48 protein-coding genes, 1 tRNA gene and 1 pseudogene (1 of these 50 running past the window's edge) are annotated in these 57,671 nt (G+C 48.0%); 31 read left to right on the top strand and 19 right to left on the bottom strand.

Annotated elements, in window-relative coordinates; all coding sequences use genetic code 11:
- The 3 genes from ctaD to VK958_RS10405 all read left to right on the top strand — a co-directional run.
- Positions 1 to 1,399, top strand: partial view of a cytochrome c oxidase subunit I gene (ctaD, locus tag VK958_RS10415; protein WP_325241116.1) — the 3' portion only. Its footprint begins 194 nt before the window's first position; only the last 1,399 of its 1,593 coding nucleotides appear in the window; its start codon lies beyond the left edge, outside the window; its stop codon occupies positions 1,397 to 1,399.
- Between the two features lie 215 nt (positions 1,400 to 1,614).
- On the top strand, positions 1,615 to 2,148 hold the full coding sequence (locus VK958_RS10410; protein ID WP_325241115.1) for a cytochrome c oxidase assembly protein: 534 nt from the start codon (positions 1,615 to 1,617) through the stop codon (positions 2,146 to 2,148).
- A gap of 59 nt (positions 2,149 to 2,207) precedes the next feature.
- Entirely contained in the window at positions 2,208 to 3,140 is a 933-nt protein-coding gene (locus tag VK958_RS10405; protein WP_325241114.1) for a cytochrome c oxidase subunit 3, read from the top strand.
- A 50-nt stretch (positions 3,141 to 3,190) separates the two neighbouring features.
- Here VK958_RS10405 and VK958_RS10400 read toward each other — a convergent pair whose 3' ends face one another.
- Positions 3,191 to 3,391 carry a twin transmembrane helix small protein gene (locus VK958_RS10400; RefSeq protein ID WP_325241113.1) on the bottom strand — a complete coding sequence of 67 codons (201 nt, stop codon included), beginning with the start codon at positions 3,389 to 3,391 and terminating at the stop codon, positions 3,191 to 3,193.
- Positions 3,392 to 3,454: 63 nt separating this feature from the next.
- Between VK958_RS10400 and VK958_RS10395 the strand changes: the two genes are divergently transcribed.
- The 4 genes from VK958_RS10395 to cyoE are packed head-to-tail and all read left to right on the top strand — an operon-like array spanning position 3,455 to position 6,719.
- Positions 3,455 to 4,198 (top strand): SURF1 family protein, encoded by a 744-nt coding sequence (locus VK958_RS10395; protein ID WP_325241112.1) that lies wholly within the window; start codon positions 3,455 to 3,457, stop codon positions 4,196 to 4,198.
- A gap of 10 nt (positions 4,199 to 4,208) precedes the next feature.
- Positions 4,209 to 4,826, top strand: a complete 618-nt coding sequence (locus VK958_RS10390) for an SCO family protein (RefSeq protein ID WP_325241111.1) — start codon at positions 4,209 to 4,211, stop codon at positions 4,824 to 4,826.
- 2 nt (positions 4,827 to 4,828) lie between these two features.
- On the top strand, positions 4,829 to 5,803 hold the full coding sequence (locus VK958_RS10385) for a COX15/CtaA family protein (RefSeq protein ID WP_325241120.1): 975 nt from the start codon (positions 4,829 to 4,831) through the stop codon (positions 5,801 to 5,803).
- A 19-nt stretch (positions 5,804 to 5,822) separates the two neighbouring features.
- Positions 5,823 to 6,719: a heme o synthase gene (gene cyoE, locus VK958_RS10380; RefSeq protein ID WP_325241110.1), complete on the top strand. Its 897-nt coding sequence runs from the start codon at positions 5,823 to 5,825 to the stop codon at positions 6,717 to 6,719.
- Between the two features lie 275 nt (positions 6,720 to 6,994).
- On the opposite strand, the gene VK958_RS10375 is transcribed toward cyoE, so the two are convergent.
- Positions 6,995 to 7,285 (bottom strand): PsiF family protein, encoded by a 291-nt coding sequence (locus VK958_RS10375; protein WP_325241109.1) that lies wholly within the window; start codon positions 7,283 to 7,285, stop codon positions 6,995 to 6,997.
- Between the two features lie 150 nt (positions 7,286 to 7,435).
- A complete protein-coding gene (locus VK958_RS10370; RefSeq protein WP_325241108.1) occupies positions 7,436 to 9,394 on the bottom strand; it encodes a DUF7133 domain-containing protein in 1,959 nt (652 codons plus the stop codon).
- 185 nt (positions 9,395 to 9,579) lie between these two features.
- Here VK958_RS10370 and VK958_RS10365 point away from each other — a divergent pair, with 185 nt between their 5' ends.
- The 6 genes from VK958_RS10365 (at position 9,580) to VK958_RS10340 (ending at position 18,492) form a co-directional block, all read left to right on the top strand.
- Positions 9,580 to 10,533, top strand: coding sequence for an AraC family transcriptional regulator (locus VK958_RS10365; protein ID WP_325241107.1), 954 nt, complete (start codon positions 9,580 to 9,582; stop codon positions 10,531 to 10,533).
- A gap of 167 nt (positions 10,534 to 10,700) precedes the next feature.
- Positions 10,701 to 11,768, top strand: a complete 1,068-nt coding sequence (locus VK958_RS10360) for an NAD(P)-dependent alcohol dehydrogenase (RefSeq protein ID WP_325241106.1) — start codon at positions 10,701 to 10,703, stop codon at positions 11,766 to 11,768.
- A gap of 248 nt (positions 11,769 to 12,016) precedes the next feature.
- Entirely contained in the window at positions 12,017 to 13,111 is a 1,095-nt protein-coding gene (locus tag VK958_RS10355) for a calcium:cation antiporter (protein WP_325241105.1), read from the top strand.
- A gap of 84 nt (positions 13,112 to 13,195) precedes the next feature.
- Positions 13,196 to 14,143, top strand: a complete 948-nt coding sequence (locus VK958_RS10350; RefSeq protein WP_325241104.1) for a DedA family protein/thiosulfate sulfurtransferase GlpE — start codon at positions 13,196 to 13,198, stop codon at positions 14,141 to 14,143.
- Entirely contained in the window at positions 14,136 to 17,315 is a 3,180-nt protein-coding gene (locus VK958_RS10345; protein ID WP_325241103.1) for an efflux RND transporter permease subunit, read from the top strand. The genes VK958_RS10350 and VK958_RS10345 overlap by 8 nt, the downstream gene beginning before the upstream one ends.
- Positions 17,305 to 18,492, top strand: a complete 1,188-nt coding sequence (locus tag VK958_RS10340) for an efflux RND transporter periplasmic adaptor subunit (protein WP_325241102.1) — start codon at positions 17,305 to 17,307, stop codon at positions 18,490 to 18,492. Before VK958_RS10345 ends, VK958_RS10340 begins: the two co-directional genes overlap by 11 nt.
- A gap of 146 nt (positions 18,493 to 18,638) precedes the next feature.
- Here VK958_RS10340 and VK958_RS10335 read toward each other — a convergent pair whose 3' ends face one another.
- The 3 genes from VK958_RS10335 to VK958_RS10325 form a co-directional block, all read right to left on the bottom strand.
- A complete protein-coding gene (locus tag VK958_RS10335; RefSeq protein ID WP_325241101.1) occupies positions 18,639 to 19,010 on the bottom strand; it encodes a YidH family protein in 372 nt (123 codons plus the stop codon).
- 138 nt (positions 19,011 to 19,148) lie between these two features.
- Complete coding sequence (locus tag VK958_RS10330) at positions 19,149 to 19,322, bottom strand: DUF1328 domain-containing protein (protein ID WP_082488040.1); 174 nt, start codon at positions 19,320 to 19,322, stop codon at positions 19,149 to 19,151.
- 741 nt (positions 19,323 to 20,063) lie between these two features.
- A complete protein-coding gene (locus tag VK958_RS10325; RefSeq protein ID WP_325241100.1) occupies positions 20,064 to 20,453 on the bottom strand; it encodes a hypothetical protein in 390 nt (129 codons plus the stop codon).
- A gap of 250 nt (positions 20,454 to 20,703) precedes the next feature.
- Between VK958_RS10325 and VK958_RS10320 the strand changes: the two genes are divergently transcribed.
- The 4 genes from VK958_RS10320 to VK958_RS10305 all read left to right on the top strand — a co-directional run bounded on the left by VK958_RS10320 (position 20,704) and on the right by VK958_RS10305 (position 27,138).
- Positions 20,704 to 21,072 carry a DUF6232 family protein gene (locus tag VK958_RS10320; RefSeq protein ID WP_325241099.1) on the top strand — a complete coding sequence of 123 codons (369 nt, stop codon included), beginning with the start codon at positions 20,704 to 20,706 and terminating at the stop codon, positions 21,070 to 21,072.
- A 331-nt stretch (positions 21,073 to 21,403) separates the two neighbouring features.
- Positions 21,404 to 23,431 (top strand): hybrid sensor histidine kinase/response regulator, encoded by a 2,028-nt coding sequence (locus VK958_RS10315; protein ID WP_325241098.1) that lies wholly within the window; start codon positions 21,404 to 21,406, stop codon positions 23,429 to 23,431.
- Positions 23,432 to 23,764: 333 nt separating this feature from the next.
- Positions 23,765 to 26,320 (top strand): bifunctional diguanylate cyclase/phosphodiesterase, encoded by a 2,556-nt coding sequence (locus tag VK958_RS10310; protein ID WP_325241097.1) that lies wholly within the window; start codon positions 23,765 to 23,767, stop codon positions 26,318 to 26,320.
- A gap of 269 nt (positions 26,321 to 26,589) precedes the next feature.
- On the top strand, positions 26,590 to 27,138 hold the full coding sequence (locus tag VK958_RS10305; RefSeq protein ID WP_325241096.1) for a GAF domain-containing protein: 549 nt from the start codon (positions 26,590 to 26,592) through the stop codon (positions 27,136 to 27,138).
- 220 nt (positions 27,139 to 27,358) lie between these two features.
- Here VK958_RS10305 and pdeM read toward each other — a convergent pair whose 3' ends face one another.
- From pdeM to VK958_RS10280, 5 genes are all read right to left on the bottom strand, one after another.
- Complete coding sequence (gene pdeM, locus VK958_RS10300) at positions 27,359 to 28,024, bottom strand: ligase-associated DNA damage response endonuclease PdeM (RefSeq protein WP_325241095.1); 666 nt, start codon at positions 28,022 to 28,024, stop codon at positions 27,359 to 27,361.
- Positions 28,025 to 28,041: 17 nt separating this feature from the next.
- On the bottom strand, positions 28,042 to 30,834 hold the full coding sequence (locus VK958_RS10295) for a ligase-associated DNA damage response DEXH box helicase (protein ID WP_325241094.1): 2,793 nt from the start codon (positions 30,832 to 30,834) through the stop codon (positions 28,042 to 28,044).
- A complete protein-coding gene (locus VK958_RS10290) occupies positions 30,831 to 32,594 on the bottom strand; it encodes an ATP-dependent DNA ligase (RefSeq protein WP_325241093.1) in 1,764 nt (587 codons plus the stop codon). Before VK958_RS10290 ends, VK958_RS10295 begins: the two co-directional genes overlap by 4 nt.
- The gene (locus VK958_RS10285; protein ID WP_325241092.1) at positions 32,591 to 33,712 is read right to left on the bottom strand and encodes a ligase-associated DNA damage response exonuclease; all 1,122 of its coding nucleotides are present in this window, start codon (positions 33,710 to 33,712) and stop codon (positions 32,591 to 32,593) included. Before VK958_RS10285 ends, VK958_RS10290 begins: the two co-directional genes overlap by 4 nt.
- A 525-nt stretch (positions 33,713 to 34,237) precedes the next feature.
- Entirely contained in the window at positions 34,238 to 34,870 is a 633-nt protein-coding gene (locus tag VK958_RS10280) for a pyridoxamine 5'-phosphate oxidase family protein (protein ID WP_325241091.1), read from the bottom strand.
- A 179-nt stretch (positions 34,871 to 35,049) separates the two neighbouring features.
- Here VK958_RS10280 and VK958_RS10275 point away from each other — a divergent pair, with 179 nt between their 5' ends.
- The 4 genes from VK958_RS10275 to VK958_RS10260 all read left to right on the top strand — a co-directional run bounded on the left by VK958_RS10275 (position 35,050) and on the right by VK958_RS10260 (position 38,080).
- The gene (locus VK958_RS10275) at positions 35,050 to 35,934 is read left to right on the top strand and encodes a LysR family transcriptional regulator (RefSeq protein WP_325241090.1); all 885 of its coding nucleotides are present in this window, start codon (positions 35,050 to 35,052) and stop codon (positions 35,932 to 35,934) included.
- Between the two features lie 114 nt (positions 35,935 to 36,048).
- On the top strand, positions 36,049 to 36,423 hold the full coding sequence (locus VK958_RS10270; RefSeq protein ID WP_325241089.1) for a DsrE family protein: 375 nt from the start codon (positions 36,049 to 36,051) through the stop codon (positions 36,421 to 36,423).
- Between the two features lie 155 nt (positions 36,424 to 36,578).
- A complete protein-coding gene (locus VK958_RS10265; RefSeq protein WP_325241088.1) occupies positions 36,579 to 37,199 on the top strand; it encodes a LexA family protein in 621 nt (206 codons plus the stop codon).
- A 2-nt stretch (positions 37,200 to 37,201) separates the two neighbouring features.
- Positions 37,202 to 38,080: an alpha/beta fold hydrolase gene (locus VK958_RS10260; RefSeq protein WP_325241087.1), complete on the top strand. Its 879-nt coding sequence runs from the start codon at positions 37,202 to 37,204 to the stop codon at positions 38,078 to 38,080.
- Positions 38,081 to 38,301: 221 nt separating this feature from the next.
- Here the strand turns inward: VK958_RS10260 and VK958_RS10255 are convergent, their stop codons facing one another.
- Positions 38,302 to 38,457, bottom strand: coding sequence for a PEP-CTERM sorting domain-containing protein (locus VK958_RS10255; protein WP_325241086.1), 156 nt, complete (start codon positions 38,455 to 38,457; stop codon positions 38,302 to 38,304).
- Positions 38,458 to 38,591: 134 nt separating this feature from the next.
- Here VK958_RS10255 and VK958_RS10250 point away from each other — a divergent pair, with 134 nt between their 5' ends.
- From VK958_RS10250 to VK958_RS10230, 5 genes are all read left to right on the top strand, one after another.
- Positions 38,592 to 39,014, top strand: coding sequence for a DUF6232 family protein (locus VK958_RS10250; protein ID WP_325241085.1), 423 nt, complete (start codon positions 38,592 to 38,594; stop codon positions 39,012 to 39,014).
- 233 nt (positions 39,015 to 39,247) lie between these two features.
- Positions 39,248 to 40,264 carry a diacylglycerol/lipid kinase family protein gene (locus VK958_RS10245; RefSeq protein WP_325241084.1) on the top strand — a complete coding sequence of 339 codons (1,017 nt, stop codon included), beginning with the start codon at positions 39,248 to 39,250 and terminating at the stop codon, positions 40,262 to 40,264.
- Complete coding sequence (locus tag VK958_RS10240; RefSeq protein ID WP_325241083.1) at positions 40,261 to 41,061, top strand: metallophosphoesterase family protein; 801 nt, start codon at positions 40,261 to 40,263, stop codon at positions 41,059 to 41,061. Before VK958_RS10245 ends, VK958_RS10240 begins: the two co-directional genes overlap by 4 nt.
- 52 nt (positions 41,062 to 41,113) lie before the next feature.
- Positions 41,114 to 41,737, top strand: coding sequence for a phosphatase PAP2 family protein (locus VK958_RS10235; RefSeq protein ID WP_325241082.1), 624 nt, complete (start codon positions 41,114 to 41,116; stop codon positions 41,735 to 41,737).
- A 247-nt stretch (positions 41,738 to 41,984) separates the two neighbouring features.
- A complete protein-coding gene (locus VK958_RS10230; RefSeq protein WP_325241081.1) occupies positions 41,985 to 43,085 on the top strand; it encodes a mechanosensitive ion channel family protein in 1,101 nt (366 codons plus the stop codon).
- Between the two features lie 30 nt (positions 43,086 to 43,115).
- Here VK958_RS10230 and VK958_RS10225 read toward each other — a convergent pair whose 3' ends face one another.
- The 6 genes from VK958_RS10225 to VK958_RS10200 form a co-directional block, all read right to left on the bottom strand.
- On the bottom strand, positions 43,116 to 44,423 hold the full coding sequence (locus tag VK958_RS10225) for a chloride channel protein (protein ID WP_325241080.1): 1,308 nt from the start codon (positions 44,421 to 44,423) through the stop codon (positions 43,116 to 43,118).
- A 151-nt stretch (positions 44,424 to 44,574) separates the two neighbouring features.
- Entirely contained in the window at positions 44,575 to 46,665 is a 2,091-nt protein-coding gene (locus VK958_RS10220; RefSeq protein ID WP_325241079.1) for a bifunctional diguanylate cyclase/phosphodiesterase, read from the bottom strand.
- On the bottom strand, positions 46,665 to 47,183 hold the full coding sequence (locus VK958_RS10215; protein ID WP_325241078.1) for a YfiR family protein: 519 nt from the start codon (positions 47,181 to 47,183) through the stop codon (positions 46,665 to 46,667). The genes VK958_RS10220 and VK958_RS10215 overlap by 1 nt, the downstream gene beginning before the upstream one ends.
- Positions 47,174 to 49,042, bottom strand: coding sequence for a TonB-dependent receptor plug domain-containing protein (locus VK958_RS10210; RefSeq protein WP_325241077.1), 1,869 nt, complete (start codon positions 49,040 to 49,042; stop codon positions 47,174 to 47,176). Before VK958_RS10210 ends, VK958_RS10215 begins: the two co-directional genes overlap by 10 nt.
- Before the next feature lie 437 nt (positions 49,043 to 49,479).
- Positions 49,480 to 50,052 (bottom strand): MOSC domain-containing protein, encoded by a 573-nt coding sequence (locus VK958_RS10205; protein WP_325241076.1) that lies wholly within the window; start codon positions 50,050 to 50,052, stop codon positions 49,480 to 49,482.
- A gap of 27 nt (positions 50,053 to 50,079) precedes the next feature.
- Positions 50,080 to 50,475, bottom strand: coding sequence for a YccF domain-containing protein (locus VK958_RS10200; RefSeq protein ID WP_325241075.1), 396 nt, complete (start codon positions 50,473 to 50,475; stop codon positions 50,080 to 50,082).
- Between the two features lie 164 nt (positions 50,476 to 50,639).
- Between VK958_RS10200 and VK958_RS10195 the strand changes: the two are divergent.
- From VK958_RS10195 to VK958_RS10180, 4 genes and pseudogenes are all read left to right on the top strand, one after another.
- Positions 50,640 to 50,837, top strand: a pseudogene (locus VK958_RS10195) (integrase core domain-containing protein); the annotation flags it as partial.
- 231 nt (positions 50,838 to 51,068) lie between these two features.
- On the top strand, positions 51,069 to 52,364 hold the full coding sequence (locus VK958_RS10190) for a DASH family cryptochrome (protein WP_325241074.1): 1,296 nt from the start codon (positions 51,069 to 51,071) through the stop codon (positions 52,362 to 52,364).
- Positions 52,365 to 52,641: 277 nt separating this feature from the next.
- Positions 52,642 to 54,540 carry a Dam family site-specific DNA-(adenine-N6)-methyltransferase gene (locus VK958_RS10185; RefSeq protein WP_325241073.1) on the top strand — a complete coding sequence of 633 codons (1,899 nt, stop codon included), beginning with the start codon at positions 52,642 to 52,644 and terminating at the stop codon, positions 54,538 to 54,540.
- A 46-nt stretch (positions 54,541 to 54,586) separates the two neighbouring features.
- Entirely contained in the window at positions 54,587 to 55,666 is a 1,080-nt protein-coding gene (locus VK958_RS10180; protein ID WP_325241072.1) for an HNH endonuclease signature motif containing protein, read from the top strand.
- A gap of 403 nt (positions 55,667 to 56,069) precedes the next feature.
- On the opposite strand, the gene VK958_RS10175 is transcribed toward VK958_RS10180, so the two are convergent.
- Positions 56,070 to 56,146, bottom strand: a tRNA-Arg gene (locus tag VK958_RS10175).
- 164 nt (positions 56,147 to 56,310) lie between these two features.
- On the opposite strand from VK958_RS10175, the gene VK958_RS10170 reads away from it, so the two are divergent.
- Positions 56,311 to 57,450: a nucleotidyltransferase family protein gene (locus VK958_RS10170; protein ID WP_325241071.1), complete on the top strand. Its 1,140-nt coding sequence runs from the start codon at positions 56,311 to 56,313 to the stop codon at positions 57,448 to 57,450.
- The last annotated feature ends 221 nt before the right edge of the window (positions 57,451 to 57,671 follow it).

The following is a 57,671-nucleotide window of genomic DNA, read 5'->3' as shown; positions in this document are numbered from 1 at the left end:
GAACCCCGAGTTCTTCAACCAATTGATTGGCGTGCATGCGCTGATCATGATTTTCGCGGCGTTGATGCCTGCTGCTACCGGCTTTGCCAACTGGATGTTACCTTTACAACTAGGCGCGCCGGATATGGCATTGCCGCGGTTGAATAACTGGGGTTTCTGGATTCTGCCACCTTCAGCCATTTTGCTGACCTTGCCTTTTACCCTGGCATTATTCGGTATCGGTGATGGGGCACTGGCTACCGGCTGGACATTCTATCCACCGCTCTCTGTGCAGGGTGGTATCGGCGTAGACTTCGCCATTTTTGCAGTACACTTGCTGGGTATTTCTTCAGTTCTAGGTTCAATTAACGTAATCGTGACCATTTTCAACATGCGCGCGCCTGGCATGACATTGATGAAAATGCCATTGTTTGCATGGGGCTGGCTGATCACTGCCTTCCTTCTGATTGCAACCATTCCTGTATTGGCTGGTGCCGTGACCATGTTACTGACAGACCGCCATTTCGGTACGCATTTCTTCGATGCTGCCGGTGGTGGTGACCCGATCATGTTCCAGCATTTGTTCTGGTTCTTTGGTCATCCTGAAGTGTATATTTTGCTGTTGCCGGTTTGGGGCTTCATCCCACAAATCTTGCAGACATTCAGCCGCAAACCAATGTATGGCTATAAGGCGCAAGTGTATTCATTATGGTCTATCGGTGCCTTATCAGTCGTTGTGTGGGCACATCACTTCTTCACTGCCGGTATGCCAGTGCCTGCATTGTTGTACTTTATGTATAGCACCATGGCTATTTCCCTGCCGCTTGCCGTTTTATTCTATTGCTGGATCCGCACTATGTGGAAAGGAGCAATGACGTTTGAAACGCCAATGCTGTTTACCGTGGGCTGGATTATCCTGTTTGGTGTAGGCGGCCTGACAGGCTTGGTTCTGGCTGATGTCGCAGCGGATGCGCAATACCATAATAGCTACTTTGTGGTTGCACATTTCCACTACACACTATTTGCCGGTGGCATCATGGGCATCATGGCGGGCGTGTATTATTGGCTGCCAAAAATGACTGGCCATATGTATAACGAGAAGCTCGGTAAATTGCACTTCTGGTTAACTGCCATTTCGTTCAATGTGACCTTTATTCCGCAGTTCTTCGTGGGTCTGGCAGGCATGCCACGCCGTATTCCTGACTATGCGCTGCAATTTGCGGAATTCAACATGATTTCCACAATTGGTGCGTTTGTGCTTGGTTTGTCACAGTTACTGCTGGTTTATAACATCATTAGTTGTGCCAGAGGCGGGCAAAAAGCGACAGACAAGGTATGGGAGGGTGCGATTGGCCTTGAGTGGACATTACCTTCTCCACCGCCATATCACAGTTTCACTGAGCAACCTGTTGTGAAGTAATTGTTATCACCGGCCATGCATTTAACGATGGATGGCCAGTGGTAAACCTTGTGCAGGTATGAAAGTGACAGGAAAAAGATTTTGAGCAAACCGAAGCAAAGTAACAATAAAAAGATCGCCTGGATTTTGGCTGGACTGGCAATCGCATGGTACGTGATTTCTATGTTCACCATGTGGAAATAGTTTTTGAAGATATCTGGTGTTGAACCCACGCAATGTTGAATCAGGATAAATCAGAAGCCAACAGGAAGTTGGCATTCAAGCTAGCGTGGATTCTTGCAGGTGCGTTGGTGTTTGCATTTGCGCTAGTGCCTTTGTATGACGTGATTTGTTCTGTCACTGGGTTGAATGGCAAAACAAGCAATGTTGCGCAGACGGCAGCAAAGCAAAAAGTAGATTTATCACGGGAAGTGACTGTGCAGTTCGTTTCTTCCGTGATGCCTGGTTTGGGCTGGAATTTTTATGCCAAACAAAATAGCATCAAAGTGCATCCAGGCCAGGTAACCGTAGTGATGTTTGAAGCAAAAAATACAACGAGTGAAGTGGTGGCCGGGCAGGCTATTCCAAGTGTGACGCCAGGTAAAGCATCTGCCCATCTGAAAAAGATTGAGTGTTTTTGTTTTGTAAAGCAATCGCTTAATCCCGGACAGGTAAAGCAGCTGCCGCTCAGGTTTTTTATCAGTACTGATCTACCGCCAGAAGTGAATGAGCTCACGTTATCCTACTCGTTCTTTCCGGCAAGCAAATGATTCAAATTAATGATTGATTGTGATTGAAATTATAAAAATCAAATGATTGGGAGTTAGGCATGGCAAGTCATTCAGAAAACCATTATTTTGTACCACACGGCAGTGTTTATCCTGCACTGATTTCTGTTGGTCTGTTGTCTATGGCCAGCGGGTTTGTATTTAATGTCACCGGCTCTGATTTACGTGGCGATGGCTCACTCAAGAATCCTTCCCTGGACTTTTTGGCGACGCCCGGCAAATATATGATGTATCTAGGTCTGGCGATCATTCTGTTCATGATGTTCAAATGGTTGAGCGATGTAGTCACAGAAAGCCTGACAGGCCAGTATAAAAGGTGGGAAGACAAATCTTTCCGTATTGGCATGATTGTGTTTATCTGCTCAGAGGTCGCTTTTTTTGCAGCATTCTTTGGCGCCTTGTTTTACATGCGGGTACTGTCAGTGCCTGACCTTGCTTCCTATGCGCCGGATATCACGCCCTACAAAGACTTCCTGAGTACCTGGCCGACACAAGGACCGGGCGGGGTTGTGCTAGGTGAGACTTTCAAACCTAACCCTGACTTCCACCCGATGACCTGGAGTGGTTTGCCGCTGATCAACACCCTGTTGCTGTTGAGCTCTGGTGCCACCATCACCTGGGCACACTGGGGATTAATTAAAAATAACCGGAAGCAACTGATTGTGGGTTTGGCATTAACAGTTGGTTTAGGTATCACTTTCCTGATCTGCCAGGCAGCTGAGTATCATCATGCCTACACTGAAATGGGCTTGACGTTGAAATCCGGTGCTTATGGGGCTACTTTCTTCATGCTGACCGGCTTTCACGGTTTCCATGTGACGATAGGGACATTGATGTTGATTGTGATTTTGCTGCGCAGCATCAAGGGCCATTTCACGCCTGAGCATCATTTCGGTTTTGAAGGTGTTGCCTGGTACTGGCACTTTGTGGATGTGGTGTGGTTGGGTTTGTATATTTTTGTCTACATGCTCTAGCATCAAAAAAGGGCGCCAAGAGCGCCCTTTTCAATACCGGTTGTCTTGATCTAAAGCGTATGGCCGATATACCCGAAATGTGCAGCAAGTATCAGTAGCAAGAATAAGGCGATAGACAGGCCAATACGCATGGTCAATGCCTTCACAGTACGATCAGAACCACGTTTGTCCTTAAGCAAAAAAACCAGGGCTGAAAACAAACTGCCGACAATGACTAGCAGTATAAGAACAGTAGCAATTTTTATAAGCATGGTGTGATCCTGCGCTGAGTGAAGGTAAATTGTGAAGGCACATTATGGGCTGTAAGTAAGAAAATGCAAATACCTTTGGGATCGTATGTTCTGAGGTTTCGGCCAGTAGTGATATTGGTTGTGGTACTCATGGTTTTTGGCTGTTTGAAATTGGGCATGTGGCAATGGCACAAAGCCGAACAGAAGCAGGCGATTACCCTTGCCCTGGCTGAAGGTAAACTCAATGTGGTTGAGCTGGCAGCACAAGGCAAACTGGATGAAAGTGGCATAGAAGCTTTACATACCCGTGCTGTGAAACTAACCGGACATTACCTGCCGGAACACTCTTTCTTTCTTGATAATCAGGTGGAGCAGGGGCAGGCTGGTTTTCACGTGTTGACACCATTTTTATTAGATGACAACTGGACAGTGATTTTGGTAAACCGAGGCTGGGTAGCTGGATTTTCTGATCACCAGCAATTGCCGACGATCAATACTACTGAAGGTCAGCAAACCGTTGCAGGCATGCTATGGCATCAAAAGAAAACCGGCTTTCAATTGGGCCAGGCAGATGCGCATTGGAATAAAGTACAGCAAGTGATAGATTTTGAATATTTGCAGAAGCAGTTGCCTTACCCATTGGTACCGCATGCTATCCTCAAGCTGGATCCATACATTGCACAAGATGGATTTGTCCGCCATTGGGATGTACCGGCCGGACAGGTAGAAAAACACTTAAGTTATGCCTATCAATGGTTTGGTTTTGCTTTGGCAAGCATCCTGATTGGTGTGTATCAAATGTTGGAAAAAAGTCAGGAAAAAAGGTAACCCGTTGGTCATGCAAGAACACTCACAGTCACAAGCTTCAGTAAATGCCGCCCAGCAGCGAAAAGGACGCATGATTTTTCTGCTGCTGGCAGTATTCTTCACTGTGCCTTTAGTGGTGGTCGTGGCGATGATCAAGTTTGACTGGCGACCCAGTGGTAAAAGCTACGGCCAGCTGATTCAACCACCTGTTTCAATTGCTTCCGGCACCCATTGGGTGAATGACAATCAGCAAGCCATGCCCGCCTTCTGGCAGGATAAATGGAATATTGTCCTCATTGCCGGAGAATGTGATGCACGTTGTATGCAGCGTCTGTACGATTTGCGTCAGGTTTACGTATCGCTGTATAAAGACATGATACGAGTGCAGCGTGTATTGATCACGCAACAGGCAGATACAAGCAAAATTCGCGAACGGTATCCTGATTTGCTGATCATCAATGGCGAAGCAGAGCAGGTGGCTACTTTAGGACGCATGCTGAGTGGTGGTGGGCAGAACACACTGGATGCGCAGCGGGTATATTTCATTGATCCACTAGGCAATATCATGATGCAGTATCCGCTTGAGCAGGAAGCCAAATGGATACGCAAAGACTTGATGAAGCTGCTGAAGGCTTCGTGGGCGGGTTGAGTATGTTCAGGTCTTTAAGTGTTGTGGCTGTAGTGCTGGCGTTTTGTGTCGTGGTATTGGGGTCATATGTCAGGCTTTCCGATGCCGGATTAGGCTGTCCCGACTGGCCAGGCTGTTATGGCGCCTTATCCGTGCCGCAGAGTGAGTCAGCGATCCATTCTGCACAGCAGGCATTCCCGGATAAGCCGCTTGAACACGCTAAAGCCTGGAAAGAAATGGCCCATCGTTATCTGGCTGGAAGTCTGGGTCTGGTTATTTTAGGACTGGCCTGGCTGGCATATGTGAACAGGTTGAAAATACAAACGTCATGGCAGTTATCGGTTGCCCTGGTAGTGCTGGTTTTTTTACAGGCGCTGCTGGGTATGTGGACTGTGACACTGTTACTGAAGCCGGTAATTGTGACCTTGCATTTACTGGGCGGGATGACTACCCTGGCATTATTATGCTGGATCGCCGTCCGCAATCATGTCCAACCATCGATTGCATTGCCATCCGCGCAGCAATGGTGGTTACGCCTGGCGTTGGTGGTATGGTTTTTACAGGTGATGCTGGGTGGCTGGACCAGCAGTAACTATGCGGCGCTCGCATGTACTGACTTTCCCACCTGTCATGGCTTGTGGTGGCCAGACATGGATTTGCACGATGCATTCCACCTGACACGGGCACTAGGAGAAAGCCGGGATGGCGGTCAATTGCGCCTTGACGCCTTGACGTCGATTCAATGGATACACAGGCTGGGTGCGCTGGTTGTGCTGGGTTGGGGCATCATCAGCATCAGGATTTTATTACAGCGCAAAACCGCCAGAACATTGGCGTGGACATTATTGCTGGTTTTACTGTTACAAATCAGCGTTGGGATCGGGAACCTGTTACTGCAACTGCCATTGGTGCTGGCAGTATTGCATAACGCCGGCGCTGCGTTGCTGGGTATCTGCCTGGTGACAGTGAATGCGAGATTAATTAATACGTCTTATTAGAAAAGTTGGGGGATTAGTCATGCAAAGTATTTGGGTTACACAACTCACATCGGCCAAAATGAGTTTGCGCAATTTTTATGCGTTGTGCAAGCCGCGCGTCACGGCATTAATTGTATTTACCGCCATCATTGGCATGTTCATGGCTACGCCAGGCATGGTATCGCTACAGATTTTATTGGCAGCAACCGTAGGCATTGCATTTGCCTCAGGGGCGGCAGCGGCCTTTAACTGTTTAATCGAACACAAGATCGATGCCATGATGGCACGTACGCGTGCGCGTCCGATTCCTACCGGCCAGTTATCCCAAATGGAAACCCTGCTATTTGCCAGTGTGCTCGGTGGCATAGGTCTTAGTATTTTGTATTACTGGGTGAACCCACTGACCATGTGGCTGACACTGGGGACGTTTGTTGGCTACGCCGTGATTTATACAGTTTTCCTGAAACCGGCGACGCCTATGAATATTGTGATTGGCGGTGCATCAGGTGCCATGCCTCCAATACTTGGCTGGGCAGCAGTGAATAACACCGTATCGCCAGAAGCCTTGGTCATGTTCCTGATTATTTTCGCCTGGACACCACCGCATTTCTGGGCGCTGGCTTTATATCGCCGCGAAGAGTACGCCAAAGTGGGCATGCCGATGTTGCCGGTGACTCACGGCGAGCAATTTACGCTGCTGCATATTTTGCTATATACCGTGATCCTGATTGTCGTGTCGATGATGCCTTATGGTTTAGGCATGAGTGGCTGGTTGTACCTGGCATCAGCGGCTTGCCTGAATGCTGTGTTTTTGTACTATGTAGTCAGCCTCTATCGCCGCTATTCTGATGAATTGGCCAAAACTACTTTTAAATATTCGATTCTTTACCTGAGCCTGATATTTGCCGCGTTATTGCTGGATCACTACTTGATTTAGATCCTGAAGTAGTTAGTTAGTTTGGGTGGCAGCATGTGGCAATGCTGCCATTTTTGTTTCAGCGACTAGCATTTTCCGTGCATGATCCCTACCATTCAATTTGTGTTTTGGCCGCAATAAAGAATGGCAAACCTCACCGGCAACGGATATCCGTGCGTAAATAAGGCAAACCAAGCACAAACTTGATTTACAGCAGACGAACTTAAAAACTTGAGGGAGGTGCTAGGTCTTGCTGAAACACCTGCAGCGCGGCTGCAGGCGTAAGTAGGACGGGCTTAAGAATTTTTTCCTGATAAGCAGGTTTTCATAAAAGCTTTACGTTCGTCACCTGTTAAAGCCTTGGTTTTTGCATCTGCGTTACAGGTCTTCATTTTATTCTGTTGAGCAGTCAGGCCGGAGTCTGCATCGGCAGATAAACAGGTTTTCATAAACGCTTTGCGGTCATCGCCTTTTAAGGCTTTGGTGGTCGCATCTGCATTACAGGTTTTCATTTTTTCCTGTTGCGGGCCTGCTGATACTGAAATACAGAATGAGGAGAGCAGTAACGCAAGAACCAGTTTTTTCATGAAATTCTCCAAACAAATAATGAATATGATGATGAATGATTCAGGCTGCCAGAATGCAAGCCTGACCATGTCATTCTGACACAGAGCAATCGTGTTTGGTGGAATAAAAAACCCGGTGATTAGCCGGGTTTTAAACAATGAAATACAGGCTTATTGAATAGGTACACTATGCAATGTGCCTGCTTTCATATCAGGCACCAGTAAGGATTGCCCATCCGCAGACAGGCTGATATCTGCTGCTGATTGGTAACCCTGGATAATACGTTGCGGAGTAGCTTTTGGTTCAGCCAGTTGCCAGACATTGCCGCCCGCCCAGTCGCTCACATACAGGTGGCCATGCGCATCGCGGATCAAACCATCTGCGCCACCAAAGCCCTGGTTCAGCAGAGTAACGGAAGCTTTTTTGCCACCTAACTGCAGCCTGAATAATTTGCCAGTACCAAAGTCAGCTACCAGTAAACTATCTGGACCATCCATCAACAAACCATTTGGCCGTTTGATACCGGCATTCGCTCTCAGGACTTCAGTCACTTTACCAGCAGGTGTGATTTTGAAGATGCCAGCACTTTTACCATTGTCATCGCCACTGTCCGAGACATATACATTGCCCAGGCCATCAATTTCAATGTCGTTCAAGAATACTGGTTTGCGGGGAAAAGCTGAAGTAGCAGCAGTCACCGTTTGCTTGCCAGTTTGCGCGTCAACACTCACCACTCTGTCTACATCAGCAACATACAGCTGGCCGTTGAACATATCCAGGCCTTTAGGATCATTCAGACCATCTGCTAATGTTTTGCGTGCGCCATTGGCATCGATCTGGGTGATTTTTCCATCGCCCGCTTTACCGAATTCTCCGATTTCCGAGATATAAACGACACCATTCGGTGAAGCAAATACAGATTCCGGCATGGCGAAGCCTGTCAATGTTGTCTCACCTTGATTGGTGCTCGGTGCTGCGGCTGCGGCAGCAGATTTTCCCTGTGTTTTGCCGTCATAGCTGACACGGTAAATCACGCCATTATAGTCATCCGAAACCAGCAGTGAGCCATCCGGCAATTGCAGTACGTCATTCGGACGGCCCCATACTTCGCCTTCGGCACTGAGCCAGCCATCAATAAATACTTTGGTTTCCTTGACCTGTTTTTGCTCGTCGAAAGTGACGCGGACCAGCTGGTAACCGACAGGCTCTTTACGGTTCCATGAACCATGCTGGGCGATGACGGCATTGCCCTGATACTCGCTTGGAAACTGTTTGCCTGAATAAAACTTGAAGCCGAGGTTGGCACTGTGCGCCTGAAATTCGGCCACTGGTTTAGTCACTGCAGCAGGAGGCGTTTTGTTTTTCCAGTTAGGGTCGCGTGCATCACCACCGGCAAAGTACGGGAAACCAAAATGCAGGCCGGCTTTAGGTGCCGCATTTAACTCATCGTGCGGGATATCTGCGCCAAGCAAATCGACACCGTTATCGGTGAAAAACAGGGTGTTAGTGCCAGGCTGGAAATCCAGGCCGACTGAGTTACGTACGCCTTTGGCAAAGGTTTCCACCTGGCTACCATCCGGGTTCATGCTGATAATCGAAGCTTCAATACCGGTAGGGTCGCAAATATTGCAAGGCGCGCCAACCGTCACATAAAGCTTGTTATCCGGCCCGGTCGCAATATAACGCCAGCCATGGTGCGCTTTGTTGGGTAACTTGTCGTAGACCACTTCACGCATGGCTTTGAACGGTAAGGTCAAATCAAAATCCGGCGCGGCATAACGCGTGATACGGTGTTGTTCGGCCACATACAAATGGCCGTCAACCATGGCTACACCGTTACCAACTGTCAGGTCATCCAGAATCGCTACTACCTGGTCGGCTTTATGATCTTTGTTTCTATCGACCACCGCATACACTTTATTGCCACGCGTACCAACATACACGTTGCCATTGGTGCCCAGCGTCATCTGGCGCGCACCAGGTACTTCAGCGTATACATCTACTTTGAAACCATCAGGCACGCGTAATTTGCTCAGGTTGTCGCGTACATCCTGAATATCTGCCCAGGCAGAGATTGACAGGGTGGCAAATATCGAACCGATCAGACCTTTTATGAGTTGATTTTTCATCACGTTTATCCTCCTTCTCGAAAAGTATTGCATTCAATACAAGTGTGGTATGAGTAGTCTACTCAGGCTGAGGTTCGCTGATAAGTTTAAAAATATGAAATCATTGCCTATTTCTATGGCTTATTTGCTGAATAGAGACATTTGGGCGTATTATTTGTGCCTAATCAATCACATAGTGCAAGTATATGAGCAATTCTGAATGTTGGTACGCCCACGACCGGGATAAAACCATCGCGCTGTTATCCAGCCAGACACGCAGTGAAGGGTTTACACTGACTGCGCTGGATGGCGTCAAACTCATGCGCTGGAATCGATCGATTCCGCGTAGCCCGGTTTTTTACGAACCCAGTATTGTATTCGTTTGTCAGGGCCGCAAAATCGGCTATCTGGGCGGTGAGGTTTATCAATACAACCCGCAACAATTCCTGATTTTATCGGTGCCCCTGCCATTCGAGAGTGAAACCATCGCTTCAATGGAAGAGCCGTTGCTGGCGATTTCAATCCGTATTAATTTGGCCATGATCTCTGAGCTGCTATTGAGTGTTGAGCACGACACGCCCCTGAAAATTAATGGCAAGAGTGGCATCACATCCACACCACTGGACGCACGTTTATCTAACGCGGTGGTCAGACTGCTGGAATGTCTGCAATCGAAAACCGAAGCAACGGTACTCGGCCAGGCGATTATTCGCGAGATCCATTACCGGATCTTGCAGACATCGCAGGCCTCGGCCATTTTGGCGGCGCATAGCACGCACAATAATATGGGCAAGATCAGCAAAGCCTTGCGGCTGATCCATTCTGAATATGATAAAGAACTGAATGTAGACAAGCTGGCTTCGGAATCTACCATGAGTGTGCCTTCGTTTCATGCGGCGTTTAGGGATGTGACGGCTACTTCGCCTATTCAGTACCTGAAAATGACCCGTTTGCACAAAGCACGGTTACTCATGGTGCAGGATGGTTTAAGTGCCACCCTGGCGGCCAGCAAGGTAGGTTACGAAAGTGCGTCGCAGTTCAGCCGCGAGTTCAAGCGTATGTTTGGCAAAAGCCCGATGGAAGAGGTCAGTGCAGTACGTAGTGCACTGATTACTACCCCAAGTGATGTGGATGCCAGATATGTCACGGTGCAGCAGTAGACCCTAAGCGTGTGACAGGAAAACTCATAGCTTTAGGCAATCATTCAAGAAAAGCTGGCAATTATTTTTACAGTGATTCTTTTAGACTTTAATGGTGATTGCTGGGAAGCTTTGCTTCATTCCGGCATGTTAATTTGAAGTTTCAAGAAAAATATGGAGAACGCGACATGGCACTCACTTTTAAAACAGCCGCCTATGGGGTTCAAAACGCAACCACTCCGGTTGCGCCTATGAGCATAGACCGCCGTGAGCCTGGTCCGCACGATGTGCTGATTGATATTGCATATTGCGGTATTTGCCACTCAGACATTCATCAGGCCAGAAACGAATGGGGCGGCGGCTCTTTGTATCCTATGGTGCCGGGCCATGAAATCGTGGGCCGCGTCAGCAAAGTCGGCGACCAAGTGACTAAATTCAAGCTGGGGCAACTGGTTGGGGTCGGCTGTTTGGTCGACTCCTGCCGCCACTGCGAAGAGTGCGGTGCCGGTGAAGAGCAATACTGCGATGGTTCGGTGTTCACCTATAACTCAAAAGATCCACGCCATGGCGGCCTGACGTTTGGCGGTTATGCCGAGCGCATCACCGTTGATGAACATTTCGTGGTCAGCGTACCGGAAAACCTGGATACCAAAGCAGTTGCGCCATTGTTGTGTGCGGGCATTACCTTGTACTCGCCACTGAAACACTGGAATGTGCAACCCGGCCAGAAAGTCGGCATTATCGGCCTGGGTGGCTTGGGCCATATGGGTGTCAAACTGGCAGCCGCCATGGGTGCACATGTGGTGATGATCACTACCTCGGCCAGTAAAGCGGCAGATGCCACCAAGCTGGGAGCGCATGAAGTGCTGATTTCCAAAGATGCCGATGATATGGCAAAACATACTGCCAGCTTTGATTTGATCATAGACACGGTACCGGTGGCGCATGATTTGAATCCTTACATCGGCTTGCTCAAGCGCGATAAAACGATTGTACTGGTGGGACCGCTGGATCCGGTGGAAGTGCATGGCGCCAACCTGATCACCAAACGCCGCCAGGTGGCCGGTTCATTGATCGGCGGTATCGCAGAAACCCAGGAAATGCTGGATTTCTGTGGCAAGCACAACATCGTCAGCGATGTGGAGATGATCGATGCCAGCTATATCAATGAGGCTTACGAACGTATGCTAAAAAGTGATGTGAAATACCGTTTTGTGATTGATATTGCCTCGTTCAACGCTAGTGCGAAAGCGTAGTATTTAACAGGGCTCGCCAGGCAGGTGAAAGTGTATCAGGTGATTCAGGGCGTGATTGAAATTTCGCCTGCGTTTCTCTGTATTGGCACCTGTCTGTGGTGCAACCCTTGTTTAATTAAATATAAGAAATACCTGCTGCAGGCGGGAAGCAGAAGGCTGGTATAAAATGCAATACAAATCGGGCTCTTGGAAGGCATAAACGAAAGGTCGGTGTTAAGATGGATATCTGTTTATTTCCCACTTAGCAAATGCTTACAGAAAAACCTCCCCAGGGCCTGATATCACTGGTGATATCGATTCTTGCCTACATCTCCCTCACTCAAATTGACAAGGTGATGCACATTGGCCAGCAAGAGTCGCTGGTGGTTTCAATTATCTTTGTATTGTTGATCATCAACCTGGCATTCCAGCTGTCGTTCCAGGTCGAGTATGTTGCAGAACGATTGAAAGAGCCTTATGGCACCATGATTCTGACCATCAGCGCGGTCATTATTGAAGTGGTGATCATCGTCATGATGTTAAGCCATACCTCTTCTACCACGCTGGCCAGGGATGCGATTTATTCGGCAGTGATGCTGGATATCAATGGCATCCTCGGGTTATGTGCCATCGTTGGTGGTATCAAGTATGGCGAGGTGGAATACAACGTTAACTCGGGCAATACTTACATTGTCATGATCATGACGGCGTTGGGGATCTCGATGGTATTGCCGGCATTTTTACCGCCTGAGCACTGGCGAATGTATTCAATGTTCACCATCATCACCATGAGCGTGTTTTATGCGCTGTTTCTTAAAATGCAAACAGGCCGTCACCGTAACTATTTCAGCTACCGTGACCAGCATAATAAAGACGGGGTGGGCGATATGGTCTCCCGCAAAACCATCGTCGATGTCAGGCTGGCGATTGTGTATATCCTGGTAGGCATTTTGACCATCGGGCTGCTGTCTGAAGAGATGAGCATGCACATGGATTCCGGGCTGAGTGGTAGTGGTGTGCCGCCGATTGTCGCGGCGATCGTGGTGGCGATAATCGCTGCCAGCCCCGAGGTGTTGACTGCGCTGAAAGCCGCGGTGAATGACCGCATGCAAACAGTAGTGAATATTTCGCTGGGGGCAACGTTATCTACGGTTATCCTGACGGTGCCGGTGATCGAGGCGATTGCGCTGATCCAGAATAAACCGCTGATCGTCGGCCTGTCACCGACGCAAATGGTGATGACTTTTTTGACTTTGGTGGTGGCGACTATCAATCTGCATGATGGCGAAACCAATGCTATTGAAGGCATGACGCATTTTGTATTATTCATGGCGTTTGCCATGCTGGCAACGCTCGGGATGTAGTCAAAAATGCGATAAGAATTATGTTCTACAAGAAAATTTTGTAAAGATTAAGCGCTATCCAAACAGCGCTTGTATGAGTGACTGATGAGTACCCTTCTGGAATTACTTCAACAATACGGCCTGGTGATTATTTTCGCCAATGTCCTGCTTGAGCAGCTAGGCCTGCCACTACCCGCTTACCCAACGCTATTGCTGTCTGGCGTGCTGATTGCCAATGGGCAATACAGTATGGGCACTTTATTGGCGGTAGCCGTGATTGCCGCTTTGATAGCGGATTCCATCTGGTATATGGCTGGCCGTAAATACGGTAAAAAAGTGATGGGAAAATTATGCAAGATTTCACTTTCGCCAGATACCTGTGTCAGGCAGACAGAATCGCTGTACCTGAAATTTGGCCCGCCTGCCTTACTGGTGTGTAAATTTATTCCCGGCTTTGCTTCAATCTCCAGCGCGCTGGCTGGCTCATCCGGCACACGTTACCTGGTCTTTGTCATCATGGATGGCCTGGGTGCAGCATTGTGGGCAGGCACTGCACTCTGGCTGGGTACCTTATTCAGTTCTGCGATAGATGAGCTGATGCTGACATTAGTGCAAATGGGTAAGTGGGGCACATTGCTGGTGCTGGGGCTGCTGGCCGCGTTTATCGCGTATAAATGGTGGGACAGACAGCGGTTTATCAAAAGCCTGCGTATGGCACGTATCAGTATTGAGGAGTTAAACGAGATGCTGGATAAAGGTGCGGCGCCAGTGATTCTGGATACGCGTGCAGCACACCTGGTAGATGATGGCTGGATTCCAGGTGCGCAGTTTATTACGCTGGAAGACGTGGATAACCTGGTGCTGGATATCGATGCCGATGCACCTGTGGTGCTGTATTGCTCGTGCCCGAATGAAGTCACTGCTGCCAAAGTCGCCAAGAAACTGATCAATCGTGGCTATCGCAATATCCGGCCATTAACAGGGGGAATTGATGCCTGGCGTGATGCCGGTTATATCGTCAGCCTGCCGCCAGCAAAGGATGTGAATGTTTAATGTCGTTGGCATTGCCCTGAAGCGGCCATATACCTTTGTAGTAATGGCATTGCTGATCCTGATCGTCGGCACCTTGTCAGCCTTGCGCAGCCCGGTGGATATCTTTCCTGAAATCCGCATCCCGGTGGTGGCCGTGGCCTGGCAATACAGTGGCCTGCCGCCGGATGATATGGCCGGACGCATCACCACACTGTACCAGCGCAGTTTGACTACCACTGTCAATGATATTGAACATATCGAGGCGAACTCCTTTAACGGCTTTGCCATCGTTAAGATCTTTTTCCATGCCGGTGTCAATATTGCCACGGCCAACGCGCAGGTGTCGGCCATCTCGCAAACAGTGACCCGGCAAATGCCGACCGGTACCACGCCGCCACTGATCCTGAATTACAATGCTTCGACGGTGCCTATCTTGCAGATTGCCCTGTCCGGCAAAGGCCTCTCTGAACAAAACCTGGCTGACCTGGGTTTAAATGCCGTGCGTATCCGCCTGGTGACCGTGCCCGGCGCTGGCGTGCCATTCCCGTATGGCGGCAAAAGCCGGCAGATCCAGATTGACCTCAATCCACCGGCGTTACAGGCACGTGGGCTGTCGGCGCAGGATGTGTCGAATGCCCTGGCGGCGCATAACCTGGTCGTGCCGGTAGGGTCGCAGAAAATCGGCAGTATTGAATACACGCTGAACCTGAACAATGCTGCTTCCGACATTGATGAGCTGGCCAATATCCCGGTCAAGGTTGTCAATGGTGCCACCATTTATATGCGCGACATTGCGCAGGTGCGCGACGGTAACCCACCTCAGACCAATATCGTGCATGTCGATGGCAACCGTTCGGTATTGATGACCATCCTGAAAAATGGCGCGATTTCGACACTGGCCATTGTAGAGGGCATTAAAGACAAACTGGAAGAAATCAAGCCCAGCCTACCGGATACATTGATTGCCACGCCCATCAACGACCAGTCACTGTTTGTGCGCGCTGCGATTGAGGGCGTAGTGTTTGAAGGCGTATTGGCAGCAATTTTAACCAGCCTGATGATATTGCTTTTTCTTGGTAGCTGGCGTTCTTCGTTAATTATTGCGACATCGATCCCGCTATCGATTCTGGGTGCCATCATTGGTTTATCCATCGCTGGTGAAACGTTGAATATCATGACGCTAGGCGGACTGGCGCTGGCGGTCGGTATCCTGGTGGATGAGGCCACGGTCACCATTGAGAATATCAACTGGCATCTTGAGCAAGGCAAGCAGGTGGAGCAATCCATCCTCGATGGTGCGGCACAAATCGTGACGCCGGCTTTCGTCTCGCTGCTGTGTATCTGCATCGTGTTTGTGCCGATGTTTTTCCTGGAAGGCGTGTCGCGCTATCTGTTCGTGCCTATGGCAGAAGCGGTGATGTTTGCCATGGTCAGTTCATTTATCCTGTCGCGTACGCTGGTGCCGACCATGGCTAATTACCTGCTGAAACCGCATGTACACGGCGATGCGCATATGACCGTCAGCCGCAATCCTTTAGTGCGTTTCCAGCGGAGTTTCGAAGCGGGGTTTGAACGCATACGCTTGTCATATAAAGGTTTGTTAGCGCTGGCTATCCATCATAGCAAGCTGTTCATGTTCGGGTTCATGGCAGTCGTTCTACTCTCCTTTTTATTGACCCCGATGCTGGGCAGTAACTTTTTCCCGGCGGTGGATAGCGGACAAATCCTGATGCATGCGCGCGTACCTGTCGGCACCCGTATTGAAGAGACGGCCAATCGCTTTGCCAACATCCAGGCGACGATTAAAAAAGTCATTCCTGCCGATGAAATACTAACCATCGTCGACAACATTGGCATGCCTATCAGCAGCATCAATATGACGTATAACAACACCGGCGTCATCGGTACGCAGGATGGCGATATCCAGATCGCGCTCAAACCACATCATGCACCCACTGCGGGCTATATCCGCACCTTGCGCGAAACATTGCCCAAGCAATTCCCGGATACGACATTTTCGTTCCCACCGGCAGATATCGTCAGCCAGATCCTGAATTTTGGTTCACCCGCGCCAATCGATATCCAGATCCGCGGTGGCAAGCTGGCAGATAATTTTGAATATGCCCAGCAGCTGCTGGCAAAGATACGCACGGTGCCAGGCGTGGTCGATGCGCGTATCCAGCAATCGCGCAACCGTCCGGCATTTGACATCAACCTGGATAAAACCCGCGCACAGGAAATCGGCATCAGCACCCGGGATGTCACCAATAGTATGGTGATCAATATGGCAGGCAGTTCACAGGTATCACCGACTTACTGGCTAAACCCTGCCAACGGCGTGACTTATCCCATCGTGTTGCAAACCCCGCAATATCAGTTGGATAGTCTGAATACGCTGGCGAACCTGCCTATCAGTGGCAATAACGGACAGACGCAAACGTTGGGTGGCCTGGCGACGTTCAAGCGCAATAAAGGCAATGCGGTCGTCAGCCAATATGATATCCAGCCCATGGTGCAGATTCACGCCAGTACCCAGGATAGAGACCTTGGGGCAGTGGCTGCCGATATCCGCGAGATTCTGGAGAACAGCAAAGACAAAGTACCGAAAGCTGCCAGTGTGGTGATGCTCGGTCAGGCATACACCATGGACCATGCTTTTACCGGTTTGTTTTTCGGCCTATTGGGCGCCATCGTGCTGATCTACCTGTTGATTGTGGTCAACCTGCAATCCTGGAGTGATCCGTTTGTGATTATTACCGCTTTACCGGCTGCACTGGCCGGGATTGTCTGGATGCTGTTTATCACCTACACACCACTTTCCGTGCCAGCGCTTACCGGCGCCATTATGTGTATGGGCGTGGCGACCGCCAACAGTGTGCTGGTGATCAGCTTTGCCAGGGAACGGCTGGCTGAACTCCAAGATGCCACCGCCGCAGCCATCGACGCCGGCTTTGTGCGCTTCCGCCCGGTGCTGATGACCGCGCTGGCGATGGTGATCGGTATGACGCCGATGGCATTAGGCCTCGGTGAAGGCGGTGAACAAAATGCGCCACTCGGACGCGCGGTGATTGGCGGTTTGATTTTTGCCACCATCGCGACATTATTATTTGTGCCGGTGGTCTTTAGCGCCATACACAGGAAAACACACTTTACCCCTGTCAGCACCTCTACAGGAGAGACTCATGACCACTAATTCCCACCACGCTTCGCGCAGGTTAAAACTGGGCGGCTTGTTGCTGGCCTTGATCGCCGCAGGCATTGTCATGATTGGCATATCTACCCGCGCCAGCCATGATGACAAACTTAAAGACTGGACTGACAAGCAGGCGGTGCCTACCGTGAGTGTCAGCCAACCAGGTGGCGCGGTTGACGGCAATCAGCTTATATTACCGGGGCGCTTTGAAGCATTTTCGCGCGCACCGATTTACGCACGCGTCAGTGGCTACCTGAAAAACTGGAAGGTCGATATTGGAGGTTCAGTCAAAGCCGGGCAATTATTAGGCGAGGTGGAAACGCCAGACCTTGACCAGGAACTATTACAGGCAAAGGCTGACCTGGCGAGTGCACAAGCGAATGTTAGCTTAGCTGAAACCACAGCCAAACGCTGGCAGGATATGCTCAAAACCCAATCAATCGCGCGGCAGGAAGTCGATGAAAAACAAGGTGACTATTTAAGCAAGCAGGCGCTGGTAAAAGCATCTGAAGCCAATGTGCAACGCTTGCAGGCGCTCAAGAGCTTTGCCAGTATCACCGCACCGTTTGATGGTTCCGTGACTGCGCGTAATACCGATACCGGCGCACTCATCAATGCCGGCAGCAACGGCAGTACGGCATTGCCACTATTTGAAATCTCCAATACACGCAAGCTGCGTTTATATATCAATGTTCCGCAAAATTATGTCAGCTATATCAAACCTGGCGGTAAGGCAAGTTTCAGTGTGCCCGAATATCCGGACCGCAGCTTTGAAGCGACTATTCAGTCTACCTCAGGTGCTATTAATACTTCGTCAGGGACCACCCTTGTGCAATTGCTGGTAGACAATGCGGCAGGCAAGTTTTTGCCTGGCGGCTTTGCCAATGTAAACCTGCAAATAAAAGATGCGGCAGGCATGTTAAGTATTCCAGCCAGCGCGTTGATTTTTGACCAGAATGGATTGAAAGTGGCTACAGTCGGTACTGATAAAAAAGTGGCGTTGAAGACTATCACCATTGCGCGTGATCTGGGTAAAACCCTGGAAATCCAAACCGGGCTAACGGCCAACGACCAAGTGATTGAAAACCCGCCGGATGGTGTTACTGATGGCACACTGGTAAATATTGCCACCGCGCCTGACCAGTCGGCAAAAGAACACGCTAAACCAGTCAAATAATTCGAGTCAGTTAAATACGCAGGTCATTTTGGTTAAATTACGTATGGTTGGCTAATTAAATTAATTGTTTAATAGGTTAGGGCATGGCGTGGTCAACCGTACCTTTTTCCTGAGTCTCTGTACCTGGTATTCCGGTGCCTGGGTATTTAGCGTGCCAGAATTAACCAGATGCTTAATGAAGTGGCGGACAAGCTTAAAAACACATTGACCGCCGGGGGTAACCAAAACAGGTGGCCCCGCGGTTTTTCCTGTTGACCTAATGTCTGGCAGAATACAATAAACTGCATTGCAGACAGTAAAGCGGTAAGCGCGCCGATCGCGATAAAGCCGACACCTATAAACAATGAAGTAGTGCTTTGTGAATCGACAATCTTTGCATCTAGATTCATTAGCTTGATAAAAAGGCCAAAACGTTCAATGACAAATCCCAGCCCCATCAGAGCGATGGAGCTGCGCTGCCAGGCAAGTAACGTACGCTCGGCAGCAAAGTAAACGCGGGGGTCATCAAGATAAGACATGAGGGCATGCTCGCTATCACAGAAGAATCATGCCATTTTACGACTTATCCAGGTTGTATGCCCGGATAAGTCGTCTAGGTAAGGTGATTCGCTTGCAGTAGCTTTAAGTCGCTTATTGATTAAAGCAAATCCAAAGCATTAAACAAACAGGCTTATACCGAGGACTGCCAGAATAGCCACACCGATTGCTAAAATCAGGAAGATAAAGAAAAATACTTTTGAGATTTTAGCGGCACCGGACTCAACGCTGCGAAACCCCAGTGCCCCTGCAATGAGCGAAATAACTAAAAATATCAGCGCATAGTAAAGCATGTTCCGGCTCCTTTATAGAATATTAATATCAATATAATATTGATGGTAAATGTTTTAAATCTGTAGCCATCATAAGAGCTGGACCTTAGCTTGAGTATAGGATTTTTCTGGATTGCAGGTAAGAATCAGCCTACGGCAACGCCATACCTAATGGGCGAATTCTTTAGTAATCAGAAAACATCATGAAATCGCTGGATCCAGATTTAATGCGGTGATTGGAAGCATTTCACAATGGTTTTTCAGCGATATTCAGTATTTAGATTATCTGACAGCGCCCATTTATTTTTTGTCGGCAACGGTTTTATAAAACGAAGTCGAGTGCGCTAGATGATTGTCCTGGAGTGCGGTTGCCGGACAAAGGCGGTTTCAGCGTGGAAACAATATTAGCTGGCCTCTACAACAAAATAAACAGCCAGGGTATTTGGCAATGACCGTGGTATTCAGGCCTTATCTTCAGGACGCTGCCAATAACAGGTGGCGATATAATCCGCCGCTGATTCGCTAAAAGATGGCTTGCAAGAAGCTGGTTGTCAGAGTCCGGCTTGCTGGAAAAATATAACAACGCTAGAAGAAATATAACAATGTCTGATTATAAAAATCTGGTAATTAAAATTGTGTACTGGTCTGGAGTTTCACTGCTCCTCAAGCTGGCGTGGATTTCGTACGTATTGATCAGACTATTTCCGATCGCTGCCTTATCGCTAGTCAGCTTGATTTGGGTAATCTTCTTTTATTGAACAATCACTCATCCTCACTGAATGCATTATGAAAATCTTCCGCTGCTACAACTCCTTTGGCACGCATTATCTGTATAAAAATAATACCTTCCCTGGTCAGCTGACTTTCATTTGATCGTCTGCCTTCTCGTACATCCCCATTGGCGGTGAGGGGCATGCGGAATACTTCCTGGTGGTATCGGAGGCTCGCTTCACCTAAGCCTTTTCTTTTACATTTTTCCAGGTCTAAAACGGTGATCAGGTAATAGTTGGAACCTCTGGGATTGATCACGCGCTTCAGGTCAATTACCCCTAACCGCTCAGTTCCCTGTAGTACTGAAATCTCTTCGCCCGTCGCATCGAGTGTAATCGTGTAAGTTAAACCATCTTTGGCGACAAATTCATTCTTGTGCATATATAACGTCCTTCATTGCTGTTCGGCTAAAACAATTCTGCTCTTGAACTTCATCATACCTCAGGGTTATCTTGTATCCGCTTGTCCAAGTCATCATTTAAACGCTGATTACATAGGCATAAATGCAAATCCAGGTATTAAACTTTGAAAGCCAACTTGTTTTTATGTGAGCATTTGTTAATTAGTAGTAAACTGATTGTGAGCAATGTTTGTAAATTCAATCTGGATAAAGTTGCCAAGGACAACATCCATGACAGAAAAAGTATTCCTCAGTCTAGAAGGCATCAAAGTCAGCGATACCCAGTTTATTGCTGATGGGCAAACTTATGCGATTGACGCAGTGACTGCTGTCCAGCATGGATTAATAGAGCCGAGACGGACATTCCCTACCTTCTGCCTGCTATCGGGATCATTCCTGATGATTTTTGAGGATATCTTCATGTTTGTCGGCGGTTTTTCCATCGCGCTCGGCATGGTTGCCTGGTTCACTGCGCAGACCCTGTATGCTGTGGTCATTCACACTGCCGATGGTGAGAAACAGGCCTTAACCAGCCCCAATAGCAATGATGTGGATAGAGTCATCCGCGCACTGAATACCGCGATTATCAATAAAGGCTAAAATAAAAATAATTCAGGAACAACCTGGTTTTATTCATCGATTTACCTCTTCGACTAAAAAAATAGATTACCTGCCGGCTTTCTCCTGCGTTGCAAATTCTTTAAACTATTTTCACACAAGCTATGTCGCATAAAAACTGCGGTATATGATTACCAACAAGCCGGTAATTTATCTTGGGCCAATTGCACGCATTGGATGCAGGTAACTGGATGTGTGAAGAAATGGCGGCCTCTAGAATGGCGATGCAACTCAACATTTCACCACAATTATCTTGTACTATCCACGCTGAATTCGATTGGATTTGATTGAAGCGTTATAAATAAGAGCGGTGATGCAGCAGACTACAACTTCCAAAGCTATCTCATTTGATCCCGATAATACCGCGGTGGGATTTCGCGCGTATGCAGAGTTTGCTCCGGTGATGATATGGATGTCAGGCATTGATCGCCAGTTCAGTTGGTTTAATAAACGTTGGCGCGATTTTACCAATGGCAAGCAGGCGCAGGCTGGACACGAAAGCTGGGCTGCCAGCGTCCATCCGGATGATCTTGGGCAATGCCTGGCCACGATCACCCGGGCATTTGAATCCCATCAATCTTTTTCCATTGAATACCGTTTAAAGCGTGCTGACGGCAATTATTGTTGGATAGCCGATAAAGGAGCACCCAGCTATTCTAATGCAGGCGTTTTCACGGGATTTATCGGTAGCTGTATAGAAATTCAGGAATGCAAAGCGCTTGAGTCAAAGCTGGCAGAAGAGTCGGAAGCACTTCAACAGTTGCAACTTCAAAAAACGCTGATTTCAAACAAGGCTGAAACATTAACCCAGTTATACGAAACCATTCTCTCTGCCACGCCAGACTTGATTTACAACTTTGATTTTTCTGAACCAGAGCCACGCTTTTCATATGCAAATGAGGGCCTGGTGCAAATGCTGGGGCGGCCATTTGAGCAAATCGTTGGCAAGACCCTCAGGGAATTGGGTTACGAGGATTGGCATGCGGACATGCATCATAAGGAAATCGATGTTGTACGCTCCACTAAAAAGCCTATTCGTGGGGAAGTGGCTTTTAAAGGCACTTTTGGCCGCAGGGTCTATGACTATATATTTGCCCCGGTGTTTGACAGCACTGGCGAGGTGGTCGCTGTGGCGGGGACTACGCGTGACGTGACCGAAAGCCATAACACGCAAGAAATGCTTAAACAAAGCAAAGAGGCCTTGCAAGAGGCGGATTTACGCAAGGATGAATTCCTGGCGATGCTGGCGCATGAGTTAAGAAACCCATTGGCCCCGATCAGTGCCGCGACCCAGATCATGATACATAGCAATTTTGAAGAGTCGCGGGTACGCAAGTCGAGCCAGATCATTGAGCGTCAGGTAAAGCACATGGTTGGGCTGGTGGATGATTTATTAGATGTCTCACGAGTGACGCGCGGATTAGTGAGCATCGAAAAATTGCCCCAAGATATGGCGGCAGTCATTGCAAGCTCGTTAGAGCAAGTGCGTCCGCTGATTGAGTCCAAACAGCATGAACTTGTTGTCGAATTAACCCCAGAGCCTGCCATCGTGCTGGGCGACCACAAGCGGCTGGTACAAATCGTTTCCAATGTCCTCAACAACTCTGCCAAATATATTCAAGATAACGGCCGGATCAAACTCACCATGGGTATCGAAAATGGTGGTGTGATTATTACCGTTTCAGATAATGGCATAGGCATCCTGCCCGAAGAGCAAGCGTCGATATTCGAATTGTTTGCCCAGGCAAAACGCAGCGCAGACCGTTCCCAGGGCGGGCTGGGGATAGGTTTGGCGCTAGTGAAAAGCATGCTGAAATTACATGATGGTACTGTCAGCTGTTTCAGTGAAGGGTTGAACAAGGGAAGCGAGTTCAAGATTACCTTGCCTTTGTGGAAGGAAAAAGTGTTGCGAGAGAATGATATGAACGCAGTTGAATTAAAACAAGAGAAGAAAATATCCGTACTGGTGGTGGATGACAATATAGATGCGGCTACCACATTAGCTTCTTTTATTGAGCTCTATGGTCATGAAGTCCTGGTTGAACATGACTCCCTGCAAGCGCTCAAGCTGATAGAGTCAACGTTGCCGTTGATCTGTGTGCTGGATATCGGCTTGCCAAAAATGGATGGTTACGAACTGGCGCAACGTATCAAAGCCAATAAAGCAATGGCGCATGCCACGTTGATTGCGGTCACCGGCTATGGCAGGGAAGAGGATAAAAAGGCTGCATTCCTGGCAGGGTTTGATCACCATCTGGTCAAGCCGGTGGATTTTGAAGTGCTGATCAAGCTGATCAATGAAGCCGCAGATAAAGCGACTTCGACGCTGACATCAGAGTAATAAAACCAGGTTTGAACATTATTCACTATTATTTGCCATCAACTTCTCCATTTTTTCAATAAATACCTTTTAAGCATAAAGAAAATCCTGTTTAAGCAGTTAAAGAGTCATGGTCTATCATTGTGAGAACAATCCATGATTTCAATTTCAATCAACATAAAGATGGATTCGATAGACGGGTCTGCTTCCCGAGCTTGCGTTAGGGCATGGCATTTGCCAGTTTAATTTCCACAACTATATTGAAGTAAATATTGTCTAGTAAAATATGGCTGCTGCAGGCTGCTAAAACAGAGATCTGCAGCCAGCAGACATTTCACGTTGGGAGGATTTGCCATGCCAGTTGCCCATGATGAAGACTTTTTGGACTTTGCTTTACTTTCACAGTTTTCATTGAATAAAATTCAAGACTGGATCACCTGGATTAACGCGGCCGGCGACATTGTTTATGTGAATGAAGCCGCTTACACAGCGCTTGGCTATACCAAAGAAGAGATTTATCAACTAAAGATTTTCGATATTGACTTGAGTTACACGCCTGAAATTTGGGCTGCCCATTTGGAGAGGCTAAAAGCGCTGGGCTCCCGGACATTTGAAACCAAGCACCGCAAAAAAGATGGCCAATCCTTACCGGTTGAGATCAACTCCAATTACATTGAGTATCGTGGCCAGGAATATAATTGCGCGATAGTGCGGCCTATCGTTGAGCGCAAGCGGGCCGAGACGCGTGAGCATATTAAAAACCATGTGCTGGATCTGGTGGCTCACAACGCCCCGTTGAAAAGTATTCTTGCGTATCTGGTACGTGGTGTCGAAGAAGAGAATCCTGAACGTTTATGCTCCATCCTGTTGCTGGACAAGAGTAAGCAGTTCCTGAAAAACTATGTCGCCCCCAGCTTGCCTGCGGGATATTCTGCGGCGATAGAGAATTTAAAAGTAGGCCCCAATATAGGCTCGTGTGGCACCGCTGCCTTTGAGGGCAAACCGGTCTTTGTCGAGAATATCCAGACCGATCCACGCTGGGAGGGTTACAAACAACTCGCTGCCGATTATGAGCTGGCTTCCTGTTGGTCAGTTCCTATTATTGTGGATCACAATGACGTGGTGGGCACCTTCGGGATTTATCACAAAACCCCGAAAACGCCTTCGGCCGCAGATATTGAACAACTGGAATACCTTTCTAACCTGGCCCGCATCGCCATTGAGCGCCACCGCACCGCAGAAGAGTTGCGACTATCGGACTCTATCTTTAAAAATACCAGCGAAGCCATGCTGGTGCTGGATATCAATGGCATCATCATCGCAACTAATCCTGCATTTACCAAGATATCCGGGTATACCTCTGCGGAAGTGGTCGGCCATCATCCTGTCACCTTCGGCTCGCCACGGCATGACCAGGATTTTTATGATGCTATCCGCAAAGACCTTCATGAAAACGGTTCATGGCGAGGAGAGATATGCGGCATTAAAAAAACCGGCGAAGAATACATCAACTGGGTCACCGTGAATACCACCAACGATGACAAGGGCCGGCCGTTCAGGCGGGTAGTGCTGTTTTCCGATATCACCGAAAAAAAGAAACATGAAGAACGCATCTGGTATGAAGCCAATTACGATGCACTGACGCACTTGCCCAACCGCCGCCTGTTTCAGGAACGTTTGCAGCAAGAGGTTTTACGCGCCAATCGCCTGGGCACCAAAGTGATCCTGCTTTACCTGGACCTCGATGGTTTCAAGGAAGTCAATGACGCCCTCGGTCATCAGGGCGGTGACCAATTATTGATCGAAGTCGCGCGGCGGCTCAATGAAGTGATCCGGGTGACTGACTGCACTTCCCGTCTGGGTGGCGATGAGTTCACGGTGACTCTGGTGGATGTGCGCGAGTATCAAACCGCCATCAGGGTCGCGACTTCGATTCTTGAGTTGTTGCAGGCGCCAATCATGGTCGATACACATGCCACTTATATTTCAGCCAGCATCGGCGTCACCGTCTATCCGGACGATGCCACGGATGCCTCCAGCCTGATTAAAAATGCCGACCAGGCGATGTACGAAGCCAAAAAATCAGGCCGCAACCAGTATTCTTTTTACACCCAGGAAATGCAATTGCTGGCGAACCGTCGTACCGAACAAAAGCGTGAATTGCGTCATGCTTTGCTGAATAACGAGTTCCAGATTTATTATCAGCCGGTGGTCGATCTTAAAACCGGCAACGTGACCAAGGCCGAAGCGCTGATCCGCTGGCAACACTGTAGCTTGGGTATGGTCAGCCCGGCCGAGTTTATCCCTCTGGCTGAAGAAACCGGCCTGATCCATGAAATAGGCAGCTGGGTATTGATCGAGAGCCTGGCGCAGGTTCTCAAATGGCGCACCCGATTTCACCCCGATTTCCAGATCAGCGTCAATTTATCGCCTACGCAATTTAAAAACACTACTTATTTCGATAGATGGTTCACCTTGCTTGATTCTACAGCCGATACCAGCAATTGCCTGTGTGTCGAAATTACCGAGGGCGTGTTGCTGGACGCTTCCCAAAAAACGGCCAAACAACTCATGCGTTTTCGCGAAGCGGGGATAGAAGTCGCCATCGATGATTTTGGCACCGGTTATTCTTCGCTGGCATACATCAAACGTATCGATGTCGATTACCTGAAAATAGACCGTACTTTCATCACCAATATCGCCGCTGAATCCACCGATTTCCCGCTGGTAGAAGCCATCATCATGATGGCGCATAAGCTTGGCCTGAAAGTGATTGCAGAAGGCGTGGAAACCGAGGCGCAATTGGCACTATTGAACAGCATGGGCTGCGATTACATCCAGGGTTACTTTTACTCAAAACCTTTACCGCAGCCGGATTTTGAGGCATGGCTTTTGGCGAGGAAAAGTTAACCGTTTGCCGTTGCAGTTTGATGTTGGCAGGTTGAAGCGTATTGACAAAAAGCTTGATCGTTAATAAGTGCAGTTAACCGGTAGTTAACGATTGAATTTTTGTAATGCATTGATATTTATTGATGTTTTATATCTTGCATGATGTTTGTTCGCTTTGGAAAAAGTTGAATTCGCTCCAGGTGTATCCTTTTTCTATCCATTGTTTTTGTTTGAAACAACGATAAACAATAGTACACTCTGATGTTTATAATTCAGTAATAAAGGTTGTTATGGTCAGTCACCATGAAGAGCAGTTTAGCGAACCTGATCGTATTTCGGCCTTACGTAAACTGCTTATCTTAGACTCCCCTTACGAGGCTGTTTTTGATGCCATTGCATTGCTGGCTTCCCAGGTTTGCGGGATGCCAATCGCCCTGATCAGCCTGGTAGATAGTGAACGACAATGGTTCAAGGCACAGGTTGGGTTAGAAGGCGTCAGGGAAACCAGTCGTGAACTGGCTTTTTGTTCGCATACCATCCGCGAAAATAGTGTGATGGAGATCAAAGATGCAACCAAAGATAGCCGTTTTCTTGATAACCCGCTGGTCACAGGCCATCCAAATATTGTTTTCTATGCGGGTGCGCCGATTGCCCTGCCGTTAGGGGAAAAGATTGGTTCTGTGTGTGTGATTGATACTAAACCAAATGCACTGAATGACATGCAGAAGCAGGTATTGACTGGTCTGGCAAACATTACAACGAAAGCTTTGCTTGCGAGAAGAATTTCCCTGCAAGAGTTGAATAAATTAACAGTTCATAATATGGATGAGCCTATTTAGCTTAATCACCAACGCTCTGCATTCAATCTGCTACGCTGACTAATCACCAGTTCAATCACGGTTAATAGGGCAACTATTCTGTGATTCCTTTAATTCCATCCTGAATAACTATATATAACCTGTGGCTAAGTCACACTTCTTACTCTCGCCTGGCTCAACCGTTAGATATTATGACTACATGTACTCGGATTTTTGAGTACAGCTCTTTTTTGATCCTGTTTCAGGATTGCGCGGTTACTGGCCATACGCATTCACTATCTGTGACACAAATGAAAGCGTCGGCATTATTCTCCATCACATATCCACCGGTAAAGTCACCGAAAGAGGGGAGTAAAGTCATATGGAGCTGGTGATGAAAGCATGGCAAAATCAAACGTTGCCGACCTTTGCCGACCAAGCGGAAAGTAGGGTGTATATGCCCGGCAATGACATGATGTGTAGGATGAGGTGCGGGAATATGTTGCAACGCCAAATCGCCAATCAGGTAAGGCTCATCCACTGTTTCAATATTTAAGTCTGCTGGCGGGTCGCCGGCATTTTTGTCATGATTGCCGCGCACCAGGAGACACTGCATGGATGGATGCTGCGCGCGCCACTGGCGTAAAGCAGTCAAAGTGGCCGGTGCATGCGACTTGGGTGCATGCAGGAAATCCCCCAGGAAAATCAGTTGTTTGGTCGGATAAACAGACAGCAACGCGTTCAGACGTTGCAGGTTTTGGGTTGTCGTGCCTTGCGGAACTGGCTGACCTAATGCGCGATAGGCCGCTGCCTTGCCGAAATGCGCGTCCGCGATCAATAGCGCCTTTTGCTGCGGCCAGTAGATAGCTTTGTCGGCTAGCAACAGCAAATTCGTAGAACGAATGTTTAAAGGTAGTTCACTATTCATTTATTACGTAAATTTTCTCAAAATCCGTGTCGCGCTTTAGGCGGAATAATGCCAGTGCGGCGTCGTTTTGGATTCGTTCTAGTTTCATTATCTGGTTCCATAGGCAAGCCGGTTTTGCGTACACGCTCACGTTTTTTAGTCACTTTCTCCTGCACATTAAACTTTGCCTGTGCATTGACGGTTTCTTCCGGGATATAGCCACCAGCACCTGCGGCTTTCTCCAGGTCAGCGACCATACGTGAAATGCGGTCAGCCAGTTTTTCCGAGCTGCTGCTTTCGCGGAAGCGTTCGACCAGTAAAGGAAAGGCAAACGGTGTTGGCCTTTTGATATGCATTAATTGTATTTGCTTGCCTTGCAGATGTTGCAAGGTGGCGGACAAGCGCGCCATCTCCAGCTCCTGTTGCAGCACTTCTTCCTGCGCTTGTGTCAGCAATAAATTATTGGGATCGTATTTGCGAAATACATCGAAAAACAGGCTGGAGGAGGCCTGCACTTGCCTGGCGCTTTTATGTGCGCCGGGAAAACCGGCAAACACCAGGCCGGAAATACGTGCGATTTCGCGGAAACGTCTTTGTGCCAGCTCGCCCGCATTCAGGCTGCCGATCACGTCCGGTAGCAGATCGTCGGTTGTGAACATATCTTTTGTTAACACGGTATCCCAATCCACCGGCGTGGCGGAAAGCAATTCCAAGCCATAATCATTCACAGCGATGGAGAATGTGTTCGGCTGGTGCTTGCCGGCACGCCAGGCCAGTAAGCTGGCTAAACCCAAGTGAACGCTGCGCCCGGCATAAGGGTAAAGGAACAAATGCCAGCCTTCGCGCGAATGCATGGCTTCGGCCAGCAAGTTTGCATTGGTCGGCAACGCGGACCAGTTACTTTGTACCTGCAACAAAGGCTTGATCATCTGCATTTCCGGGCCGTCAAAATGGCCGTGCGCCGCCGCATCCATACGCGCTACCATCGCATTGGCAAGCTCGGTCGAAAGCGGCAGGCGCCCCCCATTCCAGCGTGGAACAGCGGCCTTTTTACCGGTGGCTTTACTCACAAAAGCAGTCATTTCATGCACGCGTACCAGTTCCAGCAGGCGTCCCCCGAACAGGAAGTGGTCACCGGGTTTGAGCCGGGCAATAAAGTTCTCTTCCACCGAGCCTAAACTTTTACCTGATGCCCCCTTGCTCCAGAATTTAACTACCATGCTGGAGTCACTAACGATGGTGCCTACACTCATGCGATGACGTCGCGCTAACTGCGCATCCGGTACATGCCAGAGGCCGTTCTCGTCTGGGATTGCGCGGCGGTAATCCGGGTAAGCAGTCAGTGATTCGCCGCCGTGCCGCACAAACGCGAGCGCCCAGCGCCATTCCTCATCGGTTAAATGACGGTATGCATAACAACTGCGCACTTCCGTCAGCAAATCGTCCTCGGTAAAGCCACCGCCCAGTGCAATTGTCACCAGGTGCTGCACCAATACGTCCAGGGGTTTTTGCGGGGATTCACGCGGCTCTACATTGCGTGCGGCGATTGCATCCTGCGCGGCTACCGATTCGATCAGCTCCAGGCTATGCGTAGGCACCACGGTCAGGCGCGAAGCGCGTCCGGGCGCATGGCCGGAACGACCTGCCCGTTGCATCAGTCGTGCAACGCCCTTGGGCGAACCGATCTGTAATACACGTTCCACCGGCAGGAAATCCACGCCCAGATCCAGGCTGGAGGTACAGACCACCGCCTTGAGCGTGCCATCTTTCAGGCCGTTTTCTACCCATTCACGTACATTCCTGTCCAGCGAGCCGTGATGCAGCGCAATCAACCCCGCCCAATCCGGCCGCGCTTCAAGCAAGGCCTGGTACCAGATTTCGCATTGCGAACGGGTATTGGTAAAAATCAGGCTATTCGGGCTGGATTCGATCTGTTCAACCACCTGCGGTAGCATACGCAAACCCAAATGTCCGGCCCAGGGGAAACGCTCAATGCCAGGCGGTAACAAGGTGTCGATCACCAAATGCTTCGCCAGCTTGCCTTGTACTAATACTGGTTTTGATTGTTCTCGACTGGGTGCGCCTGGATCAGATTTACCTATAGTCGATACGTCGGGAATCAGCACATCCATGGCATGCTGCAAATTACCCAGCGTTGCTGATAATCCCCAGGTAATTAATGCTGGCTGCCAGCGTCGCAGCCTCGCCAGGGCCAGTTGCAACTGCACACCACGTTTGTTGCCGATCAACTCATGCCACTCATCCACCACGACCATTTTCAGGCCGGCAAAAGTGTCGGCTGCATCGGGCCGCGTCAGTAACAGGGTCAGGCTTTCCGGCGTGGTGATCAGCGCGGTCGGCAGGCGTTTGGATTGCCGTGAACGCTCGGCACTATTGGTGTCGCCAGTACGTAAACCGATGCTCCAATCAAGGTTTAATTCATTCACTGGCGCAATTAATGCACGCTCGGTATCGGCGGCCAGGGCACGCATGGGCGTGATCCATAACACGGTCAGCGGCTGCATCACCACTTTTCGTTTGGCAGGTTTTTCGGTAGTAGTCTCTGAATGGTTAGATGCCTTCGGTTTTTTTAGAGCGAAACGCTCAATCGCCGCCATCCATACTGCATAGGTTTTACCGGCACCAGTAGTCGCGTGCAACAGGCCGGATTGACCTCGCGCGACCGCTTGCCATACTTGCTGCTGGAATGGAAACGGCTGCCATTGATGTTCAGAAAACCATTGCCGGCTTAACTGGAAAGCACTACGTTTTGGCTTTTCACTGGCATCATCGGGCCTCAGCGTCAACTCTGCGTTAGCTTCCAGGGTCATGGCAAAGCCGCTTCTTCTTTAGTTTCAGGGCGTGAAACTTGTGGCAACAATGCCTGCAAGGTCTGTAGTGTGTCGGCTTCTGCCACCGGCTTATCCTGCCGCCAGCGCAGCATACGCGGGAAGCGTACCGCAATGCCGCTTTTATGGCGTCCGCTTAAAGAAATACCTTCAAAGCCTAACTCGAATACCAGGGTCGGTTTTACGCTGCGCACCGGGCCAAATTTTTCAACCGTGGTTTTACGGATAATCGCATCCACCTCACGCATTTCGGCATCGGTGAGGCCGGAATAGGCTTTGGCAAATGGCACCAGTTTCCGTTCTGGATTACCCTGGTCACTATCCCACACGGCAAATGTATAATCGGTATACAGGCTGGCGCGGCGGCCATGGCCGGTCTGCGCGTAAATAAGTACAGCATCTGCGGTGTAAGGTTCTATCTTCCACTTCCACCACACGCCTACATCTTTGGTCCGGCCAATGCCATATTGCGCATCCTTGCGTTTGAGCATAAAGCCTTCCACACCCAGTCTACGCGAGGCTTCGCGTTGGCGGTCCAGGTCTTGCCAGCTGTCACCCGTGACTAGAGGCGATAGTTGCAATTGCGGCTGGTCGCAGGTCAGAACAACCTTCTCCAGCAGTTCGCGGCGGGCGGATTGCGGTTGTTCGCGCCAATCCTCACCCTGCCATTCCAGCAGGTCATAAGCCAGGATCACCACCGGCAGGTTTTCAAGGATTTTGATAGTTAACGTTTTACGGCCTATGCGTTGTTGCAGTAGGGCAAATGGTTGAACCTGTCCTTGTGTCCTTTTGGGCAAAGGCTGGTCGGCGATTTGATCTTTTATCTGCTCTGGGTCAACTTCTATATCAGGTGCAGGCGCATGTTTCCAGACCACCAACTCGCCATCGATCACCGTGCCATCCGGCAGTGCATCGGCCAGCACATTCAATTCGGGGAAACGGTCAGTCACCAGTTCCTCACCGCGCGACCACACCCATAGCTGGCCGTCGCGTTTGACCAGCTGCGCGCGGATGCCGTCCCATTTCCACTCCACTAACCAGTCTTGCGGGCTGCCAATCGCAGTTTCAAATTCGTCAGTCGGCAACTGTAAAGGATGCGCGAGGAAAAACGGGTAAGGCTGGCCTTCGCTACGCTCGTCACCCTCTGCATTCACTGGCGCAACCAGTTTTAAATAATGCTCTGCAGTCGGGCGGGCTGCAAGGTCGGTATAGCCAACCAGGCGCTGGGCAATGCGTTTTGCATCTATGTCTGCCACCGCAGACAAGGCACGCGTGACCAGCAGTTTCGAAACACCAACGCGGAAACTGCCGGTGATCAGTTTGATGCAGACCAGCTTGCTGCGCTGATCCAGTTGCTGCAATAACGGTGTCAATTGCAGGGTCAACACGTCTGGCGCCAGGCCACGCAGCGGGAGTAGTTTGTTTTCTATCCACGTGGCCAAACCTTCTTCTGACGTATGCGCGGATTCAGGTAACAGCAACGCCATGGTTTCCGCCAGGTCGCCCACCGCATGATAGCTTTCCTCGAACAACCATTCCGGAAGGCCGGATACTGTCAGCGTCAATGCACGCAAAAGCTTGGTAGGGACCAGTTGGCGGGGACGGCCGCCAGCGAGGAAATACACAGCCCAGGCTGCGTCGGCAGGAGAGGCTACCAGGAAATAATCGCGTAAGGCAGCCAGTTTGGCATTGCTGCTGGTGGTGGCATCCAGCCTGCTATATAAGTCGGCAAACGCTTTCAAACGGTCGCCTTTGCAATATTCATAGGGTCGCTGCCTTCAGTCTCAGGCGGCAGCTCGGCTTCGGGTGGTAAAGCTGCTTCCGGCGCTGAGGCGGTTGCTGAAGATTCAGGTGACAGGTCGCTTTCCGCTTCAGCCGCTTCTTCCCCATACTCGGTGACAAACCCTTGCGCATCCAGGCCTTGCTCGCATAACCAGCGCACCATTGGGTGCACCTGCCCATGCGTGACAAATACGCGTTCTGCGCCTGTGGCTTGTATCGCAGTTTGCAAACCAGGCCAGTCTGCATGATCAGACATAATAAAACCGCGGTCTACACCACGGCGTCGGCGAGTGCCGCGTAACTGCATCCAGCCGCTGGCAAACGCATCCGAATAATCACCAAAGCGTTTGATCCACGGTGTGCCTTGTGCCGAAGGCGGCGCCAGCACGATACTTTTGCCTATCAGTGATTTGTCCTGCATGTCGCCGACATATTTGGTAGCAGGCAGGTTGACACCCGCTTCACGATAAACTTTGTTTAACGGCTCGACCGCGCCATGGACCAGGATAGGGCCAATGTGCGGGTTAAGCCCGGAGAGTAAGCGTTGCGCTTTACCGAAAGCGTAGCAAAACAGCACGCTGGCACGATTGTTGTCGGCATTGCTTTGCCACCATTGGTTGATGTCGGCAAAAATTTCATCCTGCGGCTGCCATTTGTAAATCGGCAGGCCAAATGTCGATTCGGTAATAAAGGTATGGCAGCGCACGCTTTCAAACGGCGCGCAGGTGCCGTCAGGTTCCACTTTGTAATCGCCTGAAGCTACCCATACTTCACCTTTGTATTCCAGCCTCACCTGGGCAGAACCCAGCACATGTCCGGCGGGATGCAGGCTCAGCTTCACACCATGATGATTGATGGCTTCGCCATATTCCAGCGTCAGCAGGTTAATATCTTCACCCAGCCGTTTGCGCAGGATGCCTTCACCAGCCGCCGCAGCCAGGTAATGCGAGTGACCAGTGCGCGCGTGATCGCCATGGCCGTGCGTGATGACGGCGCGTTCTACTTGCCGCCAGGGGTCAATGTAAAAGTCGCCGGGTGGGCAATACAAGCCTTCGGGACGGGCTACCACAAGTTCCATGAGGTTAAATCCAACGCTATCCGGATGATTAAATATGGGGATATGACAGTACTAATACAATTTCATTCTGCATGCCGAATAAAAAACCAAACATTAGAAATCCCAGTCTTGAGGTATAAACAACAAATAGATTGTTAGATTAATCATTGATTTAAAGACTGACTGAGCGCCAACTGCCTATTATGTTCTACTGCTTTTTGATCGTGCTGGGGTTCATCGGCCACTATCTGACGCGCTGAGTAGCGCAGTCAGCGAGGGAGTTGTCGGTCAGCGTCTGTTTGAGTTCCGCGGTGGCTTGCGAAGTGTGCAAGCCGCTAGGGCGAGTTTCGTTGGCCGCCTACTTTTAGTCCGGCAGAGCAACGGACGAAAGTCCTAGGCCGAGCAACGCAGGGAGCAAGCGGAAGCTAGGGTGCCTTTTCTTTTGGTTACTTCTTCTTTGGGCAAGCAAGGAAAAGTAACTCGCCTAGAGGCGAAAGAAATAATGAATATCTGAAGAACGCCTATCCATGCTTACCCTTTATTCAGCTAAGAGATGTTTTTCTCCAGCTCTTTCAGTCGCGCTTCCAGGGCGGCAATCTTCTGGTCACGTACCTGAATTGCCGGTATCACATCCTCTACTTTCAAGAGTTTCGGAATATGTTTAGGGCAATTCGCATCCCAGGCCTTGATGGTAAACACGATCACGCGCTCAACCCTGGCCGGGTAATCGGGTGAAGAAACGCGCGCGATTAACGCCTCATCGCCGGTCACAATCTTTGCCTCTCCCCAGATTTTGACGCGTTGTGTATTGGCATAATCCATCAGGAACAGCTGTGCCTTTGGGTTTTCATCCAGGTTGCCCGCCGTGATGTATTGCTTGTTACCCGCATAATCGGCAAACGCCAGCGTTTGCTCATCAAGCACATGCAGGAAACCTGGCGGACCGCCGCGATGCTGCATGTAAGGTTGCCCCTCTGCATTGGCCGTGGCAATGTACATACTGGTCTGCGCTGCAATAAAGTCGGCCAGCACTGGTGTCACGCGCGATTCCCAACCGCGGGTGCTTTCGAATTTTGCATAGCCAGCTCTCGAGCCCATTTCTTCCTGTCTGGCTTTTACTGCCGACGTGAACACGACGTCACTGGGGTTTATCAATGTTGAAGCGAATGATTCAGTCATGATCTTCTCCTCTGCTTGTTTACTGATGGACGAATTTTAGTAAATAATACGAAGGAGAGAATCAGGGTTAGACGCAATACATTATTTCGCCCACAGAAATATTGCAGGTGAACATGTCGTTAATGAGTGTATAAGAGAAACGTAGCAAGGGGAGAAATACTATCGACCAGTTTCATTTAATGCGGGTGTTTGCCAGCGTCGCCGAAGAGGGCGGCTTTGCGGCTGCTTCTCGCAAGCTGGATATTTCCCCGGCGGCAGTCACGCGTGCAGTGGTGGCGCTCGAAGAGCAATTAGGCGCCAGGCTATTGCAAAGAACCACACGTCATGTGCGTTTCACCGATGCCGGCCGTCAGTATTACGAAAATGTGCGGGCTATCCTGGTCAGCATTACCGAGGCGAATGAAGCGGTCGCTGAAAGTAATGCCACGCCGCGCGGCACGCTTTCAATCACAGCACCGGTGATGTTCGGGCGCATGTTTGTCATGCCTTGCCTGATCGATTACATGCAACGTTATCCGCAGGTAAAAATGGTGGCTAACCTGGTAGACCGCGTCACCAACCTGGTCGATGAAGGCATGGATGTCGCGATACGTATCGGGCATTTGCCCGACTCCGGGCTGCGTGCGATCAAAGTGGGAGAAGTCCGCCGGATACTTTGTGCATCGCCAGCCTATCTTGAAAAATCCGGCACGCCCAGGCAACCTGCTGACTTATCCAAACATTCCATTATTTCATCAAGCGCCGTTTCACCACATACCGAATGGCATTTTAAAACCAATCATGAACCGTTACAGGTGCGTATGGATCCACGCCTGACCGTCACCAGCAATGATGCAGCACTGGCGGCGGCCATCGGTGACTTAGGCATCGCACGCCTGCTTTCATATCAAGTGTGGAACGAGGTTGAAACAGATGCTTTGCGCATGATTCTTGAAGGCTACGAAGAAGAACCCTGGCCGGTGCATGTCGTACACAGGGAAGATAAATTGGGCTCCTCCAAAGTGCGCAGTTTCATAGACTATGTCGTTGAGTATTTGCGTGCTAACCCAAAGTTAAATCCTTAGCGATATTGCGCCTGGCGAAACAATCCATTTCGCTATAAGTGGTTTTTCCTGTTGCCTTCAATCCCTAGAATCCGGGTTGTCAATCAACGACATAACCGATCAAAGGAGAGCAACATGAAAGCAGCCATCATCATTTTTTCCGACCCCACCCATGGCGGTGAAGAAGCGCTTGGCCGCGCATTCAACGGCCTGGCAGCCGCCTATGATTTTAAGCAGAAAAACATAGAAGTCTCTGTTTATTTTCAGGGCACCGGCACGCGCTGGGTCAGTCACCTGAACAAAGTAGGGCATCCTCTATATCAACTGTATTCCGCGGTTTCTGATGTGGTCGCGGGTGTTTCATGTGGTTGCGCGGATGTGTTTGGTGCCAGGGACGAGGCAGAAAAGCATGGTTTCGATCTGGTGACGGATAACAGTGTGCCGGGCACGTCTGGTTTAACCAGCATCGCCAAGTTATCCGGCGACGGCTACACGATCTTCAATTTCTGATCAGTGCAATTCTGTAACTGGCACCTGAAATGATGGTGCTAGTGATCTGTTAAAAAATAGCTGCGATTTATCCGCAGCATCTCGCTTCAAGTCTTTACATAAACTTAATCTGATTATTGTTACAATAAAAACTGATTGTTGTTACAATAAAATCCATGAGTGATGAAGACAAGAAAAATGGTGGCAAAAGACCTGGTGCAGGGCGCAAGCATGGCACCGGTACTTATATGGAGGCGACCAGTGTCATCCGTGTGCCAGACAGCCAAAAGCCAGTGATTGCCAGCTTTCTGGAAGCCTATGCCAAGAAACAACGCCTGCGCCAGATGGAAGGTAATCTGGATAGTGTGGGCGAATTTGCACAGGTAGCCGAAGCGCTGGATAGCTTAAGTTTGCCGCTCTACCAATCCAAAGTGCCCGCCGGTTTGCCATCTCCGGCGGATAGCGATGAAGAGACGCGCATGGACCCGAATGGCTATTTGATCCAGGACCCGGCTAATACCTTTTTTGTCACTATCCAGGGCGAATCCATGATCGAGGCCGGGTTGTTGCCTGGTGATAAAGCGATTGTGAATAAAAGAAAACAGGCATCGATAGGCGATATCGTGCTGGCGATGATTGATGGCGAATTCACCATCAAGACCTTAGCCAAACAAAAGAACGGCGACCCCAAGTTATTGCCGGCCAACTCTTCAGGTACATATGAACCTATCCTCATCCAGGGCAGAATGCAATTCGCAATCTGGGGCGTGGTGACCGGTTCTTTCAGGAAGTTTTAATCATGACACGCAAAAACATTATTTCTGCAAACTGGATGGATACGATGTGCCGCGCGAATGGCATCAACATCCACTATTTAAGAACGGGTGGCGGAGACAAACCAACGTTAATCGCGCTGCATGGCTTAACAGGTAGTGGTGCGTGCTGGTCGCAATTGGCGCGTGAGCTGGAAGAGCACTTCGACATCATCATGCCTGATGCACGCGGCCATGGATATTCCAGCGCGCCACAGCATGGTTATACCTATCACGACCATGCCAATGATGTAATCGAACTGATCAGGACGCTGGATATTAAATCGCCCTACCTGCTTGGTCACTCGATGGGCGGCATGACGGCGGCAATGGTTGCCAGCCGGTTGGGTTTCGCTGTCAGTGGCATTATCCTGGCCGACCCTACTTTTGTCAGCCCTGAATGGCAAAACCGCGTGTACGAAAGTGATATGGTTGAGCAACACCGGCAGATGTTGAAATCCACCAAAGAAGAGTTATTCAGGGAAGCCAAAACCAGGTACCGCTATCGCTCATCGGAAGTGATCGAATACATTGTGCAGGCAAGGTTACGGACCAGCGAGAATGCATTTGATGTGCTCATTCCGCCTAACCCCGAATTTGACGAACTGATCCGCAATATTTATGTACCGACGTTATTGGTGCTTGGCAGCGAAGGCATCGTTTCTGCAGAAACTGCGCGCGAATTACACGCACTCAACCCGGATCTGCAATACAAGCTGATTCCCGATGTCGGGCATGGACTGCCGTATGATGAACCTGCCCGTCTGGCAGCGGCAATTGATACATTTCTAAAACTAAAAGTAGCGCCCACGAATCACATCAAGAAACCAGGCAGGCTCTCTGTGCAGACTGCAACTGCGTATTAAGGTCAATTTTGTTGATAAGTGAATCTCTGTATTCACTTATCAACAAAAAATGCAGTTAACTCAGGTTTGTGGCTTTAGCGTTCAAGCTGGCTGTTTGAATATCTGCTTTTGATAGCCTGGCAAAGCGTGCATCCGTTCATGAATTCAACGCTCAAATGGTAGGCACAAGTAGCGAAACAGCCAGCATAAACCGGCTGGCAGGCTATTTATTCAAACACGCATTATTTGTGGCGAAACACAATCACACCCATCAGTCCCACGCCTAACAATATCAGGCTGATGCTTTCTGGTTCTGGTACGGGAGAGTTAGTAGATGAGGCGGCGTTAGCTGCTGCTGTGGCAAGCAGGCCAACGCTTAAAATCAATTTCTGGAACATATTACTCTTTAAATGATTGCTAGGATTAATACAGGGAATTCTATGAGGGGCGCTAAGTGTCAACAATGGCCCAGATTGGCTAAGACTAAAGGACTAAAACCTATTGTTATTAATTGTTAATTTATAGTGATATAATGTTAACACATTTAATTTATGCCGTCGAGGTAATTTCCATGGAAGAGTCCATTTACTTCAGCCATCATGGCATAAGTGTCTGTCACAGCCGGTTTATCGTGAATGGTAAACCGATACCCATCAAGCATGTCACCACGGTCGAGTCGAAAAAGCTCAGCCCCAACCTGATACTGGCAAAATTATGCCTGATTGGCGGTGTTGTGCTTCTGTTTGGAAGTGGAAACCTACCCCTGGCGGGCATCTTTTCAATAGTCTATGGCAGTGTCATGTGGTTTCTTGCTACCCCAAAATACGCAGTGGTTATTCATACCCTGGCGGGCAATATCCAGGCAGTCACAGGGGATAACGTTTTAGATGTTGAAAACGTGCTGACCGCTTTGAATGTTGCGCTCGCTTTGCGTGGAAGTTCAGCGCACAAGTAAATCGTTAAGGTTCAGATTCCTCTTGCTCTCGTGGTCCTTATTTTAATTAAGGATGCGAGAGATTTTCCCCCATGATCTTCCTATTGAAACAGAGGGTTGCACACGCCCGCTTTCCTGGGAGTGAAATGCTGAGATCATTGATTGTTACGTTAAATATTAACGTAGGCGTGTTTTGTGTGGATTTAATCCACAAAAGATGTGAAACTTGATGATCAATTTTCTGTATTAAACATATGAACAACTCAATCGCGCAAGCACCGTCGCATTCTGCAGAGAATCCAACCAACGACTTTCCTCCATTATTTATTGTCTTAAATGCCGGTTCTGGCGCTAAAGATGCCGCGACAGTCGCAAATGCATTGGAAAAAATATTTCACGAGGCTGAGCAGCCCTATGAATTATTACTCTGCCAACGCGGTGATGACCTGCCTGAAATGACCAGGAAAGCAGTCGGACAAGCAGCCCAACGTAACGGGGTGGTCGCAGCAGCGGGCGGGGATGGCACCATACGCTTTGTCGCTCAGGAGGTGCTGGCTGCCGGACTGCCGTTCGGCGTAGTGCCTTTAGGCACATTCAATTATTTTGCGCGGGACAATGGGATACCGCAGGATGTGGAGTTGGCCGCAAAAGCGTTGATTGCCGGTATGCGTGCTGGTAGTGAACGAGGCGTACAGGTTGGCCAATTGAATGATGAGGTGTTTCTGGTGAATGCCAGCCTGGGCCTTTATCCGCAATTGCTCGCAGACCGGGAAGAATTTAAACAGCAACATGGCCGTAGCCGCATCGTTGCCAAAGTAGCTGCGTTCCTTACCCTGTTAAAACGCGACATCAAGATGCTGCTGCGCATTGAACATAGTGGCGGTCAACAGCAGAGCGGGGAAGAAGTCCTGCCTGCATCCACGATCTTTGTCGGCAATAATGCCATTCAGCTGGAGGCTATTGGTCTGGAGCCTGAATCAGAGCATGTGCAAAATGGGCAGCTTGCCATCATCGCACTTCCGCCCATGAGCGCGACTGAAAGGGTGGCCGTCGCATTTCACGGCATGATAGGCTTGCTTGGCAAATCGCAAAATGTCACCCACTTTACCTGCCGTCAACTGGTGGTTGAACCGCTATCACGCCGCCACAAGCGTTCAGTAAAAGTGGCGATGGATGGGGAAGTCTCTCGCATGGTGCCGCCGTTGACATTTCGCGTCGGGCCCAAGCCTTTACGCCTTATCGTTCCCCTGTCGAAAGGGAGCGAAACATGAGTGTGATCCTCCATCTTTCCGACACCCATTTCGGGACCGAGCAACCACAGGTCGCTACTGCACTTCTTCAACTTGCGCATGAAGTGCGCCCTGATCTTGCGATCCTGTCCGGGGATGTCACCCAGCGCGCACGACGTGCGCAATTTTCTGTCGCCCGCAGCTTTCTTGATAGCCTGGCTGCACCCGTGAAGCTGGTTATTCCGGGTAATCACGATATCCCCCTGTTTAATATTTTCGCGCGTGCTTTTAATCCATATGGTAATTACCGCCGCGCCCTCGGGCGTGAGCTTGCGCCACAATTTTCTGATCAGCATGCCCTTGTGATAGGCGTTAATACCACCCGTCCATGGCGCCATGCGGATGGTGAAGTCTCTGCAAGACAAATTGAACGCGTCTCTCAACAATTGAAGGGGGCTTTACCAGGTCAATTACGAGTCGTGGCTGTCCACCAGCCTGTTTACGTCGAACGAGAGAGTGATAAAGAGAATTTGCTACATGGACACCGCCAGGCAATCGAAGCCTGGGCAGCGGCAGGGGCAGACCTGATTTTAAGCGGGCATATCCATCTGGCCTACATCCGCAATCTGCAAGAAAAGTTTCAGAATGTCACACGTCCGGTGTGGATAGTCTCCGCTGGTACAGCCGTATCCAAACGGATACGCGAAGGCAAGCCGAATTCAGTGAATCTTATCCGTTATGAGCCAGCGCAGCGCGCTTGTAAGGTCGAGCGGATGGATTTTGATGCAGCATCATCGCGGTTCATCATGGCAGAAACCCGGTTATTAGCGCTGTCCTGAGTATATGCAATATTTAAGGTCACAGCGCCAATCTCTGACGGTAGGCATTATAGTGCTCGTCATCGCGGGATTATTATTTGGCTTGATTGCCGAAAATGTCATGAGGGCTGGGGCATTGACAGTTCTCGATATACACATTGCCCAATGGCTGCATGCGCATGGCTCGCCAGGGCTCACACAATGCCTGCTGATCGTCACGCACTTGCATGACCCCTTAGTCATCAGCCCTGTAGCAGCGCTGATAACGGTCATCCTGTTCTGGAAAAAACGCTGGTGTGCAGGGTTAGCCGTCATTTTCGCCGTTCAGGGAGGTATGCTACTCAATTTGCTGGTCAAACAGCAATTTCACCGTGCCCGTCCCTCTTTTGAGAATCCACTCGTCACACTCACTACCTACAGTTTTCCAAGCGGACATGTCGTCGCCAGCACGGTGTTCTATGGGGCATTGGCAGCACTGCTGATCTCACGAACACGTTCACCTGGCCGGACTTTTTACTTCTTCATGATGGCTTTGGCAATGATAGTGTTAGTGGCGTTTAGTCGCCTCTATCTGGGCGCGCATTATTTGAGTGACGTATTGGCCGCTTTTTTAGAAGCGGTAGCCTGGCTTGCGCTGTGTTTCACTGTGATTCAAAGCTATCGTGTGATAACGAAAAATGCGTCTCCCCAGTCATAAAAGATTGATGGCTGTTTGAAATCTCCAGATTTAGAGAGCTAGCCAAGACTGCCGCAAGTGGTTGATCAGTTTCATACAGCAGCAGAATTATATTGAACTTACAAACCACATTTTTATCCTATTTTCTCTTCGTTGGGAAATGGTTAGTTTTTCTATTGGTGAAATTCTCAAAACCTCGTTTGCTTCTTCTGTAAGTTCAAATAAATAAATATCCTGACTAATCATTAACCTTTCATAAAGGAAAGAAATGAATAGCTGGCTTGAATACAAATTTCTAAGTTTCACTGTCAATGAATGGCTTTATACACTGCTGATTTTCATCATCACGTATGCCTGCATGGTACTCATCTGGAAATTTTCCATAAAAAGAATTTCAAATTTCGCCTTACGTAACCCGACTAAATTGGGTGATTTGATCGTAGAAGTCATGCGAAGTACCAATCAGTTAACCTTTGCATTATTTTCTTTGCTGTTTGCCATGCACTTCCTGGAATTGAATGCAAAATGGGTGACGCGCCTTGATTACCTTTCTTTCCTGGTGATAGGAATACAAATAGCGAGGTGGTTGAGCAAGGGGATCACGCTCTGGGCTAAAGCTAAAACAGTGGCCACTGATGGCACCGCCGAAAATGCTGTGCTCACCACCATGCTCTCCTGGATTTTTAAAACGGTAGTCTGGTCTATTGCGCTTCTCAGTATCCTTGCAAATACAGGCGTCAATATCACGGCTTTCGTTGCCAGTTTAGGGGTGGGCGGTGTCGCTGTGGCGCTGGCTGTTCAAAATATACTGAGTGATTTATTTGCTTCGCTGGCAATCGGGTTGGACAAACCTTTTGTGATCGGCGACTTCATTATTTTTGGTGATGTACTTGGCACCGTAGAGCGCGTTGGTTTAAAGACCACGCATATTCGTAGCCTGAGTGGTGAACAGATTGTCTGCGGCAATACTGAGTTACTTAAAAACACGATCCATAATTACAAGCGCATGGCTGAAAGAAGGGTGGTTTTTGAGTTCCGTGTCACATACGGTACCAAAGCAGATGTCGTTGAAAAGATTCCCGAGATTGTTAAACAAGCGATTACGTCACAATCTGAGACAAGATTTGACCGTGCACACTTTAAGGGCTTCGGCCTTAGCTCACTGGATTTCGAGGTTGTTTATTACGTCCTGGATAGCAGTTACAACATATACATGGATAAACAACAAGCCATCAATCTATATCTGATGCGCGAGCTGGAATCCATGAATGTCAGTTTTGCTTTCCCGACAATGACGTTGAACTTGTCAAAAAATGCTGAGCTTAAAATGCGGTTGCCTGAGGGAGCTTTGAGTCCTTCATTGCAATGATATACGCGCTAGAACATTGTTTAGTCTTTGCTAAGTTTGCAACCCTTTTGCAAACTTGGTAGAGAGCACTGAATAAAGAGGGCGGCTGTATATTCGAGAAGTCACGGTAGCGATCAATGAAACGGCCATCAAGCTGATCACCATCTCATGGCCATCAATCATTTCCATGACAATGATGAATGAGGTAATGGGGGCTTGGGTGACCCCCGCTAAAAACCCTGCCATGCACAAGGCGCTCATTGCAATCACCATGTCGTGATAATGAAAGATACTTGCCAGGTCATAGCCTATGCCGGCACCGATCGAAAGCGCCGGCGCAAAGATTCCTCCGGGAATGCCGCTCAAATAGGTAAAAATGGTGGCTAAATATTTAACCACCGGGTAGTACCAGGTTTCGTCGATGGACCCATTGAGCATCGCTTTAGTGAGTGAATATCCCGAGCCATTCGCTGCACCATGGCTCACAATGCCGAGTCCTGCCACCAATAAAGCGCAGAACCCGGTCCAGTAATAAGGATGACGTGTGCGAAAGTCCGTGATTCTCCCCGGTAGATTTTCTGAAAATTCGATCAAAACTTTACTGAATATGCCGCCGGTCACGCCGCAAACCAGCCCGCAGATCAATACAGGGACCAGAATTTCTTTATGGATAATCCCCACATTCAGGCTGCCAAAATAGGTGTAATTGCCTTGTAGTGAAATAGACACCAGCCCTGACAGCACAATGGCTGTGATCATGACGCCATTGGTTTTCTGTTCAAATTTACGACTTAACTCTTCAATGGCAAAAATAATCCCAGCCAGTGGCGTATTAAACGCTGCTGAAATGCCCGCTGCACCGCCAGCAAGAATCAGGTGTTTAGGGTCAATGGTGAAACTTGCAGGCAAGAATCTTCGAAAGCTATGCATGATACTTGCGCCAATTTGCACAGAGGGTCCCTCTCTGCCTGCTGAAAATCCTGCAGCAAGCCCTAATGTGACCAGGAAAAACTTGGCGATCGCTATCTTGATGGATATCAAATGGTTGATGGGCTGGTGTTCATCATGATTCAACGCCGCCATCGTTTGGGGGATACCACTGCCAGAAGCCCCCTTAAACCAGGTCCTGGTGACCCATATAATGAAAATGCCAACCACAGGCATGATCAAAATGGGGATCCACCAAATCTCAGATTGGATCCCGTCAAAAAATGAGATCGCTTTCTCAGTCGCCTTGGCAAACAGAACCACAATAAGACCCGTCGCGGCAGCGGCCGACCAGATAATGAATCTGCCTAACCAGGCATGAATGTCGCTAAGCTGAATCGATGAGACTATATTTTTTAATTGGCTAAGCATTTTTGTTTTTTCTACATAGGTTGTAATTCATTGAGTAGTCATATGCAGAATAGTTTGCCCATTAATTGCAAATGGGGTGTTACTGTGACATCGCCGTCGTCACAGGTGACCATGTTGGCAGACTTCTGGTGGAGCACCCAAGCTTTTTTGCTTAAGCTGTTTGATGATATACGGAGGTAGAGAAAGTTTCTATGATGCTTTTCAAATCGTTCGAGGGTAAAGGTTTGCTGAACAGATAACCTTGTGCCTTCTCACAATCATTTAATCTTAATATTCTTTTTTGCTCCAAGGTCTCGACGCCTTCGGCAACCACGGTGAGTTTCAGCGTGTTCGCCAACGCAATGATCGCAAGCGTAATGGCCTGGTCTTCAGAGTCATGCGCTATGTCCATGATAAAACTGCGGTCGATCTTGATCGTGTTAATGGGGAATCGCTTCAGGTAACTCAGGGATGAATAACCCGTCCCGAAATCATCGATTGAAATGCTGACGCCTGCCGCGCGCAAGGCATGGAATTTATTGATTGTAGACTGGGAGTTGTCCATCAATACACTCTCGGTCAGCTCGATATTCAATGACGACGGGTTAATCGCTGTTTCAGACACAATATCCAGGATTTTATGCACGACATCGAACTCGCGCAGTTGCCTGCCGGAAAGATTCACATTCATCATGAATTCGATGCCAAATTCATCGCGCAACTTTTTCTGTTGCAGGCAGGCTTCGCGTAACACCCATTCGCCAATGGGCAAGATCACGCCAATGCGCTCTGCACAAGGGATGAATACAGCGGGGCTGATATCGCCATAAATAGGCTCATGCCATCTTAGCAAGGCTTCAAAACCAACGATCTGCTCGGTTCTTAAATTGACAATCGGCTGGTAGAACACTTCAAACTCTTTGCGGCTCAAGGCGCTTCTCAACGCATTTTCCAGGTAATTCCGGAAATGGGATTCGTCATCGATTTCTTTAGAAAAGAACTTGAAATTGTTTTTGCCTTCGTTTTTTGCCCTATACATTGCGCTGTCTGCAGAGCGTAATAAATCGGCGGCCTGTATCATCGGCTGTGTAGAACCGCTGATGCCAATGCTGACCCCGATATATAAGTCATTGTTGTTGATGATGAATTTTTCAGCGCAGTGACGAATCACTTTGGTAGCTGATTCACGTGCATGCGAAAACTGGTTATTGTCTGTAATCAGGATGGCGAACTCGTCTCCGCCTATGCGGAATACCTCATCCCCGGACTTGAGGGTACCCTTCAGCCTCTGCCCGACATCAGCCAGTAACTGATCACCGACCCTGTGCCCATAGGTGTCATTGATGACCTTGAAATCATCGAGATCGATAAACATCAGGCAGCAAATCTTGTTGATGCTGGCGGCTTCGGCAATTTTTTTATGCAATTGCTGGTTGAAGTAATGACGGTTTGGCAGCTGGGTGACCGTGTCAAAGTAGGCCAGACGGTCCAGTGCTTTTTCTGTTTCTTTTTGTTTGGCAAGCTCGGTTTCCAGCCGTTCGTCTCTTTGTTCAATACTGCTTAACATCGCATTGATACCCATTGCCAGGCTGCCAATTTCATCATTGGTTAACAAATGGCTGCGTACGGAGTAGTCATAGCTGCTGGACACTTTCTCTACCAGCGTGGTCAAGGAGAGGATGGGTTGGGTCAAAAACTTGTTTATTTTGAGTGAGATCAACAGCGATATGATTAAACCCATAAATGCAGCAACCGCTACCGCCAGGATTAACAAGCTTAACCGGGTATTTAACTTATCCAGGTTAGCTTCTATGAATAACGTGCCAATCACATGATGATCAAACACAATATCCTTGATCAGGATATGCGTGTTAAAGCTGGAACGAAGTTGCCTTAAAGCCTGCAGATTGACTTTGTTGCCATAGTGAGCGTCAGGCTTTGCTTTTACTTCTTTCTCATAGACGGCGAGTAAAGCACCTTTATCATGGAACAGATAAGCGCGATTGATGCTGCTCATTAACTTAAACGTGGACAGGATCTCATCCGCTGCATTTTTGTCACCGAACAAAATGGCGGCCGTGCTGCTATGTTCGATGATAGTCGCCTGGGTGTCCAGATCCTTATAAAGGTCATTCCGGAAGCTGGTGTATCCATAACCAAGCACGATGGCTAACAGTACCAGCAGTGCGGAAATAGTCACTATTCCTTGAGCCAGTAACAATTTAATCTGGATAGATAGGTTTTTTAATCTAACAGAAAACATTATTCGCGCACTTTCTGTGCCAGCTGGATCAATTTCGAGCTGAGGGATATATTGGCTTTACGGGCTTTCGCCAGGTCAAGGTCAAAAACAAGGCGGTTGTTTTTGACAGATAAGTTGATAATTCCCAGACCGTTTCCGCTACTGTCCTCCCCCACAGTCAGCACATGTTCGGTACTTAACATCCTGGCTATTTTTGCCGCATAGCCAATGTCAGCGGTGTTCAGATATACCATCTGGCATTCTGCCGTATCTGCAGATTCCGAAAACCGGGAAAGCTTTATTTTCTTCCCATTCACTGTTTTATTCGCCAGTACTTCAGGGCTGATACTCTCGGCAACTTTATCCAGCGTACAAATGTTGAAAGTAGGCTGGTCATTGGATGGCCAGTCGGCAAACTGCGCAAAGTTATACAGGTAGGCTGAGCGCATATCCAGTTCCGGAATGGCGGCAGCAAGCCTGCTGCTGTGATAGCAACACGCTATAGCGACCACCAAAAGGGATAGTTTTCTTATGGCCATTGATACACCATTTGCACCCAGATGTTCCTGCCATCCTGGGGAATAGTCTCTTGTGTGTTAAAACTCGATGCGGCGATTGCGTAATCGCGATTTAAAAGATTGCGCACAGTAGCACTCAAGATCACATGCGGAATCAGGTTGGTGGAAGAGAAGCTGGCATTCAATAAGCTGTAGCCGGCGATTTCGTTGCGCTGCTCGGTTAAACGCCGCCCGAACGATTGCAATTCGAGGCCAAGATATACCTTATTGCTCAGCAGAGGCATGGAAAAGTTTGACTTGAACAAATGCTTGGGTGAATTGACCAGCCATTGCCCATTGCTGTCTTCGGCAAATTGCCAGGAATAGCTGGTTTTCAAGTGAATGCCGGATTTCCAGAAGTGATCCAGTTCAATATCGGCACCGCGCGTGTTGGCATCACTCAAATTGCCATACTGGAGGATGCCCGTACCACCCACTTCATTGGCGCCGATCAGGTTATGCGTTTGGTAATAGAAAAACGAATTCTGTATTTTGGTCTGGCTATCCGGACGGTTCTCTATGACCAGCTCAGTGGCATTCACGGTTTCTTTCCTGAGGTTTTTGTTAGGCAACAAAAAGCTGGGATCTGAATAATATTTTTCATAGACATTCGGTCTCCTGAAAGCTGAAGCATAGGAGAGTTTTAAATCGGTTGCTTCGTTTGCCGAATAGATAGCGGCCACACGCGGGCTGACAAACGTTGCATTTTTGCCGCCGTAATCATATCGCGCGCCCACATTCAGCCTGACATCAGGGTGCCATTGGTATTCATCTTGTGCATAGCCGCTCACCAGGTATTGACTGTGCTCGATTGACGCAGCCGGCAGGTAAAAGTCCTGCTGGTAATCATTACGGTATTCCACACCGTAAAGCAGTTTGTGGTTTGCAAAACTGGTATTGGTAAATTTTGCTTCCGAACCCCACCAGCGGCCCAGATTTTTTTCCGAATAAAAGTCGCCGCTAAACACTGCCCGACTCTGGTATTGGTACTGGCCGTAATAAGTGCGGTAAGAAGCTTTCAATGCGAGGCTGATGTCATCATCGTATTTAAGGTCTACATAGCCATTGCTGTCCTGTAACCAGTTTGGGCTGGTATTGAAGTCAGCACCGAACTGGGCTGTCGGATCACTTTTGCGGCGGCTCACAAACGCACCGCTTAATGTCCATTGACCAAAAATCAGCTTGCCGAAAAAGCGCCGGTTGCGCTCATCATCGAGGTTCACGGACCGACCGTTATTAGTGGCAGGGGAATCGAATTCTGGATAGTAATGGGTTTGACCGTCACTGCCAAAACGCGAGGCTGACAGTAATACATTCAAGCCATTATCGAATGTTTTGCCATAGGTAATACGCTCTTTCTGGCTACCAAAGCTTCCAGCATCCAGCCCAGTCTGCAGGCCATTAATATCATTGCCTTTTTTGGTGATGACATTAATGATTCCATAAAAGGCACCGTTTCCATATGTGACTCCGCCAGGGCCAGACACATACTCGACCCTGTCGATCAGTTCGGCATCCAAAAGCCCATCATTGCCGAGGAAGCCAGCGTTATAAAGATTGTCATTAGCCTGGTAACCATCGATGAGCAGCATTACCCTGCCCGCATAATCGCCGGTGCGCCCGAATCCCCGGCCACCCATATAGGTATAGGTGCGGTCATTGGTGGTGTAAAGTCCACGCATGCTATTGATAATGTCAGCCAGGGAGCGGTAGCCAAACTTGCGAATATCTTCTGCTGTCACGGTGCTGACCGCAGAAGGCGCATTGCTGATTTGCTGGCCGATTTTCGAAGCAGTGATGATTTCTGTCTGCACCAGGCTTTCAAAGGGGATGTCCGTCACATCTTTGGATGCCCCGAAAGCAGATGTGCAGCCCAGTACAGCGATTAACCATACAAAGGCTTGAAAACAACATTTTTGAGAGCAAAACTGCATGCTCATTTAACGACTTTTTTGGATATATCTTTAACCAAAAAAGCGGTATTTATAAAAGCAAAAAATAAGGTTTTCCGATAGCGAGCGATTCACTGCTTTTTTTACATTATTCGCGGTAATCAGCTAGTGTTAACTCGGTTTTCAGAAAGCCGGGCAAAACCGCTAAAGTTGAATAAATGAATGCCACAAAGTGATAAGAAGAGGTGAAAATCAGGCCAAAAGAGTCAAGTTAGCAATCACTATCCTGGCTTTTCTTTCGCTACTGGTGCGTCCGACAAGATGTAAGTAGTCACTAGTCAACTAAGATTCCGTTGGTTAGAACCAACGTTGAAACCTATTGCTAGTTATATGCCGAAAAGGGGTAGGGAGGATTGCTGAGGTTTATCAATGTCAGTCCCTGCAACGACCTTTACTGTATCTCCAATACGCAACAGACCGCCGCGCAGAATGCGTGCCGTTATACCGCCATGGCCGCGCATGGCGTTGTAGCCCCCTTTCCCTAGCACTTGTTCCATTTTTGAGCAGGGCTCACAAGGGCCCGTGACCTCCAGTAGCACATTGCCTATCAACAGATGCAAAGGCTGGTCTTTAAATAGCGATTTTGTCGCCAGCAGGTTGATGCCCGACACAACCAGATTACGCCTGAGCAAAGCCGGATCAATCTGTGAATGACCAGTGAGCGCTGCTATCACTGGTAAATGCTCAGCTTGCAGCAATGTCACTTGTCGTTTACTTCCATGCGGCGCCGATGGCTGACGCAAACTTACACGATCTCCTTGTAATCCAAGGTCGGCAATGGCATGGGCATGATCTTGCAGCAAACAAGGCTGACCACGACCCGGACGCAGGTAAATCGCATCCAGCCGCCCGGGCTGGCTGAAATGCTGAGTCAATTGACGCAGGGTGACGGGTTGCATGAATGCTAGTGCGGGTCGTTAATAAAGCTATTTACTCACGATTGTTTTACCGATTGGGGCGAGTGAAATGACAGCAAGTTTTAGATGCTGAATCCCAAAAGGAATGCCGATGATAGTGACGAAGCAAGCAAGTGCAGCGCCAAGATGACCGATTGCCAACCATACGCCGGCAAAGATAAACCAGATGACGTTTCCAATAAATCCGAGAGTACCCGTACCAATATCATCCTTCTTATTTAATACATTGCGGCTCACTGCTTCCCGACCAAATGGTAAAAAGGTGAATTGGCCTATGACAAAACAGGCTTTTCCCCAAGGGATGCCGATGATAGTGATGAAAGCCAGAATGCCGAAAAACCACCAGGCCAAGCCCATAAAAAAGCCGCCAAAGATGAACCAAAGAAAATTTAATATACTACGCATTTTTATTACCCCTTTTATTTTTAAATTTGACTGCTAAACATGACTACACGGTATCTTGCCATGAACGCAGTGCGATTTTGAATTCTTCTGGATAACATTTACCACGTCTATGGCAACTTTCGTTGTTTAGCGATTCTTACAGCCTATAAAAATGTCTAGTATATAGGTGGCGATTCACACATGGGATTGAGCATTTATTGATTCAGCCAGGCAAACCCACACAGAATGTCTACATTGAATCATTTAATGGTAAATTTTGCGATGAATGTTTCAACCAGCAATGGGTTGAGACACGCATTCAAGCTAGAAAGACGATTTCTTTGTGGCGTCAAGACTACAATGCAGTTCGACCTCACAGCAGCTGAGGAAAGGTTTCGCCAGCAATGTACACCCAGCAGTTAAGGCACGCAAAGTGATTTTTAAATGGTCTCTGCTAACTTAAAAATGCTACGGCTTTAGGGGCAGGTCACTCAAGGTCATTTTAATAAAAGTGGATGGCCTGTTGTATATGTTTACAAATCAAGCTTTGGAAACGAATGACTTATGTTAAAGAAAACGCATCTCGGCCACGGCATGCGTCAGGCTATTAAAAAATGACGACCATTATTTACTGGTTTCGCAATGATTTAAGGCTGGCTGATAATCCGGCACTTATACAGGCTTGTCATTCTGCCAAGCAGCTTATACCGGTGTATTGCCATGACTCTATCCAAGATATCTTGCAACCGTGGGGGTTTAAACGCGTTGGCGTTCACCGTCAACACTGGCTGAGAGCCAACCTGGCCGATTTAGCCGACCAGCTTAAACAGCATGGCAGTGCGCTGATTGAACTGAGTGGCAACCCGCCGGAAATGTTGGCCACGCTCGCCAGACAAGTGGGGGCCAGCAGCATTGTCTGTGAAGAGATTGCAGCCCCCGAAGAGCAGGCCCAGGTAGCAGCATTACGTGGCAATGGCATCACTGTGAACACGAAATGGCAATCGACGATGTTGCATCCTGATGATCTGCCATTTCAAGCCCGTGATTTGCCGGATGTGTTCAGCGCATTTCGCAATCGCATTGAGCAGGATCTTGTTCGGCCTGCATTGCCACTGGCAGCACCCCGTATATTTCCACCTTTGCCTGAAGAATTGGAGGACGCATATTCATCACCACACACAATGGTGACTGCAACCGCAGAACCTGATGCCAGGTCATCTTTCCCTTACCATCTGCCTGCGTTCGCTGGCGGTGAAACAGCAGCGAGGCGTCACCTTGATCGCTACCTCTCTCGCAAGCTGGCCCATAGTTACAAAGCCACCCGCAACGGGCTGACTGGTACAGATTACTCCAGCAAGTGTTCGCCATGGCTGGCGACGGGGGCCATTTCTGCGCGCACTATTGATGCCGAGATCAAGCAGTTTGAGTCTGAAGATGGCGCGAATGAAGGCACGTATTGGTTATGGTTCGAACTTCTATGGCGCGATTATTTCCGGTTGTTGCACCTCAAATACGGGCGTCGACTCTACCTTGCCGGAGGGCTCACTCTACAACCTGACCCATCGCATGATAAGGCTGCATTTGTTCAGTGGTGTCGCGGAGAAACCGGTCAGCCGCTGGTGGATGCGGGTATGCGTGAATTGGCCGCGACAGGTTACCTGTCGAACCGCTTACGCCAGATCGTAGCCAGCTACCTGATTTATGACCTCGCTTGCGACTGGCGGGCCGGTGCGGCCTGGTTTGAATCCCAGCTGATCGACTATGATGTGTATAGCAACCAGGGTAATTGGCTTTATATCGCCGGACGCGGTACTGACCCCAGAGGCGGGCGCAGATTCAACCCAGAAAAACAGGCGCACGATTATGACCCAGCAGGTGATTATCAGGCATTATGGCGGCAGCCCATGTAAATTCAAAAAGAACTTATGTGTCAGAGAGTCTTTAACCTCAGAGTAATGTACTCTATGCAACTGTGAGTCGTGCTGTGCGTAAGTTCGAAGAATAAAGGTCGTAATGCATGACCTGAACCTCAAGTGTGTTAAACAATTGCATACATTAAAAATAACTAATTAGATGTTAATAAAGCAATTACACATAGTTTAAAATCTATCGACAATATAAATAAAGTGGTGCCGATGATTAAAATCAGACATCGACATTTGAAGTATTAATAAAGACCATATCTGAATGAGATTTATAGGAAATAAAGAGCTAATAACTCCCGAGATCAAGAAATTATTAGAGCTAAAGAATTTGTCAGGAAAGGGACTAACTCTACTCGATGCCTTTTGTGGTACAGGTGCCGTTTCGGTATCGCTACAAGACTCGTTTAACATTATTGCTAACGATATTTTAAGATGGTGCACCATTTACACAAAAGGCCGAGTGTGTGCAAAAGATTGTAAATTTGAAAGGCTCGGGTTTGATCCGATTACATTTTTCAACACTAACACTGAGATATTAGAGGGTTTCTTTTATAGAAACTATTCGCCTGGCGGGTCTGAAAGAATGTACTTCAGCGCAGAAAATGCGGGAAGAGTGGATTTTTTTAGAACAAAAATAGAAGAGTGGAAAGATCTAAATTTAATCAATGAAAGTGAGTATTCATACTTACTTGCCTGTTTAATTGAGTCAGTTTCTCATGTATCTAACACCGCAGGTGTATATGGCGCTTTTCTTAAGCATTGGGATTCTAGAGCGCTAAAGAAAATTCAATTTAGAGTAGTGGATTCAAACAACTCTACACATAATGAAATCGATTTTTTGAACTCAAAGATAGAGGATGTTATATCTGAGGTTGAGTGCGACATCTTGTACCTTGACCCTCCTTACACCCAAAACCAATATGGCACACAATACCATTTGCTAGAGACTTTGGTTTTATATGACAGCCCTTCAATAAGTAAAATAACGGGATCACGTAAAACAGCACCTATGAGGTCTGACTGGTCAAAGGAGTACAAAGCTCATATTCTTTTTGATGAAATACTCGCCAAAACAAAAGCAAAGCATATTCTCTTTAGTTACAGTCAAGATGGATTGATGTCAAAGAGCTTTATTGAAGCTAGTCTAAAGAGATATGGCATAGCAGAAACTTATGTTTGTAAAAATATTTCCTACAGGAAATATACAAACTTCAAATCTAAAGCAAGTAAAGATCATAAAGAGTTTCTTTTTTATGTGGAAATGAAAAGTGAAGTCCAATACGAATCCCCATTAAATTATATTGGCAGTAAAGCCAGAATGATCTCAACTATCAAGGCCCATCTGCCAGCAGATTACAATTCTTTCATTGATGCATTTGGAGGTGGGTTCAATGTCGGTGTTAATATTAATGCCAGTCGGATCGTCTACAACGATATCAACAATTTCGTTTCTGAGTTAGTGGCTTCATTTAAAAAAAATGAAATCTATAGTTATATTTTATATATCAAGAAAATAATAAAAAAATACAACTTAGAGCCTGCTAACTCCGAGAGCTACCTAAAGCTGAGAGATTATTACAATTCATTGCCGTTAGAAAAAAGAGATCCTAAACTTTTATATACGGTTGTTCTTTATGGATTTAACCAACAGATAAGATTTAATGGCAAGCATGATTTTAATAACCCTGTTGGCATGAGATGGTTCAATGACAAGGTTTTAGAAAAGATGATAAGTTTTTCGAGAGTTATAAAAGAAAAGCATATAATTTTTGAAAGTAAAGACTACTCTCAACTTTACTATGAAGCAGATAAAAATACTTTTACTTATTTGGATCCACCATATATGTTAACTACAGGATCCTATAATGATGGCAAAAGGGGCTTTGAAGGGTGGAGCGAAGTAACCGAAAAAAAACTCTTTAACTTTGCAGATAAGTTGAATGATGAAGGTAAATTATTCATGATTTCATATGTTATGGAGCATAAGGGGAGAATAAATAATTTATTGAAAACTTGGATCAAAAATAGAAAATATCAATTGATTAATTTAGATCCTATAGTTGGAAATGACAGAAAAGAGATCTTAATAACTAACTTTAAAAAAAATGCTAAATCCAATACCTCACTTCAAAATAAAGAACAGATTTCAGAAAAAAACTGATTTATATCAAGAGATCTTGACTGATAAAATACTTAGGGATGTATGCTTGAGTATCACAGGAAGCGAAACCTATACAGTTGAATTTGATAACTTTGGATATAACAAGGGGCGATTAGCAGTTTTAGAGTTCCAAGGATCAATAAACTATATTTCATTCTCAGAAAATGTGATTGCTAGCCGAAACTCAAGTTTTCAGAGTTTTCCTAGCGCGCTTTTGAGTTATCAGCTTGAAGAAAATCAGAATAAAAAATTATTTTTTTACTTCTTAGCCTCTAGTGGTAGCAACATAGAAACGCCATATTTTTTATTCATGTATAGGCTGATGAAAACTGTTGGAACCGAGTTTCTAAACGCTAAGCAATACTTACACAATGAAATTCACCCTTTTAATTCTGTGGGGGACTTAATCAATAGCAGATCTGCAAACAGAGTGAAGAATTCTGGCAACAATTCTTCTTATATAACAATAAATGATGAAAGTACGCTGCAAGTATATGGAAAAACTTATGGCGCTAATAAATATGAAACTACATTACTGTGTATTGCGCTTTCACAAATAACTAACACTCTAATTGAGTTGTATCAAATTCAAGAGGGAAATTTATTAGCGTTACCTGAAAAAGCTCTAATAGTAATTAAGAGATTAGGAATCAGTGTAACTAATTCTGATTTTACTTATGAATTAGCAGAATTTGAAATAAACAATAGCCTGCGTTCGCCGAGTTATATATTTAACCTTTTAGATAAATTGGGCGCAAAAAAATGTGCATTATGCTCCTGTGAGATTCCTCAAATTATCGAAGGAGCACATATTTGGCCTGTTTCAAGCATAAAAAAATCTGAAGAAATAACGCAAACTAAAAAACTTGAATATGCAACTGATGCTGATAATGGGATATGGCTTTGCAGCAATCATCATAAGCTTTTTGATAACCATTTGCTTCTAATTACAGAGACTGGGCGAATAAAATCATTAACGAATTTGAAGCACTTTGAGGAAGATTATCTTAAAGTTGTAACTATTAATAAAAAGATTGAAACCAGTGTTTTAACTAAAAACTTTTTAAGTTATTTAGGTAAACGAAATAACCTAATCGATCAAAACTTATATGACTTTATGGATTAAAACATTGTGGACAGAGTAAAAATTGCTGTAGATACATTTATTATTTTCTTAGCTGACTGATGAGTATTCTCTTATCTTTTAGATTGTCATAAATAACCATACAAATTTCGGATGAAGGAAAGTCCTCCCAGCTATCTTGTAATCTATGGCGACCTGAATGATGGATGATTAGGGAATGTGCTGAACGGACTTTGCAGACCGTTTAGCTTATGTATGCGGTCATGCGGGACAGATACCGTCTTGAATTGCAAGCCCCTTGAGTGGAATTTCTATCACGTCATTGGGGTCAGAGTAAATAAGGGCATGCAGGGTCAGGTCTTGCAAAATCGCATTTTTACGATCTGCTTTAAACAATAAAAAAGCCAAGCTAGTGAACACTATCTTGGCTTTGTTTTTTTACTTTTGGTGCGCCCGGCGAGATTCGAACTCACGACCCTTGGCTTCGGAAACCAATACTCTATCCAGCTGAGCTACGGGCGCAATCCTGCCATTATAGCAAATAAGTCACGCTGCCTTGGCGCGCTAGCCGTGTTTTTCTCAGCCTGTGCTGGCATAAGTCGCCTGAAATAATCCTGTCATAGTGCCTGACTATGCTTGTTTCTTGAAAACGTTAAAGTTATTTAAGCATATAAGGATATTGCATTATGAAAGCCATGATTCTGGCGGCTGGTAAAGGCACACGTGTTAGACCACTCACTTATGAATTACCCAAGCCGATGATTCCCGTGTTGGGCAAGCCGGTGATGGCTTACCTGATTGAGCATCTCGCCCTGCATGGCGTGGCGGATATCATGATCAACGTCAGTTACTTGCATAAAAAAATCCAGGATTATTTTGAGGACGGCCATCGCTTTGGCGTGAATATCGGCTATTCGTTTGAGGGAGATATTATCGATGGGCAGGTGGTGCCGCACGCGGTTGGCTCTGCGGGAGGGATGCGCAAGATCCAGGATTTCAGCGGTTTTTTTGATGAGACGACGATTGTGTTGTGCGGCGATGCGGTGATTGACTTGGATATCACGCGGGCAGTGAAAGAGCATAAAGAGAAGGGTGCACTCGCTAGCCTGGTGACCATGCAGGTGCCTATGGATAAGGTTTCCGGGTATGGCGTGGTGGTGACCAATCAGGAGGGGCGCATTATTTCTTTCCAGGAAAAACCTACTCAGCTGGAGGCGCGCTCTAACTGGGCGAGTACCGGTATTTATATTTTTGAGCCGGAAGTGCTGGACCTGATTCCTGTTGGTAGCGAGTTTGATATCGGTTCTGATCTATTCCCTTTGCTGGTGCAGCGCGGCTTACCTTTTTATGCGATCCAGCATCCGTTTAACTGGATTGATATTGGGGTGGTGGCGGATTACTGGCTGGTGATGCAGCAGATGATGCAGGGATTTTTCCCTTCGATGCCGATTCCCGGCAAGCAGGTCAAACCGGGTGTGTGGGTGGGTTTGAATGTGCATATTGACTGGGAACATACCCATATTGAAGGGCCTGTATATATCGGTTCCGGTTCGCAGGTGGATAAGAACGCACGTATTATCGGGCCGACCTGGATCAGCAACGGTTGCCACATCCAACGTGACAGCACCGTGATTCGTTCCATTTTGTTTGATTACACGCGTATCGCGCAGGATTACAAAGTGGAAGAGCGTATTGTGTGTGGCGAGTATTGCGTGGACCGCGATGGCCGCATGGTGCATTTCGATGACGAGAGCTGCGACATTATCTGGACAGATGCACGCGAAAAAGTGGTGTATCCACAGAATTATGCTTATGCACGGCTTTGATAATGAGTGTGTGCGCTCACAATTTAACCAATTTTTAATTGGCTAACTATCTTGGCAACAAGTTGGTTTTATAGTCTGCTGAAATATTGGTGACATGCCAGCTTCAAGGATTTGTCATATTCGCTGAGTATTCTCTAAACACTTTTGAGGAGAGTATACACAATGAAAAAAATGACTTTAATGCTGGCATTGGCACTGGGTTCACTCAGTGCTGCAGAAGC

It is taken from the genome of Methylophilus sp. (genome assembly GCF_035460085.1).
Taxonomy (GTDB): Bacteria; Pseudomonadota; Gammaproteobacteria; order Burkholderiales; family Methylophilaceae; genus Methylophilus.
The sequence above is the reverse complement of the archived record's forward strand: the minus strand, read 5'-3'. Positions and strand labels throughout refer to the sequence as shown.

Coding starts and splice junctions, on each gene's coding strand:
- VK958_RS10410 (WP_325241115.1), top strand. CDS start 1,615: ATGTTGAATCAGGATAAATCAGAAGCCAACAGGAAGTTGGCATTCAAG.
- VK958_RS10405 (WP_325241114.1), top strand. CDS start 2,208: ATGGCAAGTCATTCAGAAAACCATTATTTTGTACCACACGGCAGTGTT.
- VK958_RS10400 (WP_325241113.1), bottom strand. CDS start 3,391: ATGCTTATAAAAATTGCTACTGTTCTTATACTGCTAGTCATTGTCGGC.
- VK958_RS10395 (WP_325241112.1), top strand. CDS start 3,455: ATGCAAATACCTTTGGGATCGTATGTTCTGAGGTTTCGGCCAGTAGTG.
- VK958_RS10390 (WP_325241111.1), top strand. CDS start 4,209: ATGCAAGAACACTCACAGTCACAAGCTTCAGTAAATGCCGCCCAGCAG.
- VK958_RS10385 (WP_325241120.1), top strand. CDS start 4,829: ATGTTCAGGTCTTTAAGTGTTGTGGCTGTAGTGCTGGCGTTTTGTGTC.
- cyoE (WP_325241110.1), top strand. CDS start 5,823: ATGCAAAGTATTTGGGTTACACAACTCACATCGGCCAAAATGAGTTTG.
- VK958_RS10375 (WP_325241109.1), bottom strand. CDS start 7,285: ATGAAAAAACTGGTTCTTGCGTTACTGCTCTCCTCATTCTGTATTTCA.
- VK958_RS10370 (WP_325241108.1), bottom strand. CDS start 9,394: ATGAAAAATCAACTCATAAAAGGTCTGATCGGTTCGATATTTGCCACC.
- VK958_RS10365 (WP_325241107.1), top strand. CDS start 9,580: ATGAGCAATTCTGAATGTTGGTACGCCCACGACCGGGATAAAACCATC.
- VK958_RS10360 (WP_325241106.1), top strand. CDS start 10,701: ATGGCACTCACTTTTAAAACAGCCGCCTATGGGGTTCAAAACGCAACC.
- VK958_RS10355 (WP_325241105.1), top strand. CDS start 12,017: ATGCTTACAGAAAAACCTCCCCAGGGCCTGATATCACTGGTGATATCG.
- VK958_RS10350 (WP_325241104.1), top strand. CDS start 13,196: ATGAGTACCCTTCTGGAATTACTTCAACAATACGGCCTGGTGATTATT.
- VK958_RS10345 (WP_325241103.1), top strand. CDS start 14,136: ATGTTTAATGTCGTTGGCATTGCCCTGAAGCGGCCATATACCTTTGTA.
- VK958_RS10340 (WP_325241102.1), top strand. CDS start 17,305: ATGACCACTAATTCCCACCACGCTTCGCGCAGGTTAAAACTGGGCGGC.
- VK958_RS10335 (WP_325241101.1), bottom strand. CDS start 19,010: ATGTCTTATCTTGATGACCCCCGCGTTTACTTTGCTGCCGAGCGTACG.
- VK958_RS10330 (WP_082488040.1), bottom strand. CDS start 19,322: ATGCTTTACTATGCGCTGATATTTTTAGTTATTTCGCTCATTGCAGGG.
- VK958_RS10325 (WP_325241100.1), bottom strand. CDS start 20,453: ATGCACAAGAATGAATTTGTCGCCAAAGATGGTTTAACTTACACGATT.
- VK958_RS10320 (WP_325241099.1), top strand. CDS start 20,704: ATGACAGAAAAAGTATTCCTCAGTCTAGAAGGCATCAAAGTCAGCGAT.
- VK958_RS10315 (WP_325241098.1), top strand. CDS start 21,404: ATGCAGCAGACTACAACTTCCAAAGCTATCTCATTTGATCCCGATAAT.
- VK958_RS10310 (WP_325241097.1), top strand. CDS start 23,765: ATGCCAGTTGCCCATGATGAAGACTTTTTGGACTTTGCTTTACTTTCA.
- VK958_RS10305 (WP_325241096.1), top strand. CDS start 26,590: ATGGTCAGTCACCATGAAGAGCAGTTTAGCGAACCTGATCGTATTTCG.
- pdeM (WP_325241095.1), bottom strand. CDS start 28,024: ATGAATAGTGAACTACCTTTAAACATTCGTTCTACGAATTTGCTGTTG.
- VK958_RS10295 (WP_325241094.1), bottom strand. CDS start 30,834: ATGACCCTGGAAGCTAACGCAGAGTTGACGCTGAGGCCCGATGATGCC.
- VK958_RS10285 (WP_325241092.1), bottom strand. CDS start 33,712: ATGGAACTTGTGGTAGCCCGTCCCGAAGGCTTGTATTGCCCACCCGGC.
- VK958_RS10280 (WP_325241091.1), bottom strand. CDS start 34,870: ATGACTGAATCATTCGCTTCAACATTGATAAACCCCAGTGACGTCGTG.
- VK958_RS10275 (WP_325241090.1), top strand. CDS start 35,050: ATGCGGGTGTTTGCCAGCGTCGCCGAAGAGGGCGGCTTTGCGGCTGCT.
- VK958_RS10270 (WP_325241089.1), top strand. CDS start 36,049: ATGAAAGCAGCCATCATCATTTTTTCCGACCCCACCCATGGCGGTGAA.
- VK958_RS10265 (WP_325241088.1), top strand. CDS start 36,579: ATGAGTGATGAAGACAAGAAAAATGGTGGCAAAAGACCTGGTGCAGGG.
- VK958_RS10260 (WP_325241087.1), top strand. CDS start 37,202: ATGACACGCAAAAACATTATTTCTGCAAACTGGATGGATACGATGTGC.
- VK958_RS10255 (WP_325241086.1), bottom strand. CDS start 38,457: ATGTTCCAGAAATTGATTTTAAGCGTTGGCCTGCTTGCCACAGCAGCA.
- VK958_RS10250 (WP_325241085.1), top strand. CDS start 38,592: ATGTTAACACATTTAATTTATGCCGTCGAGGTAATTTCCATGGAAGAG.
- VK958_RS10245 (WP_325241084.1), top strand. CDS start 39,248: ATGAACAACTCAATCGCGCAAGCACCGTCGCATTCTGCAGAGAATCCA.
- VK958_RS10240 (WP_325241083.1), top strand. CDS start 40,261: ATGAGTGTGATCCTCCATCTTTCCGACACCCATTTCGGGACCGAGCAA.
- VK958_RS10230 (WP_325241081.1), top strand. CDS start 41,985: ATGAATAGCTGGCTTGAATACAAATTTCTAAGTTTCACTGTCAATGAA.
- VK958_RS10225 (WP_325241080.1), bottom strand. CDS start 44,423: ATGCTTAGCCAATTAAAAAATATAGTCTCATCGATTCAGCTTAGCGAC.
- VK958_RS10220 (WP_325241079.1), bottom strand. CDS start 46,665: ATGTTTTCTGTTAGATTAAAAAACCTATCTATCCAGATTAAATTGTTA.
- VK958_RS10215 (WP_325241078.1), bottom strand. CDS start 47,183: ATGGCCATAAGAAAACTATCCCTTTTGGTGGTCGCTATAGCGTGTTGC.
- VK958_RS10205 (WP_325241076.1), bottom strand. CDS start 50,052: ATGCAACCCGTCACCCTGCGTCAATTGACTCAGCATTTCAGCCAGCCC.
- VK958_RS10200 (WP_325241075.1), bottom strand. CDS start 50,475: ATGCGTAGTATATTAAATTTTCTTTGGTTCATCTTTGGCGGCTTTTTT.
- VK958_RS10190 (WP_325241074.1), top strand. CDS start 51,069: ATGACGACCATTATTTACTGGTTTCGCAATGATTTAAGGCTGGCTGAT.
- VK958_RS10185 (WP_325241073.1), top strand. CDS start 52,642: ATGAGATTTATAGGAAATAAAGAGCTAATAACTCCCGAGATCAAGAAA.
- VK958_RS10170 (WP_325241071.1), top strand. CDS start 56,311: ATGAAAGCCATGATTCTGGCGGCTGGTAAAGGCACACGTGTTAGACCA.